The 57,671-nt window shown below is 52.8% G+C and carries 47 protein-coding genes (2 of these 47 cut by a window edge); 25 read left to right on the top strand and 22 right to left on the bottom strand.

The features are described 5' to 3' along the window. Positions 1 to 21, top strand: partial view of an SDR family oxidoreductase gene (locus tag F0P93_RS11450; protein WP_150876466.1) — the end only. The gene continues 852 nt to the left of window position 1, outside the view; the window shows 21 of its 873 coding nt (coding positions 853–873); its start codon lies off the left edge, out of view; it ends in the stop codon at positions 19 to 21. A 45-nt stretch (positions 22 to 66) separates the two neighbouring features. Further along, a complete protein-coding gene (locus tag F0P93_RS11445; RefSeq protein WP_150876465.1) occupies positions 67 to 981 on the top strand; it encodes a helix-turn-helix domain-containing protein in 915 nt (304 codons plus the stop codon). A gap of 11 nt (positions 982 to 992) precedes the next feature. Here the strand turns inward: F0P93_RS11445 and F0P93_RS11440 are convergent, their stop codons facing one another. Further along, positions 993 to 2,189 (bottom strand): hypothetical protein, encoded by a 1,197-nt coding sequence (locus F0P93_RS11440; RefSeq protein WP_150876464.1) that lies wholly within the window; start codon positions 2,187 to 2,189, stop codon positions 993 to 995. A 132-nt stretch (positions 2,190 to 2,321) separates the two neighbouring features. Here F0P93_RS11440 and F0P93_RS11435 point away from each other — a divergent pair, with 132 nt between their 5' ends. The 5 genes from F0P93_RS11435 (at position 2,322) to F0P93_RS11415 (ending at position 8,354) form a co-directional block, all read left to right on the top strand. Continuing rightward, positions 2,322 to 2,696, top strand: coding sequence for a hypothetical protein (locus F0P93_RS11435; protein ID WP_150876463.1), 375 nt, complete (start codon positions 2,322 to 2,324; stop codon positions 2,694 to 2,696). 110 nt (positions 2,697 to 2,806) lie between these two features. Continuing rightward, on the top strand, positions 2,807 to 5,170 hold the full coding sequence (locus tag F0P93_RS11430) for a TonB-dependent receptor (protein ID WP_150876462.1): 2,364 nt from the start codon (positions 2,807 to 2,809) through the stop codon (positions 5,168 to 5,170). 24 nt (positions 5,171 to 5,194) lie between these two features. Next, on the top strand, positions 5,195 to 6,391 hold the full coding sequence (locus F0P93_RS11425) for a sialidase family protein (RefSeq protein ID WP_150876461.1): 1,197 nt from the start codon (positions 5,195 to 5,197) through the stop codon (positions 6,389 to 6,391). Between the two features lie 13 nt (positions 6,392 to 6,404). Next, positions 6,405 to 7,211, top strand: a complete 807-nt coding sequence (locus F0P93_RS11420; protein WP_150876460.1) for an MbnP family protein — start codon at positions 6,405 to 6,407, stop codon at positions 7,209 to 7,211. 45 nt (positions 7,212 to 7,256) lie between these two features. Beyond that, entirely contained in the window at positions 7,257 to 8,354 is a 1,098-nt protein-coding gene (locus tag F0P93_RS11415) for a cytochrome-c peroxidase (protein WP_150876459.1), read from the top strand. A gap of 8 nt (positions 8,355 to 8,362) precedes the next feature. On the opposite strand, the gene F0P93_RS11410 is transcribed toward F0P93_RS11415, so the two are convergent. The 10 genes from F0P93_RS11410 to F0P93_RS11365 form a co-directional block, all read right to left on the bottom strand. Then, positions 8,363 to 9,421, bottom strand: coding sequence for a LacI family DNA-binding transcriptional regulator (locus F0P93_RS11410; RefSeq protein WP_150876458.1), 1,059 nt, complete (start codon positions 9,419 to 9,421; stop codon positions 8,363 to 8,365). A gap of 218 nt (positions 9,422 to 9,639) precedes the next feature. After that, on the bottom strand, positions 9,640 to 10,407 hold the full coding sequence (locus F0P93_RS11405) for a glucosamine-6-phosphate deaminase (RefSeq protein ID WP_150876457.1): 768 nt from the start codon (positions 10,405 to 10,407) through the stop codon (positions 9,640 to 9,642). A 31-nt stretch (positions 10,408 to 10,438) separates the two neighbouring features. Continuing rightward, entirely contained in the window at positions 10,439 to 11,659 is a 1,221-nt protein-coding gene (gene nagA, locus F0P93_RS11400) for an N-acetylglucosamine-6-phosphate deacetylase (protein ID WP_150876456.1), read from the bottom strand. Next, positions 11,625 to 13,004 carry a sugar MFS transporter gene (locus tag F0P93_RS11395; RefSeq protein ID WP_150876455.1) on the bottom strand — a complete coding sequence of 460 codons (1,380 nt, stop codon included), beginning with the start codon at positions 13,002 to 13,004 and terminating at the stop codon, positions 11,625 to 11,627. The genes nagA and F0P93_RS11395 overlap by 35 nt, the downstream gene beginning before the upstream one ends. A 12-nt stretch (positions 13,005 to 13,016) precedes the next feature. Next, a complete protein-coding gene (locus F0P93_RS11390) occupies positions 13,017 to 14,396 on the bottom strand; it encodes a Gfo/Idh/MocA family protein (protein WP_150876454.1) in 1,380 nt (459 codons plus the stop codon). Positions 14,397 to 14,438: 42 nt separating this feature from the next. Beyond that, the gene (locus F0P93_RS11385; protein WP_150876453.1) at positions 14,439 to 16,751 is read right to left on the bottom strand and encodes an alpha/beta hydrolase; all 2,313 of its coding nucleotides are present in this window, start codon (positions 16,749 to 16,751) and stop codon (positions 14,439 to 14,441) included. 36 nt (positions 16,752 to 16,787) lie between these two features. Further along, positions 16,788 to 18,311, bottom strand: coding sequence for a RagB/SusD family nutrient uptake outer membrane protein (locus F0P93_RS11380; RefSeq protein ID WP_150876452.1), 1,524 nt, complete (start codon positions 18,309 to 18,311; stop codon positions 16,788 to 16,790). A gap of 13 nt (positions 18,312 to 18,324) precedes the next feature. Beyond that, positions 18,325 to 21,432: a SusC/RagA family TonB-linked outer membrane protein gene (locus F0P93_RS11375; protein WP_191908783.1), complete on the bottom strand. Its 3,108-nt coding sequence runs from the start codon at positions 21,430 to 21,432 to the stop codon at positions 18,325 to 18,327. Between the two features lie 115 nt (positions 21,433 to 21,547). Continuing rightward, positions 21,548 to 22,531 (bottom strand): Gfo/Idh/MocA family protein, encoded by a 984-nt coding sequence (locus tag F0P93_RS11370; RefSeq protein WP_225309454.1) that lies wholly within the window; start codon positions 22,529 to 22,531, stop codon positions 21,548 to 21,550. 542 nt (positions 22,532 to 23,073) lie between these two features. After that, positions 23,074 to 23,454: a MerC domain-containing protein gene (locus F0P93_RS11365; RefSeq protein WP_150876449.1), complete on the bottom strand. Its 381-nt coding sequence runs from the start codon at positions 23,452 to 23,454 to the stop codon at positions 23,074 to 23,076. A 170-nt stretch (positions 23,455 to 23,624) separates the two neighbouring features. On the opposite strand from F0P93_RS11365, the gene F0P93_RS11360 reads away from it, so the two are divergent. After that, complete coding sequence (locus F0P93_RS11360) at positions 23,625 to 24,188, top strand: hypothetical protein (protein ID WP_150876448.1); 564 nt, start codon at positions 23,625 to 23,627, stop codon at positions 24,186 to 24,188. A 207-nt stretch (positions 24,189 to 24,395) separates the two neighbouring features. Here the strand turns inward: F0P93_RS11360 and F0P93_RS11355 are convergent, their stop codons facing one another. Together F0P93_RS11355 and F0P93_RS11350 are read right to left on the bottom strand one after the other, a co-directional pair. Beyond that, on the bottom strand, positions 24,396 to 25,097 hold the full coding sequence (locus F0P93_RS11355) for a TapB family protein (RefSeq protein ID WP_150876447.1): 702 nt from the start codon (positions 25,095 to 25,097) through the stop codon (positions 24,396 to 24,398). 76 nt (positions 25,098 to 25,173) lie between these two features. Beyond that, positions 25,174 to 26,073, bottom strand: coding sequence for a geranylgeranylglycerol-phosphate geranylgeranyltransferase (locus F0P93_RS11350; protein WP_150876446.1), 900 nt, complete (start codon positions 26,071 to 26,073; stop codon positions 25,174 to 25,176). Between the two features lie 215 nt (positions 26,074 to 26,288). Here F0P93_RS11350 and bshA point away from each other — a divergent pair, with 215 nt between their 5' ends. From bshA to F0P93_RS11285, 13 genes are all read left to right on the top strand, one after another. Next, on the top strand, positions 26,289 to 27,425 hold the full coding sequence (bshA, locus tag F0P93_RS11345; RefSeq protein ID WP_150876445.1) for an N-acetyl-alpha-D-glucosaminyl L-malate synthase BshA: 1,137 nt from the start codon (positions 26,289 to 26,291) through the stop codon (positions 27,423 to 27,425). Between the two features lie 62 nt (positions 27,426 to 27,487). Further along, on the top strand, positions 27,488 to 28,177 hold the full coding sequence (gene purQ, locus F0P93_RS11340) for a phosphoribosylformylglycinamidine synthase subunit PurQ (protein WP_138990006.1): 690 nt from the start codon (positions 27,488 to 27,490) through the stop codon (positions 28,175 to 28,177). Between the two features lie 200 nt (positions 28,178 to 28,377). Then, entirely contained in the window at positions 28,378 to 28,707 is a 330-nt protein-coding gene (locus F0P93_RS11335) for a hypothetical protein (RefSeq protein WP_150876444.1), read from the top strand. Further along, complete coding sequence (locus F0P93_RS11330; protein WP_191908782.1) at positions 28,704 to 30,068, top strand: nucleotide disphospho-sugar-binding domain-containing protein; 1,365 nt, start codon at positions 28,704 to 28,706, stop codon at positions 30,066 to 30,068. The genes F0P93_RS11335 and F0P93_RS11330 overlap by 4 nt, the downstream gene beginning before the upstream one ends. Continuing rightward, positions 30,052 to 30,381 carry a hypothetical protein gene (locus F0P93_RS11325; RefSeq protein ID WP_150876442.1) on the top strand — a complete coding sequence of 110 codons (330 nt, stop codon included), beginning with the start codon at positions 30,052 to 30,054 and terminating at the stop codon, positions 30,379 to 30,381. Before F0P93_RS11330 ends, F0P93_RS11325 begins: the two co-directional genes overlap by 17 nt. An 11-nt stretch (positions 30,382 to 30,392) precedes the next feature. Beyond that, positions 30,393 to 30,593, top strand: a complete 201-nt coding sequence (locus F0P93_RS11320) for a hypothetical protein (protein ID WP_150876441.1) — start codon at positions 30,393 to 30,395, stop codon at positions 30,591 to 30,593. Positions 30,594 to 31,466: 873 nt separating this feature from the next. Beyond that, the gene (locus F0P93_RS11315; protein ID WP_225309453.1) at positions 31,467 to 32,024 is read left to right on the top strand and encodes a hypothetical protein; all 558 of its coding nucleotides are present in this window, start codon (positions 31,467 to 31,469) and stop codon (positions 32,022 to 32,024) included. Between the two features lies 1 nt (position 32,025). Beyond that, the gene (locus tag F0P93_RS11310) at positions 32,026 to 32,541 is read left to right on the top strand and encodes a TlpA family protein disulfide reductase (protein WP_150876439.1); all 516 of its coding nucleotides are present in this window, start codon (positions 32,026 to 32,028) and stop codon (positions 32,539 to 32,541) included. Continuing rightward, entirely contained in the window at positions 32,538 to 34,724 is a 2,187-nt protein-coding gene (locus F0P93_RS11305; protein ID WP_150876438.1) for a peptidase domain-containing ABC transporter, read from the top strand. The genes F0P93_RS11310 and F0P93_RS11305 overlap by 4 nt, the downstream gene beginning before the upstream one ends. A 124-nt stretch (positions 34,725 to 34,848) precedes the next feature. Further along, complete coding sequence (locus tag F0P93_RS11300; RefSeq protein ID WP_150876437.1) at positions 34,849 to 35,598, top strand: ABC transporter ATP-binding protein; 750 nt, start codon at positions 34,849 to 34,851, stop codon at positions 35,596 to 35,598. Between the two features lie 8 nt (positions 35,599 to 35,606). Further along, the gene (locus F0P93_RS11295; RefSeq protein WP_150876436.1) at positions 35,607 to 36,959 is read left to right on the top strand and encodes a hypothetical protein; all 1,353 of its coding nucleotides are present in this window, start codon (positions 35,607 to 35,609) and stop codon (positions 36,957 to 36,959) included. Between the two features lie 126 nt (positions 36,960 to 37,085). Beyond that, entirely contained in the window at positions 37,086 to 41,003 is a 3,918-nt protein-coding gene (locus F0P93_RS11290; protein ID WP_150876435.1) for a PAS domain S-box protein, read from the top strand. Between the two features lie 86 nt (positions 41,004 to 41,089). After that, the gene (locus F0P93_RS11285; protein ID WP_150876434.1) at positions 41,090 to 42,481 is read left to right on the top strand and encodes a DUF418 domain-containing protein; all 1,392 of its coding nucleotides are present in this window, start codon (positions 41,090 to 41,092) and stop codon (positions 42,479 to 42,481) included. 7 nt (positions 42,482 to 42,488) lie between these two features. Here the strand turns inward: F0P93_RS11285 and lolA1 are convergent, their stop codons facing one another. The 4 genes from lolA1 to cysM all read right to left on the bottom strand — a co-directional run bounded on the left by lolA1 (position 42,489) and on the right by cysM (position 47,894). Continuing rightward, complete coding sequence (gene lolA1 / locus F0P93_RS11280; RefSeq protein WP_150876433.1) at positions 42,489 to 43,118, bottom strand: outer membrane lipoprotein periplasmic chaperone LolA1; 630 nt, start codon at positions 43,116 to 43,118, stop codon at positions 42,489 to 42,491. Between the two features lie 199 nt (positions 43,119 to 43,317). Continuing rightward, on the bottom strand, positions 43,318 to 45,837 hold the full coding sequence (locus F0P93_RS11275; RefSeq protein WP_150876432.1) for an FtsK/SpoIIIE family DNA translocase: 2,520 nt from the start codon (positions 45,835 to 45,837) through the stop codon (positions 43,318 to 43,320). Then, entirely contained in the window at positions 45,821 to 46,897 is a 1,077-nt protein-coding gene (locus F0P93_RS11270) for a quinone-dependent dihydroorotate dehydrogenase (protein WP_150876431.1), read from the bottom strand. The genes F0P93_RS11275 and F0P93_RS11270 overlap by 17 nt, the downstream gene beginning before the upstream one ends. 121 nt (positions 46,898 to 47,018) lie before the next feature. Next, the gene (gene cysM, locus F0P93_RS11265) at positions 47,019 to 47,894 is read right to left on the bottom strand and encodes a cysteine synthase CysM (RefSeq protein WP_138989998.1); all 876 of its coding nucleotides are present in this window, start codon (positions 47,892 to 47,894) and stop codon (positions 47,019 to 47,021) included. A gap of 231 nt (positions 47,895 to 48,125) precedes the next feature. Here cysM and F0P93_RS11260 point away from each other — a divergent pair, with 231 nt between their 5' ends. Continuing rightward, on the top strand, positions 48,126 to 48,572 hold the full coding sequence (locus F0P93_RS11260; RefSeq protein WP_225309452.1) for a LytR/AlgR family response regulator transcription factor: 447 nt from the start codon (positions 48,126 to 48,128) through the stop codon (positions 48,570 to 48,572). 35 nt (positions 48,573 to 48,607) lie between these two features. Here F0P93_RS11260 and F0P93_RS11255 read toward each other — a convergent pair whose 3' ends face one another. The 5 genes from F0P93_RS11255 to F0P93_RS11235 form a co-directional block, all read right to left on the bottom strand. Beyond that, a complete protein-coding gene (locus tag F0P93_RS11255) occupies positions 48,608 to 50,314 on the bottom strand; it encodes an AMP-binding protein (RefSeq protein ID WP_150876430.1) in 1,707 nt (568 codons plus the stop codon). A gap of 242 nt (positions 50,315 to 50,556) precedes the next feature. Then, on the bottom strand, positions 50,557 to 51,540 hold the full coding sequence (gene argC / locus F0P93_RS11250; protein WP_150876429.1) for an N-acetyl-gamma-glutamyl-phosphate reductase: 984 nt from the start codon (positions 51,538 to 51,540) through the stop codon (positions 50,557 to 50,559). Further along, positions 51,537 to 52,787 (bottom strand): glycosyltransferase family 4 protein, encoded by a 1,251-nt coding sequence (locus F0P93_RS11245; protein ID WP_150876428.1) that lies wholly within the window; start codon positions 52,785 to 52,787, stop codon positions 51,537 to 51,539. Before F0P93_RS11245 ends, argC begins: the two co-directional genes overlap by 4 nt. Before the next feature lie 100 nt (positions 52,788 to 52,887). Beyond that, positions 52,888 to 54,093 carry an argininosuccinate synthase gene (locus tag F0P93_RS11240; protein WP_150876427.1) on the bottom strand — a complete coding sequence of 402 codons (1,206 nt, stop codon included), beginning with the start codon at positions 54,091 to 54,093 and terminating at the stop codon, positions 52,888 to 52,890. Between the two features lie 154 nt (positions 54,094 to 54,247). After that, positions 54,248 to 54,955: a GNAT family N-acetyltransferase gene (locus tag F0P93_RS11235; RefSeq protein ID WP_138989993.1), complete on the bottom strand. Its 708-nt coding sequence runs from the start codon at positions 54,953 to 54,955 to the stop codon at positions 54,248 to 54,250. A gap of 364 nt (positions 54,956 to 55,319) precedes the next feature. On the opposite strand from F0P93_RS11235, the gene aat reads away from it, so the two are divergent. The 3 genes from aat to F0P93_RS11220 all read left to right on the top strand — a co-directional run. Then, the gene (gene aat / locus F0P93_RS11230; RefSeq protein WP_150876426.1) at positions 55,320 to 55,946 is read left to right on the top strand and encodes a leucyl/phenylalanyl-tRNA--protein transferase; all 627 of its coding nucleotides are present in this window, start codon (positions 55,320 to 55,322) and stop codon (positions 55,944 to 55,946) included. 144 nt (positions 55,947 to 56,090) lie between these two features. Then, complete coding sequence (gene proB / locus F0P93_RS11225) at positions 56,091 to 57,119, top strand: glutamate 5-kinase (RefSeq protein WP_150876425.1); 1,029 nt, start codon at positions 56,091 to 56,093, stop codon at positions 57,117 to 57,119. A gap of 14 nt (positions 57,120 to 57,133) precedes the next feature. Further along, positions 57,134 to 57,671: the start of a glutamate-5-semialdehyde dehydrogenase gene (locus tag F0P93_RS11220; protein ID WP_150876424.1), read on the top strand. Its footprint extends 713 nt past the window's final position; only the first 538 of its 1,251 coding nucleotides appear in the window; it begins with the start codon at positions 57,134 to 57,136; its stop codon lies beyond the right edge, outside the window.

Genomic DNA, 57,671 nt, shown 5'->3' with positions numbered 1-57,671 from the left:
TATAAGCTGAAACAGGCGTAATCTGGCTTTTACTTGGTGCAAACCAGGCCATAAACCCATCGAAGAATGTCAACTGAACCGCTTCACCGCATCGACACCATCTCCGCGTATCATCAATTCGCGGGTCTTCCCAAACCGGGCCATCCGCTCATCAGTGTAGTCCGGTTCGACGATATCAGGCCAAAGCGGATTGACAAGCCGAAAAGCTTCGTCAACAACTTCTATTCGATTGCGCTCAAACGGAATTTCAACGGCCGGCTGAAATACGGGCAACAGGCGTATGATTTCGACGATGGGGTGATGGTTTTTTTAGCGCCCGGTCAGGTGCTGGCGGTTGCGGCTGATGAAACCCTTGAACACCGCGGCTGGCTGTTGATGATCCATCCTGATTTTTTGTGGCATACACCTCTGTCTAAAACAATCCGCCAGTACGCCTATTTCGACTATTCCATTCGTGAAGCCCTGTTTTTGTCTGAAAAGGAGGAGTCCGTGATCGTCGGCATCATCCAGCAGATTCAGCAGGAATACCAGGCTCCCATCGACAAATTCAGCCAGAACATCATCGTGGCTCAGCTCGACGTGCTGCTCAAGTATGCCGACCGGTTTTACCAGCGGCAGTTTATCACCCGGAAAATTACCAACCACGAACTACTGGACCGGTTTGAAACCGTACTTGCGGCTTATTTTGCCAGCGATGAGCGACTGAAAACCGGCTTGCCAACGGTCGGGTATATGGCTGAACAACTTCATCTATCGCCCACGTATCTGAGCAGTCTGCTGAAAGCACTGACCGGGCAAAACGCCCAGCAGCATATTCACGAAAAACTCATTGAAAAGGCCAAGGAAAGGCTGTCGACAACGACTTTGTCGATTGGTGAGATCGCTTATGGGCTGGGGTTCGAACATCCCCAGTCGTTCAGTAAGTTGTTCAGGAGCAAGACGAATGTCTCTCCGCTGGAATTTCGCCATTCGTTCCAGTAAAGCCGTGGCGATCACCGCCCAATCGGCCGGATTCCCGATTTCCGGACATCGGCGACGACGATAAACCGGTAGCGGGGGTCTTTGTCGAACGCGTCTTTGGAGGTGCGGTAATGCCGCTGGGCGCGCTGGCGGGCTTCGGTGAAGAGTTTTCGGGAAGCTTTCCGACGGCGAACGGACATGATTTTCCGTAAATCGACATCGCCAATCATCGAGGTTTCCAGACAGGCCAGATCCTTGTGTTCGGCGTCGCGGTAGTAGCCCAGCACGCAGTGGTCGGCCAGCAACACCAGAACCGGGTCGATGTGAATGGAACGCAGCACCGACGCCATCAACACCATGCCATCGACACAATTGGCCTGCCGATTGTTCCAGGTCTGGTCAATCGTCCGAATGCGCTGGCTATAGAGGTTTTGTGAAATGCCGGTACTTGAATTGGTTGAGATCGAACTGTAGCGAATGCCCCGTTTCTGTAGTGCATACCAGATGGAAAAAACCTGATCATCGACCCGCTTTCTGTCGCCGGTCTGGTAGCCATCGAAGCCATCCACAATGTCATTTTGCAGGGCCTGACTCAACACTTCGTCCACAACCGGATCATCCTCGTTGATGTAGGCCACGTACATGTAATTCAGATCCAGATCACCGGTTCCGGTTTCGTCGTCTTCCCAATAATACGGGCAATCGTTAACGGAACGCATCGTGGCCACCACCGTCCGATGACCGACTTTTTCGTTGTTGATGTAGGTCGTAACCGTAAAATTAACCGGCGTAGGTTGCAGCAATCCGCGCAGTTTCTCAAAATTCCAGGCAATGCGGGGCGTTATTTCGTAGTTCCTGTCGGGTTCCTGCAAAATGCCTTCGTAAACAGCCGCTTCACTAAAGGGCGTTGCGCCCACTTCCACCCGCACGGAGGTGTTCAGGCCGGGGTTATGAAACGAAACCGACACATTGCCGTCGCCATCGCCCAATCGGTAATTTTTGCTTTTTTCGGAAAGAGTCGCCCGCGCCAGCAGGTAGGAGGGGAAAAGCTGGTGTTCCATGCCCACCACCACCGATATACGTTGACGGTTTTCCCGGACCGTACTGGTCGGAGAAGAAACATGCGCCAATGCATCCCCGCTGGTCTCGACAGGTGCCAACTGCGAATAACCAGGAAACAACGACAAATAAAATACACTAAAAATCAGTGCATTGCACAATAATCTCATTTCGGTTAAAACAGTTACGATAGAATCTACGGGTGGCTATGCGAATTAACAAAATAGTATCAATTTAGTCAATAGGTAACATCGGGGTGGAATCAACATTTTTTTGTACTATTGTGCGGATTTTAAAATCGTATGCGCGCTGCACTGGCTTACATCCTGCTGATTGCGATTCTGCTGCCTCTGTTCAGCCAGTGGGGAACCATTGCGTATTACCATGCCAACAAGGCGTATATTGCCAAAGTCCTGTGCGAAAATCGCGCCAAACCGGAGCTGCATTGCGACGGGCAATGTTACCTCGCCAAAAAACTGACCGCTCAACAGGAGCAGCAGGATAAAGCGACCACGGAACAGGTGCAGAAAACGCCTGATTTTCAGTTGTTCTACCAGTCGAATTTGCCGTTTTTATTTCAACCGGTTGTCATTGCTCAGACAACGGTTTTGCCGGCTTATCTGCCGGGATCGTATCCTTCCCCACGGTATTCGTTGTTTCAGCCACCGCAGGTTTGATGGTTTGTTGTCAGATCTGTCAGGTTTCCAAAACCTGACAGATTCCCGGTTTAACCAATGGGATGTTCCCAGCGGTTTGCTCGTCCATTTCATCAAATCGAACCCGCTTTATGACTTTTTTATACCGGCTCGTGGTCACGGTTTTCGTGATCCTGGCGCCATTTGGGCTATACGCCCAATCCCTTATTCAGGGAACCATTTTCGATGCCCAAACCAAAGAGCCCCTGGCGGGCGTCGCTATCTCGTCGGAAGATCGCAAAACCGGTACGCTGACGAATGCCGACGGCCGGTTTTCATTGAATTCCTCCACCCTGAAACTGTTGATTTCGGCGGTGGGTTTTCAATCCCAGGAAGTAACGCCCTCCGAAAAACCGCTGCGCATTGCCCTGGCTCCCGCCGTCGAAAACCTGCAAACCATTGTTGTGACCGCCAACCGCGAAGCCCAGAAACGGACCGAAGCGCCGGTGGCCATTTCCCGGCTTTCGCCCACGCTGATCGACGAAACCAAGCCGACTTTGCTGGCCGAACTCATCAACAAAACGCCGGGCGTGGTGATGCTCAATTACAACAACGAGCAACACGGCATGGGCATTCGCCAACCGTTTGGCACCAGTGCCTACTTTCTCTACCTCGAAGACGGTGTTCCGATCCGGCCGATGGGCGTTTTCAACCACAATGCGCTGATTGAAATGAACGTCTTCACCGTCAGCTCGGTAGAAATTGTGAAAGGTCCGGCTTCGTCGCTCTACGGACCGGAAGCCGTGGGGGGCGCCATCAATTTTATCACGCAGCGACCCACCGCCGTCCCGACGTTTCGGGTTGGCATTCAGGGCGATCAGTGGGGCTATGGCCGGGTGCAGTATGGCGGGGGCGGAATGCTTACCAAAAAGCTGGGCGTCTACGCGGGCGGTTTTGTGGCCCGGCAGCGCAATAGCTGGCAATCCCGGTCCGACTACGACAAAGTGTCGTTCAATGGCCGGGCCGAATACGCGTTTACGGGTCGTACCAAACTGACCGGCACGTTTTCCTACAACGACTACAATTCGCAAACCGGCGGCAGCGTCGACAGCATCGCGTTTTACAACCGGCAATACACCTCGACCTCGGATTTTACGTACCGAAAAGTGAAAGCAATCCGCTCGCGGCTGACGCTCGATCACCAGTGGAAAAACGGCTCCGATAGTTACCTGACGGCTTTTTACCGCGACAACTCGATTGGCCAGAACCCCAGCTACGGCATTCGCTGGACGAGTGGCGCCACCAAAGCAACGGGCCAGATCAACGTCAACGCCTTTCGCAGTTATGGCTTCATTGCCCAGCACAGCCAGAAGCTGCCGTTCTGGAATAGCCGGGTGATGGCGGGATTAACCTACGATGCGTCGCCAACAACCTACAACGCCTACCAGATTGAACTGGAAGCGCAGCTACGACCCGACAAAAAATCGGTGGAACAGTATAAACTGGTGAAAGAACGGCCCGACTTGCTGCTGGCCGACTACGCAGCCGACATTCACAACTCGGCCGTTTACGCCCAACTGGATTTGAACCCTTTGCCAGCCCTGCGGATTTCACTCGGCGGACGGTTCGACCAGATGGCGTTCGATTATGACAATTACCTGGATCAGAGTACCGGGCGAAAAGCCTACCGCCAGTTTACGCCCAAAGTGGGGCTGACCTACGATCTGGGCCGCGACCAGGGTTTGTATGCTAACTACAGCAAAGGTTTTTCACCGCCGGGTCTGACGTCGATTTTTACCAAACGCGTCAACGCCCAACCGGGTGAATCGCCCTTTTATTACAACCTTCAACCGGCGTATTTCAACAACTACGAAGTCGGTGGCTGGGCGTCGCTGCTCAACCGGAAAATGTACATCGACGTGGCGGTTTACCAGATGGAAGGGCGCAACGAACTGCTCAACATTCGCCAGCCCGACAACAGCACGGACTACCAGTCGGCGGGAAAAACGCTGCACCGGGGCATCGAATACAGCCTCACCTACCGCCCGTCGGGCGAGTGGTTTTTCCGGTTTGGCGGGACGAATGCCGTCCACCGGTTTGTCGATTTTGCGTTGAGTACGAGGGCTTCCGATGCCGTAAAAAACGTGAACGGCTTCGATATGCCGCAGGCTCCGCGCTGGGTGGCCAACACCGAACTGACGTATAAACCGCGTTGGGCCAAAGGGTTGCGGATGTCGGCGGAATGGCAGCGCATCAGTTCCTGGTACCAGAATCAGATCAACACGGTTTCGTATGACGACCGGGGCGCGTTCGGTGGGCGGGGTGTCAGCGTCATCAACCTGCGGGCGGGGTATGCGTTCCGGCGGTTTGAGGTATTTGCCAATCTGATGAATGCTACCAACGAACTCTACGCGACCTCGGCCACGCGCGGCAACAACGCCACCGACCGAACTACCTATACCCCCGCAGCACCCCGGACGCTGGTGGGTGGGATTCAGTATAATTTTTACAAGTGATCTAAACTGCATACCGTATTGACCATGAAAAATAGCATCCTGATTGTCGCGGCTTTTTTGTTTGGATTTGCCGAGCGTCCCGCCAAAGAAATCCGGCTTTCGAATCCCCAGTTTGTGGGAGCGACGCCCCGATTGACCACCGACCACCGGAATCACCCGGTGTTGAGCTGGACGGAAAAAGAAGGCGAAAAAGTCGCTTTTTACTATGCCGTCTCGGAAGACGGCGGGCGGACGTTCGGTGAAAAAATCCGGATCAAGTCGCCGACGGTTTTTTCGACCCACGCCGAAGGAATGCCGAAAGTGGCGTTTAAAAAAGACGGAACCGTGCTGGCGACCTTCGAGGTGTCCCGGCCCACGGCGGAGGCCCCGCGCGCCGGTGATGTGCTGTATGTTACCTCGACCGACGGCGGCCAAACCTGGACCGAACCCAAAGCCGTTCACCGCGACACCACGCCGGGAAAAGGTCACTCGTTCAGCAACCTGAACCGGCTGCCCAACGGCGAAATCGGAATTGCGTGGCTCGACGAAAAAACCGCCAACAAGGAAGGCCGGACCGTAAAATTCGCCCAAACGGTGCCGGGGGGCGGTTTTGGGAAAGAAGTGCTGGTGGACGATAACGCCTGCCAGTGCTGCCGAACCAACGTCTTTGTTGACACGAAAAACCAGATTCACATTGCATACCGGGATTTGCTGGACAACGGTGCGCGCGACATCAGCCACGCGGTTTCGACCGACGGTGGCCAGTCGTTCACCAGCCCACAAGTGGTGTATGATGACCAGTGGAAAGTCAACGCCTGCCCGCATACCGGCCCCGACGTGGCGCAGGTTGGCAATGATCTGTTTGTGACCTGGTTTTCGGGGGGAGAAAAAACGCCCGGTATCAAGCTGGCCCGGCTGGGAGCAACGCAACTGGTTTCGGGGATCGTCTCCGTGCGAACGAAACATCCGCAGATCGCGTCGCTCAACGGGCAACTGGTCTGGGTTTGGGACGAGTCGATGGAGGTGAAAAATGCGGCTGGCGAGAGCCGGTTTATCTCCCGAATCGGGATGCGGAAGGTATCCGGTGGCACGGCTTCACCCATCACTTACCTTACGCCAACCGATGTCAATGCGGCTTTTCCGGTGGTTCTGGCCACAAAAAAAGGTCTTTTAATCGCCTATGAGCAGAAGAAAGACCAGCAAAACAGCGTTATCGTAAGTAGATGGATTGAATCAATGTAATGCAACGTTCAGTATGAAAAACACCTTTCTCGCTTCCGGTATGAGTTTATTTCTCTTTTTGACCGTTCTGGTTGCCTGCCACAATGACCCCCTGGAACCGGAATACGGAACGGTTCAACTGAGATTTGATAACGTAGTCGGTGCGCAGGAATTGAAACTGGATTCAACGACCTACACCAACGGCAGCGGAGAACCGTTTACCGTCTCCCGGTTTACGTATTTCATCAGTAACATCAAGCTAAAAAAAGCCGATGGGTCGGAATACGTCGTTCCGCAGGACAGCAGTTATTTTCTGACGTCGCAGAGTAACCCGGCCTCCCGGACGGTTCTGCTCCGCAATGTTCCGGTGGGCGACTACACCAGCATCAACTTTATGGTGGGCGTGGATAGTCTGCGCAACACGATGGAAATCGGGAAACGGACCGGCGCACTCGACCCCGGCGGTGCGGCTGCCGGGATGTATTGGGACTGGAATTCGGGCTATATTTTCCTGAAACTGGAAGGAACGTCAGCCAAAGCGCCGGTCGATGCGACGGGAAAACGGAATTTCGTCTACCACGTCGGTTTGTTCGGCGGGTACCAAACCAAAACCATCAATAATTTGAGAACCATACAGTTGGCACTGGGTGCGCAGCCCGCCCACGTCATTGTGAACGGAAAAACCGATATTCAGGTGAAGGCCGATGTGCTGAAGGTGTTCGATGGGGTCAAACCGCTCCGCATTGCGGCAGCACCGACGATTATGGTATCGGATTCTTCGAAAAATGTAGCGAATAATTACGCGACGATGTTCAGCATCGGTACGGTTCAGGTCGATTGATGCCCAGCCTGTGTATAGTTGCGATCCAATAAATTGGAAAATAAGATGACGCGTTGGCAACATGTTGCAATCCTGGCGGCAATCGTTTTTTACGGTTTCGCGGTCGGCTGTCAGAACGACTCGGGAAAGGACGGCCCGGTTGAGCCGGAACCCAAACCCGTCGAGTTCAAAGCGACGCCGTACAACTGGAAAAAACCGGCCAATTTTGACCCTCCGAACTACGATTTTACCAAAAATCCGCTGACAGTCGAAGGTATCGCGTTGGGAAAAACGCTGTTCTACGATGGAATTCTGTCGCGCGACGGTTCCGTCACCTGTGCGTTTTGCCACCAGTCGTTTTCGGCCTTTGCGCACAATGACCACCCGCTCAGCCACGGCATTGGCGATAAAATTGGCACCCGAAACGTGCCCGGTATTCAGAACGTGGCCTGGACGCGGGCTTTTTTCTGGGATGGCGGGATTGTCGATCTGGATTTGTTGCCCATTTCGCCTATTCAGAATCCCGTCGAAATGGGCGATTCACTGGCCAATGTGCTGAAGAAAATCCGGACCAGCGGGCAGTACCCGGCTTTGTTCAAAGCGGCTTTCGGAACGGAGGAAGTAACGACGGAGCGATTTTTGAAAGCCCTGTCGCAGTTTATGCTGACGATGGTTTCGGCCAACTCCAAATACGACAAATATTCGCGGAAAGAAACCGGCGCTTCACTGACCGAATCGGAGTTGCGGGGTTTGACCTTGTTCAAAGCGAATTGTTCGGGTTGTCACACCGGCGAATTGTTTACCGACCAGAGCTACCGCAACAACGGTTTGCGGATGCAACTCGCCAACAGCAAGGACTTCGATCTGGGCCGGTATCAGATCACGCTAAACCTGGATGACTACAATAAATTTCGGGTGCCGAGCCTGCGGAATGTGGAACGCACTTCGCCCTACATGCACGATGGCCGTTTTCAGACGCTGGAACAGGTATTGGAACATTACATCAACGACGTTCAGGACACGCCCCAACTCGATCCGTTGCTGAAGAAAACCGGCAAACCCGGTATTGCCCTGACCACCATCGACAAAGCGGATCTGCTGGCGTTCCTGCGAACGCTGACCGATGATGAATACATCCGCGACCGCCGTTTTCAGCCGGACTGAAAGAATAGTTAGTTTCGGTAAAACGCCTGATTTTCCCGCATCACAATGTCGATCGGCATGTATTGCTCCTTCTCGATGGCTTTTGAAAAAATCAGAAGCTGGTACAACGTCATGATGCTCCGGTAGCCCTGGTCTTCGGGTTGGTGGCAGATCAGAAAATCGATCAGGCCGTTGTCGAGGTATTTGGCGTTTTCTTTAATCAGGTCATACCCGATGAGCAACGGTTTTTGCGCCAGTTTTACTTTTTCCAGAAAACGCGCCACCAGAAAGGACCGGGAGTTGGTCACGAACAGCACGTCGATGGCCGGATTGGCTTCGAACAGCGGCTGAAGGTTCCGGAAAACGGATTGCTCGTCGGTCTGGTGACTATCGACCCGCAGGATGGGATATGACTTGTGGTGTTCGGCAAAATACGCCCTGAACCCTTCTTCCGTCTCTTTGTAGGTGTAACTATCAATGGCCGTGGCAATGTTGACCACCAGCAACTGGCTATTCTCCCGAAGCGCGTACGTGCTTAATTTGCCAGCCAGATAACCGCTCTGAAAGAGGGGAGGACCGATGTACGAAAGGTTTTTCTGGTCAGGAATGGTCGAGTCGATGAAGACATACGGGATGCTTTTTGCATCGCAGGTCGCCGTAAACTCCCGGGCTTCGTTGATAAACATTGGCGCCAACACAATGCCGTCGACCGCTGATTCCAGAATGGCGTTGGCCTGTTGGACGAACGATTGCTGGTCGCTGAGGTCAAAAAAGAACAAATCGACCTGCAGGCCATACTGGCTGATTTCGGTGTTGGCCCGCTGAATGCCCCGCAAAGGCGCATCCCAGAATTCGGTTTCTTCGGTGGCCGAAGGAATCAAAACCGCCAGCTTGATGATTTTGCCGGACGCCAGACGGCGGGCCAGCATGTTGGGCTGGTAGTTCAGTTCTTCAATGATTTTGTTGATTTTCTCGCGTGTTTTGTCCGAAACACCGGTTCGGTTATGAATCACGCGGTCTACCGTAGCAATGGTGACGTTGGCCCGGCGGGCAATTTCCTTAACGCCCTGAAGTTCTTTCTTTTTCATGTATTGGCTCTCCGAACAGGCAAAAGTTGCAAACCGCCAGTGGCCGGGATGCGTTTCTCTTTCCTTTCTCTCACTCTTTCGCCGAAAGATACTTTTTTTGCTTAATGCCGCAACAAATAGGATCATAAGTTGGGGGAAATAAGCGGAATTTTCCCGAACAGAGCCGTTTCGTATCCTACTTGTTGTCGCCCGCGAGATGCGGGCGACAACAAGTAGGATCATTGGGGTAAGCGGGAGGCACTGTCGGTGTCGACGAACAAAACCGCATCTTCGTGCAGCCGCAGAATGGTGGAAGGATACTGCTCGCTGACCGGTGAATGCAGCGTGTGGTAGATGGCCTGCGCTTTGTTGACGCCGGGCACCATGCAAAAAACGTGGGGCGCCTGCATCAGGGCCGGAACCGTCAGCGTCAGGGCGTGTGTTGGCACGTCTTCAAAAACCGTAAAGCACTCATCATTCACCTGTTGCTGGCGGCAGGCCTGGTCCAGATCGACGACCTTGACCAAAACCGGGTCGTTGAAATCGGCGACGTGGGGGTCGTTGAAGGCGATGTGGCAGTTTTCGCCAATGCCCATGCAAACCACATCGACGGCGTGTTGCTTCAGGAGATCGCTGTACCGCTGGCACTCGGCCGCCAGATCCGGGGCGTTGCCGTTCAAGTAGTTAACGGTTTGGAAAGGCACCCGGTCGAAAATCCGTTCTTTCAAAAAATTGCCGAACCGCTGCGGGGCGTCCTCGGCCAACTGGACGTATTCGTCCATGTGAAAAGCGTGAATCCGGCTCCAGTCGATGTTTTCTTCCTGGCACAAAGCCGCCAGAAATTCTTCCTGCGACGGGGCTGCGGCAAAAATCACGGAAACGGTTGCCTGTTCGGCCAGCAGGGTTCGCAGGCAGTTGCCCACGGTTTGTGCGGCACTGTCGCCCAGTTGGTTCCGGTTGTCGAACCGGCGAAAATCAAGTTGGTTGGTATTCGATTGACTAATCATTCGGATGGATGGTATTTTCTTCGTATAGGGTTTAAAAGACGGGGATGCTTTCACGCTGGTAGACAATCCGTCCTTCAACCATCGTCAGTTGTATTGAAATATCGGCATCAAAAAACACCAGATCCGCGTCTTTCCCCGGTGCCAGAATCCCTTTCCGATCGGCAACGCCCATGATCCGAGCCGGGGTGCTGCTGATCATGCGGATGGTGTCGAGCAGCGGAATGTCGGCCAGGTTGATCATGGTGCGCACCAGCCGGTCGGCGGTGGCGACGCTACCGGCAAAAGCCTGACGATCCGGCATTTTGGCAACGCCATCTTCTACTATCACCTCGGTTCCGTTGTGGAGGCTGCCCAGAATGCTGTTGCCCGGGGGCATTCCGGCGGCCCGCATGGCGTCCGTGATCAGGGCGGTTCGTTCAGCCCCCTTGATTTTATAGGCCAGTTTGAGCAGTGGGGCCGGTAAATGCACGCCATCGGCAATGAGTTCCACGTCCATCTGATCCAGCAAATACGCACTTTCGATCACCCCGGCATACCGAAAACTGTTCCGGCGGGTAACGCCCGACATCGCGCTGTACAGGTGCGTGGCCAGCGAATAGCCATTTTCGACAGCCGCCAGCACTTCTTCATACACTGCGTCGGTATGCGCAACAGCCGCCAGCACGCCCTTTGAACGAAGGAATTGCCCGAACTTGAGCGCACCCTTGAGTTCGGGCGCGGCACTCCAGCGCGTCACGGACGACGAACGCGCCAGCACTTCCTGGTATTCGTCCGGATCGGGATCGCGGATGTAGCGCGGGTCCTGGGCTCCCCGCTGGCTCATGGCAAAGTACGGCCCTTCGAGGTGCATACCCAGAAACCGGGCGCCAGCGGTATTTTTGGCGTTCGCTTTCTCGTAAATTTCCAGCGTGTTGAACAATTCCTGGCGCGTGCTGGTCAGGGTCGTCGGCACCATTGCGGTGGTGCCGTATTGGGCGTGGAGTTCGGCGATGCGCAGAAAGGCTTCCTCGCTGCCGTCCATAAAGTCGTACCCGCCCCCGCCGTGGACGTGCAGGTCGATAAAACCGGGCGACACATACGCTCCCCCGGCATCCAGTTCCAGTGCGTCGGGGACGTCGATGTCGCGCTCGCTGATTTCCGTGATCGTTTTTCCCGTAATCAGGATCGTGCCGTGGGGAATGATCCGGTAGGGGGTCAGAATCCGGGCGTTGGTAACTTTAATCCGTTGTGGTGCGTTGCCAGTGTTGTTCATGAACAGGTGTTTTAGCCGCCCCCGAAATCCGCCACCGGCGAATGCGGTGACCGTAAAAGGCATAATAAGCCAAATATAAGTAGCAGGGAAACAGAACCCAATAGGCTTCCCGAAGTCCGTATTGATCAGCAAGATACCCATACACCAACGGCAGAATGGCATTGCCGCTCAGGCCCATGATCAGCAACGCGGCCCCCACTTTCGTAAACCGCCCCAGACCGTCGAGCGCCAATGGCCAGATGCTGGCCCAGACCAGCGAGTTGGCCAGTCCCAGCAACACGATAAACCAGATGGAAACGTCGGCCTGATGACCCAGAAAGATTACGCTGCTTTTCGCGAAGATAATCAGTAACGTGAACGCCAGCCCCAGCAACGTACAGATTCTGAAGACGTTCACCTGGCTGATGCGTTTGGGAATCAGGATGATGCCCAGCAGATACCCGCAGATGGCGGCAAAGAGCGTATACGACGGAAACGTTTTGGCTTCCAGCAGCGAAATGCCCATCGAACTGGCGTAACCAATGATCGTATCGATGGAAATCACCTGCGTGCCGACGTGCAGAAAAATGGCGATTGCGCCCAGCACCAGGTGCGGAAACTGAAGCACCGACGTTTTTCCGGAATTGGCAGCCGCCACTTCGGAGGTTTCCTGTTCGGTATTGATTTCGGGTAGGGGCGAGTAGCGAACCAGAATGCCCAGCCCGATCAGCACGAAGCCCATCACCGTATACGGAACGATCACGCGCCGGACCAGCTCGTCCAACGCCTGGGCTTTTTCGATGGGCGACATGCCCGGCAACTGGCTGAACAGGTCGGTGTCGGTGGCCCGCAGAATCACGGCGGCAAACAGAATCGGAGCCAGAATCCCGGCCCCCTTGTTGCCGATGCCCATGATGCTGATGCGCTGGGCAGCCCGTTCTTTCGGTCCCAAAACCGTGATGTAGGGATTGGCCGCCGTTTGCAGAACCGCCAGCCCGACGCCGATCATGAACAGTCCCAGCAGAAAAATTTCGTAGGTTCGCGTCAGGGCGGCCGGGACGAAAATGAACGCGCCCACCGCCATGATCCAGAAACCGATCATCATGCCTTTCTTAAAACCGGTGGCTTTCAGCAGATACGACGACGGCACCGACATCACGAAATACGAAATGTAAAACGCGAAGGTGACCAGATACGACTGGAAGTTCGTGAGTTCGCAGGCAATCTTGAAATAAGGAATCAGGATGGCGTTGACCCAGGTCACAAACCCGAAAACGAAAAATAGCAGCCCGATCAGGGCGATGGAAATCCGCGTATCCCGCTGGCTCAGCGACCCTACGTCAACCGTCTTGGTTTGGTTTTTCATGCGATTATGAATCTAAACGGTGGGTTCCCAGCCCCGCTGGTAGTCGCGTTTCCAGTACTGCTGCGCCTGGCGGTTGTTTTTGATGTGGCCGTTGGTCGGGTCAATTTCCAGCGTTCCGCCCGACCGCAGGGCGATATTACCCAACTGACAGAGCAGTGTACTCTGGTGACCACTCAAAATATCGGCGTTCGGGGCCGTCCCTTTTTTGATGCCATCAAAGAAATTCTGGATGTGAATCGCGTCCAGCACCTGCGAGGGGTTCATCCGGTCGCGGGCGTTGATCACCACGTCGTTCTTGACCTCCTTCACCAGCTTGTTTTCCAGATCGTAAATCCGGTAGGCATTGCCCCCGTCGATCTGCAACGAACCGGTGTCGCCGTAGAAAATAACGCCGACGCTGCTGCCTTCGATGGTGCGTCCGTTGCAACTCCGGCCTTCCCACGTCATGCCGGTATTGTTGGCAAATTCGAGGTTGATTACTTGGGTATCAGGTGTTTCCCAGTCGTCTTTGTAGCGATACCGTCCGCCCGAGGAAGTTACCCGGTTGGGATACTCCACGTTCAGGCCCCAGCGCATCAGATCCAGCATGTGCGTGCCGTTGTTGAGGGCTTCGCCCGTTCCCCAGTGCCAGAACCAGTGCCAGTTGTAGTGCAGCAGATTGTCTTTGAACGCCATCCGGGGCGCGGGTCCCTGCCACAGATCGTAGTTCAGCCACGACGGAACGGCCGCTTCTTTCCCGACGCCGATGGACGGGCGGTTGTTGGTATACCAGCCTTTGGCAAAATACGCCCGACCGATCACGCCATCCCGAACCGCCTTGACCCCGGCGGCCACGTTGGGCCACGACCGGCGCTGGTTGCCCATCTGAATCACGTTTTTGTACTTCTTAGCAGCCGCTACCAGAATTTCGCCCTCGTTCGGGTTGTGGCTGCACGGTTTTTCCAGATAGACGTGTTTCCCGGCTTTCGACGCCAGAATGGCGGCTGGAGCGTGCCAGTGATCCGGGGCCGCCACCACCAGCGCATCCAGGTCTTTGTCTTCCAGTGCCTTCCGGAAATCGGGAACAGCTTTGGGTTTGGATTTCTGAATGCCTTCCACGGTGGTGATGCACTTGTCAGCCGCGCGGGTGTCGACGTCCGAAACCGACCGGATTTCGCAGTTGGGTTGCAGCGCAAAATTGGTCGCCAGCGCCAGTCCGCGGCTATTGACGCCCATCATGCCCACCTGAATGCGTTCGTTGGCCCCCAGAATTCGGGCGTAACTTTTGGGACTAAAACCGGGCAGCATACCGCCCAGGCTTAACGCGGCTGTTCCCGCCAGCGTCTGGCCCAGAAAGGTCCTCCGCGATTTTGAACCGGCTGTGTTTTCGTTCTTTAATTTCGATTGGCTCATTATACTCACGATTAAGTTGAAAAAGGGTTGCCTGTGTTGATGTTAGGGCTTGTCTGCCTGTACCAGAAACCGCGTCAGGTCCGCCCGCATGGGCGTGGTGATCCGGTTGATTTCCGGTGGGGTCTGAAATTGCAAGGCGCTGGTTTCCTGGTAGATACCGTAGACGGTTTTAACCCGCTCCATGGCCGACTGCACTGCCGACGGATCGGCATGACGGTTCAGGCTGGGCGCGATCACCAGCAGCGGACGCGGGGCAATGCAGGCCATAATTTCGTCATAATCGACCGGTGCCTGTTGCGGGTTTTCGGCAAACAAGCCCAGCCGGGGCAAAAAACCGTGTTGGTAAGCGTCATTTCTCAGGCTTTCATGCTGCTTCGTACTCGTCCGCCAGGGCGAAAACGCAGCCACAACGGCGACGCCCGCGATCCGTTGATCGAGCGCAGCCGCCATCAGGGCAACGCGGCCGCCGATGGTTTCACCCAGTACATAAATCTGCCGGTTGTCAAGGCCTTCGTAAGTTTCAAGCGCATCGACACACGCGCGGACATCGCTCACCATTTTGCCCATTTTGGACCAGGCCGGGAAGCGTTCGTAAAAGTAGGTGCCTTCTTCCAGGCGGTTGCCGAATCCCAGCAGGTCGATGGCCAGAACCGCAAAGCCCTGATCCAGCATCTCCTGAAACAGCACTTCATTACCCCGCCCGCCCTCGGGTTTGTAGCCAACGGCGTAGCCGGTGTTGTAATTGTAAGAATGCAGGTAAATGACAACGGGTCTCTTTTTGCCTGGCTTCAACGGACCATCCGGCTGGTACAGGGTGCCGCTCAGGTGGTCGCCCATGGCGGTATACGGCCCCAGATGCGTAATTGTCGCGCGTTTGGGTTTGGGGCGGCCCGTGATGCCGTCGATCCAGTCGACGCGGTCGATGGTGGTGGGCGCTACGGGATTGGGTTTCACTCCGGCGGGTTCATCCCCCAGCAACCAGTTGAGACGTGCCCGGATGGCCTGCTTCTGGCGACCCAGCGCAACGGTATCTTTGGCTTCGTTCAGGCGGATCGCGGGCCAGGAGGGACGTACGGTTTTAGTCGTTCGGAGCCAGTTCGGATAGGAAAAATCACAATACCGGACGTTTTCCCAGCGGGCGGTTTTTCGTTTGAACTGGTTGTCCAGAAAATCCAGGCACCGTTCCACATCCCGGGTCGTGACGGCATGTTCGCCCATGCGGGGAAGCAGGCCAATTTTTTCGGGCGATTTCAGAAAATCATAGACGGTTTTTACGGACTGGTAACATTGCTCGTTCGCCCACGGATTCAACTGCCGTTCCACCGTCGAGTAGGTGAGCAGCAAACTGCGCGGAGCGATCAGGGCCAGAAGCTGGTTCTGGTCGATGGGCAGGCGGTCTTCCCGCCCGAAGAAAAACCGCAGACGCGGGTGAAACCAGTGGGCCGCGTTGGCGCAAATGTCGTCGATGGTCTGGTTGCCGTATTGCGGGTCGCTAAACCGCCAGGGGGTGATGCCGCCCGTTCCGCAACTGCTGGAAATGACAGCCGCAAACCGCTCGTCGAACGCAGCCGCCCACAACGCCTGCTTGCCATTGCGCGAATGCCCCGTAATGGCGATCTGGGCCGGATTGACTTCGTTTCGCGTAACTAGGTAATCCACTACCCGCGAAGCACCCCAGGCCCGGCGCATCAAACCGGTAAAGTCATAGTCGGGGTAAAGAGCCTGATAGGCCTGCGTGTCGTCCTGCGTATCGGCCCCGGCATACACGCAACCGATGTAGCCGCGCTTGACGGCCAGTTGCGCCCAACCCCGGTGGGTCACGGGCGTCATGTAAACCGGCAAGGTTCCTTTTCCCGGCGGAATCATCAGTTCCAGCGTCATTCGGGCGCGGTTTTCGGGACCAAACGATAGTTCGATCCGTTGAATCCGGACGGCCCCTTCGGTGCGATCCGAAAGAATCCGGGGGGTGACGGATGCCGGAGCCGGGGGGACGGTTCCGCCGATCCAGTGCTGAAATTCCCGCCTGATCCGGTTTCGTTCCTGCGACCAGTCGGCTGCGGTTTGGATGCGTTTTCCGGTCGTGCCCGACATCAGCGGGTCGGGCAGAAACGGTACGGACGGAAGTGCGGAAAAATCGGGGGGTAATTCGCCCGTTCGCCGTTGCCAATCCAGCCAGGTGCTGTCCTGAAGCGTCACCCGTCGGCTGATCGGATGCCGGTGGTCCTGCTGCACATTCAGCCGCAGGGATTCTTCCAGATATTGTTTCCGCCGGGCCCGATCAGCCTGCGCCCAAAGCGAGGTTGCCAGCGGGCCGGTTAACAGAAGGATCAAAATCAGGCGAAGCGAATAGCGCATGGTTGAGAAAGGGTTTGACAAACGGGCTTTACCCACTTAAAAAGTATAATGTGGATTTTGCTCCAGGGCCTTGTTCCGGTTCCAGGCATCGCGCGGAATCGGAAACCGGATGGGGACGGTGCTTAGCCACGGTTTTTTGTCAATTTCCAGGTCTTTGATGTTGGGGCGGTTGGCCTTGATAAAGTCAATGAAGCGCCCGCGTCGGTTGAGGTCCGAGAACGCCCCCGCCGGTTCCCAGATGAATTCCATCCGGCGTTCGTAGAAAACCGCATCCAGCACTTCCGCTTTGTTCAGCGTGGCCGGTTTGGCCGCCAGACCGGCCCGTGCGCGGATGCGGTTGACCTGCTGCATGGCGTCCTGCGAGCGCCCCACTTCGTTGAGGGCTTCGGCGTAATTGAGCAAGGCTTCGGCAAACCGCAGAATGGGCGGATTGATGCCTCCGTTGTTCAAAACCGGGCCTTCCCAGTATTTGGTAACGATGTAGCCCGTTCGCGACCAGCCCGCCGGTACGTCTTTCGGCATCACAAACGCGGGCATGTCCTGGTGCGCTTCGCCCGGCCCGATGATGACGCTCCAGTAGCGTTTGTCTTTGATTTTGCCACTGGTCTCTTTCTCAAAGGCGTTCACCCATTGCGGTTGCGGAACAAAGTTACTCCAGGCGGCACTCCCGCTGTATTGCGACGGCGATCCGCGCGGGGCCGTCCGCTTCACGAGGTTGTTGCCTTCTGCATCCGGGGAAACCCGAAACTGGGTCGAGAACAAAATCTCCTTGTTGTTTTCGTTGGCTTCGCGAAATACGTCCCGGAAGTTGGGAATCAGGTCGTAGGCCCCGGTTGCGATCAGTTCTTCGCTGTATTTGACGGCGTCGGCCCACTTTTGCTGCCACAGGCTGGCTTTCACCAGGTATCCCAGAGCGGCTCCTTTGGTGGCCCGGCCCACGTCGGCGGTTCCGGTCCAGGCCGTTGGCAGCGCCCTGGCGGCTTCCTGCAAATCGGTTTCGATCTGTTTCCAGGTTTCGGCCGCTGTGGCCCGCGGAATGGCGAGGTTGGAGGAGGCATCCAGTTTTTCGGTAATCAGCGGCACCCCGCCGAAGTAATTGACGAGCCGGTAATAGAACAACGCCCGAAGAAACCGCGCCTGCCCCAGAATAAGAGCCTGATTGGCCGGGTTGATGCCGCTCATTTTGGTCGCTCCGTCGATTACCAGATTGGCCCGGCCAATGCCCTGATAGGCCGCCTGATAAACGTCCCGGATGATGGTGTTGCTCGACGGCAGGTTCAGCGAATGCAGTTCGATCCGGTTGGCACTGCCGTCCATTTCATACATATCGCCCGACATCGCCCACTCAATATCGGCGGCATCGCGGACGTTCGTAAACGTTTCCTCGCGTTGCAAAACCGCATAGGTGCCGATCAGTGCCGCCTGGGCATCCGATTCGGTCAGGAAGAAATTGGCATCGGTCAAAACATCCTTGGGCGTCAGTGTCAGAAACGAATCACTGCACGCAGTGGCCGTCAGCAGAAAACCGGTGAGGGCCAGGTAGTTGATATACTTGCGCATGAGTTCGGTTGGATTAAAAGTTCAGATTGATACCCGCCATGAACGTCCGGGGTTGCGGATAAACACCATCGTCGATCCCGGCCTGCAACGGATTCAGGCTGCCGATTTCGGGATCGAAACCCGAATATTTCGTGAACGTGAACAGGTTTTGGGCCGATACGTACACGCGCGCACCCTGGAACGCCCGGGTTCTGGACAGCAGCGATGCCGGAATCCGGTAGCCTAGCGTGACGTTCCGAATCCGGAGGTAATCGCCGTCTTCGACGTAAAAAGTCGAGCTGTTTCCGAAATTTCCGTTGGCATCGGTATACTGCAACCGGGGTACGTCATTGCGGCCACTGCCGGGTGTCCAGCGGTTCAGTACGTCCTTCACACCGTTGATGACGCCCGATCCCCCAAAATACTTCAGCGGATACACCGACCGGCGGTTGGCGTTGTAAATCTGGCTGCCGCCGATGCCCTGCACGATGATGTTCAGGTCAAAGCCTTTGTACGACAGATCGGCGTTGGCGCCATACATCAGCGTTGGCCACGGACTTCCGATCCGCACCTGATCCTGATCCGTCAACTGGTTGTCGCCGTTGATATCCCGAAACCGGAAGTCGCCCGCTTTGGCGTTGGGTTGCAGCACTTTGTTGACCTCCTCATTGGTTTGGTAGATGCCATCGACCTGATAGCCCCGGTAATACCCAATCGGTTGCCCCACTTCGGTGTAGGTCGCCCGCATGTCGAAGTAGCTGGATACGGTAGCCCCCGTGATCGGCTGGCCGACGCCCAGGCTTTTGACTTCGTTTTTGAGCGTCGAAATGTTCGTATTGACGTCATACCGGAACTGGCCGACCTTGCCTCGGTAGCCGAGTAAAAACTCCCAGCCCCGGTTTTGAACCTTGCCGCCGTTGACGGAGGGCGCATTCTGGAAACCGGCTTCCACCGAAACCGGCAGACTCACCAGCATGTCTTTGGTGTTTTTGACGTAGTAATCCGTCGTCAGATACAGCCGGTCGTTGAAGAACGACGCGTCGATCCCGAAGTTGGTTTGTTCACTGATTTCCCACTTCAGGTTGGGGTTACCGGGCCGCGACATGCTCGCTCCGATGACCAGTCCCTGGTTGGTACCCAGCACGTAGTTGTCGTTGACGGTTCCGATCTGGATCGTGCTCAGATAGCCGAAAGAGCCGATGGCGTCGTTCCCCAACTGCCCCCAGCTTCCGCGCAGTTTCAGCGAGTTAATGGCGGGAATGCCTTTCATAAACGCTTCGTCCGACAGGTTCCAGCCCGCCGAAACCGACGGGAAATTGCCCCATTTGTGCTTCGGTCCGAAGTTGGACGAACCGTCGCGTCGCATGCTGACCGAGAGCAAATACCGCTCTTTGTATGAATAATTGACCCGGCCTAAATACGATGCCAGTGAATAGAGCGAACCGGTGCCACTCGCCCGGCGCTGCGTATCGTTGCTGCCGTTGATGACCTGTAATTGCTCATTCTGGAAATCCAGCGCCGTTACGGAAACCCAGTCCGAAACGTTTTTCTGGGCGGTTTGCCCCACAACCGCGCTGATGCGGTGTGCCCCCACATCCGTGGAATAGGAGAGCGTGTTTTCAACCAGCCAGTTAAGTCCCTGCGTAAACGTGTTGCCCAGCCGAGCCTGCAGGTTGCGGTAATGGCCACGTTCGGCTTTCGGTTCCCAAGTCGTCGACCGGTTGTTGCTGGCGTCGATGCCCACGCTGGTGCGCCATTTGAGTCCCTTAATGACCTCGTATTCACCGAACATGTTGCCGTAGATGCGCAGGTTGTAGAGGTAATTTTCGATGGAATTGGCCCGGAGCAGCGGGTTGTCACCCTGGGTCGTGTAATAGGCAGACGATCCATTGACCACGGCGCTGGGCCCCAGGGTCGGATAAAACTGCTGGGCGAGGTTGAAAATACCGATCCGCAGATCCTGGTTTTGCTGTCCTTTGGCCTGAGAGTAGGTGAGGGCCATCGTTCCGCCAAACTTCAGTTTGTTCGTTACGATCAGGTCGGCGGTAGCCCGGGCCGTGTAGCGTTTGTACCAGGTTTCGATGAGCGTTCCCTGCTGGTCCCGGTAGCCGAGGGTCAGGGCGCCTTTCAGTTTCTGGCTGCCACCCGAAATGCTAAGATCCACGTTTTGTACCGGCGCACTGCTGAAAACTTCGCCGATCCAGTCGGTTCCCTGACCGAAGGAAGCCGGGTTGGCCCATTCCGGATTGGGTGCCATGCCGGAGTTGGTATACAGTTCGTTGGCTAAGGTTGCAAATTCCTGCCCGTTCAGAAATTCGGGCTTTTTCCACAGTTGCTGAATCCCGGTATACGCGTTCAGGCTCACTTTTGCCTGGCCTTCTTTTCCGCGTTTGGTCGTGATCAGAATAACGCCGTTGGCGGCCCGCGCTCCGTAAATGGCCGCAGCCGCAGCATCTTTCAGAATTTCGACGGATTCGATGTCATTTGGGTTGATGATCGATAAACCGTCTACTTGATCCGAACTGCCACTGATGCCCATATTCCCACCACCGAGTGGAAAACCGTCGACCACATACAGCGGCTGGTTACCGCCCGTTGTCCCGACACCCCGGATCCGAACGGAAGCGCCACCGCCGGGGGCACCGCTGGTTTGGCTGATGAAAACACCCGGAACACGCCCCTGCAGGGACGAGGTAACGCTGTTAGTGGCTACTTTTTGCAATTCTTCCGCTTTGACCGACGAAACCGATCCGGTCAGTTCGCGCTTGAGCTGAGTTCCGTAACCGACTACCACCACTTCGTTGAGTGAAGAAGCTGCCTGTTGCAGCAGCACGTCGATGGTCGTCTGGCCTTCGATTTTTACTTCCTGGGTCGTGTAACCGATGTAAGAGAATACGAGTACATCGTTCGGTTTGGCATCGATGCTGTACTTGCCGTCGCCATCGGTGGAAACACCCCGGGTTGTGCCTTTGATGGCTACGTTGGCACCCGGCAGGGGCGACTGGGCGAGGTTATCCCGAATAACCCCTTTAATCGGGGTAGAAGTTTGGGCCATTGCCGACCGGTTGGCCAGCAGAACCAGCAACCAGAGGCAGGTTACCTGCCAGACGAGCCGTCGCAGGCGTTGGGGAGCAGTTGTCATAGTGTAAAGGATTTGAGCATGAGAAAAACTGGAAATAAACCAATTCATGAAGGGGGTTAATTGAGCAGAAAAGGCATTCCGGGTACGTACCCGGAATCGGAACTAAAAAAGGATACTACGATTTTTGCGCTTTTTTCAGCACGCTGGCGAGGCTCACGGCGACGCCACCCTGGCGTTTGCTTTCGTCGGCGGCTTCCATGAAGGCAAAAAGTTCGATGGTTTCTTCGGGCTTGACGGGCGTTTCACCGGTTTCAAAAAAGTGGATGATGTCTTTCAGCAGTGGGTTGTAACCGGCGTAGGGTCCCAAGGTTACGTTGCCATTTTTGGTATATACCGTGCCGCCGTATTCGTGTTTGCCGGTACGGGTTCCGCGAAAGGTTCCCACGCGTCCGTCGCTCCAGGTACCGATCACGATGTCGGTATCGGGCGTATGGACCCGCGTCACACTCTGACAGCCCGTTCCCATGGCCGTAAACAGCGTTTCGACGCCGTGAATGCCGTACCAGAACAGATCGGGATGCGTTTTTTCCAAAACCGCCGGGCTGTAGGTGTCGGCACCCACGACCAGGCTTTTGTCGATGCTGTCTATGCCTTTGATGTAGCGCAGCGACGATGCCGAGAAAACGGGGATGTTTTTCTTCTTCGCCAGGTCAAAAATGGCAATGGCGTCGGTGAGCGAAGCGGCAATGGGTTTGTCGATGAAAACGCGTTTTCCCGCGGCAAAAACCTTGGCAACCTGTTCCCGGTGCAGCCGACCGTCGTTGGTTTCCAGCATCACGACGTCTACCTTACGCAGCAAATCATCGATCGAATCCGCGATTTCAACCCCAAGTTTTTTGACTTCCTCAATGTAGCCCGGAATTCGTTTGACACTGGTTTCGATGTCGTTGCTGCCTTTGGGGTAAGCCGCCACCAACCGATACCCGGCCCAGTCGGGATTAGGGCTTGGGTTGTTGAGTTCTTTGGTGAAGGCAATGCTGTGGGAGGTGTCGAGCCCGATGATACCCACTCGTTTCCCCTGGAGTGGCCCCACGGACGCCGATCCGGAGGCTGCGAATGGAAGCAGGTAGGACCCCAAACCGGCGGATGCCGCCAGCATTGAGAATTTTCTACGATTGAGTGTATTTGCCATATAATATTCTATAAGGGTCTGGGTTTATGAAAACGTGTACGTACCCGAAAGGTGGGATTCAAAATTTAATAAACCAAATAAATTTTATATTTATTAAATAAATACTATTTAAAGGGTAAATAGTTGTATTAAAATTAGTTTTGGAAGGGGTTGTCTGCCGGGTTGCCGGTCATCCGGATTGAAAGTCGGCGGAGGAGAAATAGCGAAGTTGTTTCCGTACGGGTACAGGCATTCCTGCACCCAGGCATTTATCCCGTAGGGATTGAACAGCGCAGCGTCGGTAGATAAACGAGAGTCGTTCTCCCGCCTGCGTGCCGTGAGGTACGCGACCTTCAGGTGTTACAAATCGTCGCGTACCTCACGGCACGCGGGGAGAATAGTTGGTTCTTTGGTCTACCGACGCTGCGCTGTTGGATCCCTACGGGATAAACGCTTAGGGCAACGAATGGAAGTTCGCAAATTTTGGGTCAAAAGACCATTGACCGTGGGGCAAAAACGGAATCGTTTGATTAATGCGCGTGGCGCAGGCGGTGAAGACGGATGTTGGTGAGGTGGGTCAGAACCAGGCCCAAAGAGGCTGCGTAGCCGAGGTATTCGAAGGTTTCATTGACATCTTCCAGCACGATGGCCACGGCAAAAACGCTCAGGAAAAACCACAGGCAGGCTTTGATGGCGGGCGTGGTGAAATGCCGGGTGGCAAAATAAACCGCCACCATGTTGACGCCGATGAAGATGTAATCAAGACTGAGGTAACCAACCCGGACCGTGTCGTTCGCCAGAAAAGACGACGATACGAGCAGAATGGGGGTGATCAGGCAGTGAATGATGCACAACACCGATCCGCTAATTCCGATGTAATCCGCCTTTCTGTTTAGCACTCCCCATTTCATAGTCGTCCGTTTGCTCAGTAATCATTGCAAAATAAACAGATGGTTTTGTACCGATCAAGATTATTTGCAATAAAGTTGCATTTATTTTTGCAACCTTGTTGCGAGTGTATACTTTTGCTGCCGGATTGCTGACCGATCGTTGGCTAAAACAAACTAAAAAGCATTGAAGAATGAAGGCAAAACGAACACGTCAATGGGTGTGGATGCTGTCGCTGGGGGCGTCGCTGGTGCTGGTAGCGGGTTGTAATGACAAGGCCGATGAGCCCGAACCGGCCGATGAAAACGAATTGATTACGACCGTCAACCTGAAGTTTACGGAGTCGGGCACGACAACCACCCAGACATTTACATACCGGGATACTGACGGCGATGGGGGACAGGCTGCCACCCAATTTGACAAAATCGTGCTAAAATCCAACAAAACCTACGAGCTGGCGGTGGCGTTATTAGACGAAAGCAAAACGCCCACGGACGATATTTCGAAGGAAGTGGCCGAAGAAAGTGATGAGCATTTGTTCGTCTTTACGGTTTCGCCGACTACTCTGGCAACCTATACCTACGGCGACAAGGACGCCAACAACCTGCCCATCGGTTTGAAAGGCACGTTCAAAACGAATGCCGCCGGGGCCGGGAAACTAAAAATCCAGCTCCGTCACCAGCCCAATGCGAAGGATGGCACGCCAACCCCGGGCAGCGACGATGTGAATCTGGACTTCGATTTGACGGTGCAGTAAGTGAACCGTCAGATCTGGAATTGAATGAAAGAGCGACTGACGCTTTCTGCCCCTAAATCCCCTAAATCCCCTAAAGGGGACTTTCTGAATCCGGATGTTGCCGCGTCCAAGTCCCCTTTAGGGGATTTAGGGGCAGAAAGCATCAGTATAGGATAACTATCACACGTAAGTTCTAGAGCCATAATCGGGCTGAGTGATAAAGGGGCCTCATTTATCACTCAGTTTACTCAATACCGTGTACCCTTTCAGTTTCCCGTTTTTAGTGTAGGTTTCGGTTTTGATATCAAACAGTACGTCCGCGGCCCGGTAGCTGACGGAGCGGAACGAAACCCGGACGGGAATTCCCATCACTTTATTAACCAGATTAAGGTCGGAACCGATTTTGTAGACATCGAACGTTCCGGCGGGTGTTGTCAGGCTTTCTTTGCTTTCTACTTTTCGGTTGGCGACCTTGATGGACATATCCATCATTTTGGTGTCTTTGTTGTAGGTCTCGGCTTCCAGTTCGCCGTCGGCCAGGGTGCTGCCCGCGCTCAATTGTTTGGGATAAACCAGCTTGTTGGTTTTAATCCGCACTTCCATGTCTTTCATCGCGTCATTGGTCGCCAGCACCACACCCGACAGATCGGCGATGAGTTCATCCCCCGTACAGGTATACGTCACCGCCATTTCCGGGGCCGGTTTGTCTTTGTCGTCGAACGACTGCATGACGACGCTGATCAAGGTGGAACCTCCTTCACTTTTGACATTCTTGATGGTGTATATCATCCGGCCGGCCGGTTTGTCTTTGGCGCTGTAGGACCGCATTTCGTAGCTGGTTCCTGGCTTAAATTGGATTCCCAGGCAGTCCTGGGCATTGGCAAAGAGGGTGCTTGACCCGAGGGCAAAGAAGAGGAGCAGCGTTTTCATGGAAAAGGAGTTCGGTACGAAATTGGAAACTACCGAAAATTTGCCAGACCGGAACAAAGGATTGAGTGAACGGATGTTAGACCCAGGCCATACTGACGACACCAATGAGCATAATTAGTTTGCAGAGTGAACTCAGGTAGGCGAAATCCCGCTTGGTGTCGGCCCGAACCAACCGGTAGACGAGCCACGCAATGGGTACCAGCAGAATGACGAACATCCAGAATAATTGCTCGTTTTGCAGCGAATGGGCAATGGTGAAGAGCGAAAGGATGAAGGTCGCAATGATAACGTACAGCAATTGCTTGGTCCGGCGCAGACCCCAGACGATCGGCAGCGTCCGGCAGCCGAAGCGGGCGTCGCCTTTTACGTCTTCCATGTCTTTGATGATTTCCCGAACCAGCGTGATGACGAAGGAGAACAACGCATAGATGAGCAGTAAATCGACTTGTTGCCGGTAAAAAACCGCCAGCACAATCAGCGACAGAGCCGTAAGCAGAGCCACGATAAAATTCCCGATAAACGGCTGGCGTTTGAAGGTCGACGAGTAAAACCACAGCAATGTGACCGACAGAACGTTGACGACGAAAACCCATTTGCTGAGGTAAAAACCGATCACGACGCCCAGAAAATTCAGCCCCTGGTGTAATCCCATCGCAATTTGCCGTTTCAGATACCGCCCGATGATGACCCGATCCGGTTTGTTGATCAGATCGATCTTGATGTCGAAATAATCGTTGATGATGTAACCGGCCGCTGCGATCAAAACCGTTGACACAGAAAGCAGAAAGAGCTTTGGATCCAGCAACAAACCGGTCCAGTTGTCGCGCGGACCGATGAGGGTGACGCGGGCAAAATACTGCGTACCGACGATGATGAGCAGGTTTTGAACCCGGATCAACCGCAGAAACCCCAGGATGTACACGTAAAATGGCGGAGTACCCGCGCGGGGCGAATGGCTCCGGACTTTTGGGGTCATAGCCGAAAGTGAAATTCAGTGAGTCAAAGATACGGTTTCCGGGCCGAATCACCGGCTCTGCTAAAATCTTTCTCCGTCCAACCGAATCCGTGAACACAATTGACCGGAATTGATGTTATGGGAACTGATTGGAGGAGCGAAGGAGTGAACGAGTGTCCGTAAAATCACTCCCGCATTCCTTCACTCCCTCAGTCCTTCCATCATTTTACTACTTTATGAAAATTGGCATAGTGTGTTACCCGACATTCGGGGGAAGTGGTGTGGTGGCAACGGAACTGGGCAAGGCCCTGGCCAAAGCCGGTCACAAAGTTCACTTCATTACCTACCAGCAACCGCCCCGGTTGGACTTTTTCAACGAAAACGTTTTTTACCACGAAGTCAATATACCGACGTATCCGCTGTTTCAGTTTCCACCTTATGAAACGGCTTTGGCCAGCGCGATGGTGAACGTCGTCCAATACGAAAAACTGGATTTATTGCACGTTCATTACGCCATTCCGCACGCATCGGCGGCTTACATGGCCAAAATGATTTTGCGGGCGCAGGGGCGGCATATTCCTTTCGTCACCACGCTGCACGGAACCGACATCACGCTGGTGGGCAAAGATGCCTCTTACGAACCGGTGGTGACGTTCAGCATCAACGAGTCGGACGGCGTAACGGCGGTTTCTGAACACCTGCGGCAGGAAACGCTCGATCAGTTTGCCATTCGCCGGGACATCGAAGTGATTCCGAATTTCATTGACCTCGACCGGTTCAAACGGCAGAAGAAAGACCATTTCAAAATGGCGATTTGCCCGAATGGCGAGAAGCTGATCGTTCACACCTCGAACTTCCGGCGGGTGAAGCGAATCGACGATGTGGTCGAGATCTTTACTAAAATCAACCAGCAGATTCCCAGTAAATTATTACTTTCAGGCGATGGTCCGGAGCGGGCGCGGATCGAGAAACTGTGTCGAGACATGGGCATTTACCAGGACGTGCGGTTTTTGGGCAAGCTGGATGCGGTCGAGGAAGTTTTGTCGGTGGCCGATTTGTTCCTGATGCCGTCCGAAAACGAAAGTTTCGGCCTGGCCGCTCTGGAAGCGCTGGCTTGTGAAGTGCCGCTCATTACGTCGAACGCCGGTGGCCTGCCCGAACTGAACGTTCACGGCGTGACCGGTTTTTTGAGCAACGTCGGCGATGTGGACGACATGGTAAAAAACGCCTTGTACATTCTGGATGACAACAACCTGCCGACCTTCAAGCATAACGCGCTGGAGCGGGCGAAGGAGTTTGAAATTTCGCGCATTCTGCCGCACTACGAAGCCTACTACGAAAAAGTGGTGATGGAAAGCCGGGCGCTGATCTGAAATAACGGTTTTTAGCATTTTTTTGCCCGACAAGTGTTAACTTTGCCACAAACCAAGAACGTATGAAATTCGGTGTAGTAGTATTCCCCGGCTCCAACTGCGACGACGACGCCGTCGACGCGCTGCGTGATCAACTGAAACAGGATGTCGTCAAACTCTGGCACAAAGACCACGATTTGCAGGGCTGTGATTTCATCATTCTGCCCGGCGGGTTTTCCTACGGGGACTACCTCCGCACGGGGGCCGTCGCCCGGTTTTCGCCCATCATGAACGAGGTGATCAAACACGCCGAGCGGGGTGGTTACCTGATGGGCATCTGCAATGGTTTCCAGATTCTGGCCGAAGCGCGGCTGGTTCCGGGCGTTCTGCTGCGAAACACCAACCAGAAATACGTTTGCAAAAATATCTACCTCCGTCCGCAATCGAAGAGCGTTTTGCTAACCGCCGGTCTGGACGATCGGGCCTATAAAATCCCCATTGCCCACGGCGAAGGCCGGTATTTCATTGATGCCGATTCCCTGAATGAACTGAACGACAACGATCAGATCATTTTCCGGTATTGCGACGAAGCGGGAAACATCACCGACGAGGCCAATCCGAACGGCAGTCTGGACAACATTGCCGGCGTGGCCAATGAACGCAAAAATGTGTTCGGGCTGATGCCCCACCCCGAACGGGCGGCCGATTCGCTGTTGGGCAATACCGACGGGCGGCTGATTCTGGAGCAGTTGCTGAATACGGTTCTGGTGTAACGATCCGGTTCGTTTAAGACATTGGAAAAGTCGGCTCCTGTGGCCGACTTTTCGCGTTTATAACCTTCTGGATACCAGTCTATAAATTCGAGTTACTTTATTGACCGTTTGCTCAAACGGTTTTCAAAATAAAGGCGACCGGGTGTGACTTTAGGCTCGTAACTACGTCTGACAACTAATCCTAACCATTCGTAGAGACCATGCTTCAGAAACTTTGTAATCGGTACGAATCCCTGAATTGTCTTGTCCGGAAACGAGCTACCGGTTCTCCCAAAGAATTAGCCCAGAAATTAGGCATTAGCGAACGGGCCTGGTATAAACTCCGCGACGAGTTGGTCAATGAGCTGGGTGTTCCGCTGGCGTATTGCCCAATCCGACGAACGTATTACTATGCCGAAGAAGGGGAATTGGTCTTTCGGTTTCGGCGCAAGTTAGAAGATGAGCAGATGGAGGAGTTGTCGGGCGGTTTTGGTGCGCCTACTGCCGTTGCTCACGGAAGCTTTGTAAGTCTAATCCGGCTATGGGTATGACGGCCCTTTTTTTTATGGTTCCGGCTTACGGCCATTTGAATCTGACGTTCAAACTGGCGAGGCAGTTGCAATCCGATGGGTATCAGATCGTTTACGGGTATTTGGGGAAACCTGAACTGGCCCAGCAAATTCACCGGCAGGGATTCGCGGTGCATTGGTTGCAGAGTTTGCCGTTTGGAATTGGGGTAGAGGAAGCTACGCACAAAGAGAAAAGCGAGTCGTATCTGGAATCGTTGCTGGATCGCTTTACCGATAAAACATTTCGCGCCCGCTCTGCCGATTTGCAGCGTACGGTCGAAGCATTAAAACCGGCCCTAATCTTCGTCGATTCGTATTACAGCACTGATTTTATCGTGTTGTACCCATTCATTAAAGACAAAGGAATCGAGGTGATTCTGCTGCAAACCATGTTGTCGACCTATGAAGATGCGGCTACTCCGCCTTTAAACAGCCAACGTATTCCCGGTCAGGATTCCGTCGGGGCCATCCGTCGGGCGTGGCGGACCTATTACCGAAACCGGGCTTTCAAACAACTGGGGCAAACCCTATTGTATTTGGGCCGGAGCAACCACCGGATCATCCGGCAAAAGTTTCGGCAGAACGGCTTGCCCGACGACCACCGGATTCGCCGTGATAAAACATTTTATACCGGTTTTGATAACCTGCCGGAATGGATTCTGTACCCACGGGCCTTTGAGTTTCCGCAGCGAACGCTTCATCCCTTTCAACAGCATCTGGGGTTGATGATCGATGCCGAGCGGGTAGAAAACCCTTCATCGTCTTATCAAACCATGTTGAAGCAGCTTTCACAGGAGCGGCAGACGAACCCGGAAGTAAAAGTGATGTATGCTTCCTTGGGAACCGTCTCGAACGCCCACGCTAAACCGCGTTTGCTCAAGGGATTTTATCAACGGCTGATCGCAGCCGCAGCCCGGCAACCCAACTGGCGGTTAATTTTGTCGGTTGGGCCGGAATTGAAAGCGGTTTTACCGGACCGTATTCCGAACGGCTGGATTTTTGAGCGGGTCCCGCAGGTGGACATGCTCCGGCATTGCGACGCGTTTGTAACGCACGGCGGCCCCAATTCGGTGTTGGAAGGTGTCCTTTGCGGGGTTCCCATGCTGGCCTATCCGCTCAACGACACCTGGGACCAGAACGGGTATACCGCCCGGCTGGCCTATTTCGGCTGTGGACTGACCGGCAATCTGCGCAAAGACCGCCCGGGGGACATGGAGCAAAAGATGATTCAACTGCTGACGGAGCCAAAATTCAGGCAAAAACTATTGGCATTCCGGGAGCAATTGCAGGATTTTGACGGGAGTACGGCTTTATTTGCGTTATTCGGTGAAAAAAAATCTTAAAATTTTTCTACATTTTTTTCCCACTGCATTCTCAGTGCAGTGGGAAGTGCGATGTTTGGAGGGTCATTCAACGGGGAATGGCGGTAAAACATACATCATTATGCAAAAAATTGAAATGTGCCAAATGGAAGATCTTTATGGCGGAGATTGGCAAACCTGGGCTGGCGTAGGTTGCGTTGCGGGAATAGGTGTACTTGCCTTTGCAGGCTCATTGATGACTGCTGGAATAGGAATTCCAGCAATTGCCGCAGGTGGTGCTGCTGGAATTAGTGCATGCACTGCTGGTTTGTTAGGATCAGTATATATCAGATAATTGCAACAATTATGAAGAATTTATCAATAACGGAACTTGCAACTCTACAAGGTGGAGGTTTCGCGGCTGGATATTGTGCTGGCATTGCTGGAGTTGATATGCTTATTGCATCAGCACCTCTTGCAGGTGTTGCATTGTCGATGTCAGGCTGGGGAGTTGCCTGGCTAGTTGGTTCAAATGTCGGTTGTGCAATATACGCTATGAATCGATAATTTTTAATAACCAGGTAGTTTGCAATAATTGCAAACTACCTAATTCCCTACAAAAGATGAATGGTAAACGATACATTTTCTCAATATTAGCTTTTGCTGTTTCTTTCATGTTGCTATTCTTGCTTTTTGGGAAACAAATTAAATCCCTTAGTGAAGACGACATTATGACTATAATTGGCTTTATTTCTGCTTTAGCTATTTTCGTGTTTTTCTTAAAATCAAAAAAAAGTGATAATAATAAACTGTAAGCTTTTATAGTTTATTGTAAAAAATGTTTTGGATTAATTGCTTATTTTAACGATTGTCAGTATAAAAAAGAAAGCAATGAGTATGTACTTTCTTTAGTCCAGTAATAATCATTGCAATTGCTTTAATAATCGTACGGGATTACTTTTACTTTTTTAAGGATGATAAATTTAATGAGTGAAACCTTATTGTCTAATATGAGTAAATTTTGAAATTTAGAATGATTTTTTGAGATAATCTAAAATGTCTTTTGATTTAGTTATGGAAAGAATTAAAATTTGGTATGTATTCAAAAGACTATCATTTATCTTCTTAATTGTTTTATGGCTATACACTGCATATAGAATTATTTTTTTGAATACGTCGGCGAATGAAGATTATCTGATTATGACTTTTGTACTAACTATTAACATCATTCGGGGATTTATATACAATAGCAAAAATGGAGAAAAGTAGAAATGGTTTTCTAGGTTAGATCGTTATCATTCCTGATCTCGATGCAATTTGCTCCCTATTCTATGTTTTGTTTAACGAAAATAAGTGATGGTACTACGTCAGGTAAATGTTTTTCGATTTCTTTTTCTATGTGCCTTAGCGTTGATAATCCAATGGGCGTTTCAATACTTCTTGATTTCCGATCAGCTCTATTTTAATTCGTTATCCAATCAACTCACCTACGAGCGCATTCAGGAGTTGATCGATCAGAGTAAAGAGTGGCAGTGGCTGGGCTATGTTCTGGTGCCGGTATTGTACCTCGTAAAATTTGGGCTGGTTGCGGGTTGTCTGGGCATCGGCTATTTTTTTGCGACCAGCCAATTTGCCTTCAAACGGTTTTTCGGCGTAGCGATTCAGGCCGAGTTGGTTTTTCTAATTCCCATCCTTTTTAAACTACTCTGGTTTTTGTTTGTGCAAACTGATTTTGACCTAACCGCAATCGGTCAGTTTTATCCGCTTTCCGCCCTTACTTTATTCAATGCGAGCGAATTACCACCTTACTACTTGTATCCCTTACAGGTGCTAAATTTATTTGAAGTAGCCTACTGGTTTTTGCTGGCGTATGGCGTCACGCAGACCCTGGAAATGCCGTTCTCTAAAGCGTTCAGTCTGGTTTTATCATCCTACGGCATCGGCTTACTGCTCTGGATCACCGGGGTTGTTTTTATCACCGTCACCTACACATCCTGATATGAAAACCGGCCTGAAATACAGTGTCGTGATCGGTGTTCTGTTGCTGATCGGTTATTTTCTTAGCCGTACAGTCAGTGCCGTTAGCAGTACGAATGAATTGAAAGCCAAACGCCAAACCGTACCGGATTTTAGCCAACTGGCGATTCAAATGCCGTCGAAAACCGTACCGAAAACTAGGTTGAAAGGCCGTACCAACGTCATTATTCTTTTCAATCCCGATTGCGAACATTGCCAGTACGAAGCCGCCGAAATCAGCAAAAACGGCGATGCGTTCAAAAAGGCCGACGTCTGGATGCTGACCACCGAAAAACCGGCCCGGGTGCGTGCTTTTACGAAACAGTTTGGGCTGGATACGCTCGCCAATGTTTGCGTAGGCATACTCACCCCGGACGAGCTTTATAAAACCTTCGGCCCAACCGCCGTGCCGCATTTGCTCATTTACGGCCCTGATGGCAACCTGCGCAAAGAATACAAAGGCGAAACGAAACTAGAAGCCATTCTGAAATACTTATGACCACACCCCAACGCATTACCAAAACCTTCACCCGGCAGCTTGACCAAACCGACTGCGGAGTGGCCTGTTTGCTGTCGCTGGTTCGTTACCACGGCGGAGACGTCTCGCGTGAGCGGCTGCGCGAACTGAGCGGCACCAGCATTCAGGGCACCACGATGCTGGGATTGTGCCAGGCGGCAACGGGACTGGGTTTGGAGGCCGAGGGTTTTGAAGCGGATGGCGTTCAGAATCTGCATGATCTGACCATGCCGGTCGTTCTGCACGTAGTTCTGGAAGAGCGGTTGCAGCATTATGTGGTATTTTATGGAATCATACCCGCCAGTCTTCCAAAAGGACAGACGAATCCTTCTTCCGGGGTAAAATACCGCATCGGTGATCCCGGCAAGGGCGTGGTCGAGATGACGGCGGACGAACTGGAAACCATCTGGCAATCAAGAGCATTGCTGCAGGTCACGCCAACCGAGTCTTTCGTCCAAACCGGTCAGCAGCAAAAAGGCCAATGGCAGTGGTTTCAGGCATTGATCCGTGACGATGTGCCGCTGCTGGGTATAGCGGCTGGTTTGGGAATTCTGATTGCCGTCCTCGGGCTGTCGATGGCCCTGTTTTCCCAACGATTGATCGACGACATCCTGCCGAAGCAGAATACCGAAAAACTCACTTGGGGATTGATTTTATTGGCGGTGTTGTTGCTGGCTCGGTCCGGATTGAATTACCTGCGGAGTTTCTTTCTCCTGCGCCAAAGCCGTGAATTCAACATCCGGATTGCCGACAGTTTTTTCCGGGATTTACTTCGGTTACCCAAAGCGTTTTTTGATACCCGCAAAACCGGCGATCTGGTCGCCCGCTTGAACGACACCCGCCGGATTCAAAGCACCATCAGTTTTCTGACTGGCAGCGTGGTCATCGACACCCTGGTCGTTCTGATTACGGCTGGGGTACTTTTTCGTTATTCCTGGCAGATTGGGTTGTTGTCGCTGCTGAGTTTTCCGTTATACGGCTGGTTGGTCTGGCGGTTTAATGGTTTGATTATCACCGGGCAACGCGAGGTGATGGCGTCCTACGCCCGCACCGAATCTCACTTTATCGATAGCATGAGCGGTATTGGCGCGATCAAAGCCGGTCGGCGGGAGGAGTTTTTTGCCCGCATTACCCAAAGCGTTTATCAATTGTTCCAGCATAAACTCTATGACCTGGGTTTGCTGGGAAACCGGTATGGCATTCTCAGTGAGGTATTCGGCGTCGGTTTGTTGATGGCTCTGATCAGCGTAACGGCTTTCATGGTGTTGCAAAAGCACCTGTTACTCGGCGAAATGATGGCGATTATTAGTATGGCCAGCACGCTGATTTCTTCCGTTTCGAAGCTTTCAACCACCAATATTCAATTACAGGAAGCCCGTGTAGCCTTTGATCGAATGCGGGAGTTTACGGAACTGCCGAAAGAAACGATGGGCGAGATGACCCCAGCGGATCAGCATCTGACCTCGCTTACCGTAGAGAATCTCTCTTTCCGCTTTCCCGGTCGCCCGGCTCTGTTGAAAAATGTCTCGTTTACCGTCAGGCGGGGAGAGATTGTTGGCATTGTTGGTGAAACCGGCTCGGGGAAGAGTATGCTGTTGCAACTTCTTCAAAAGTTTTACGAACCCGAAACCGGGCAACTGAATGTTGGCGTCACGTCACTGAATTGGGCTGAAAAGACGGTTTCCTGGTCAGATATCTCATTGGAAGACTGGCGCAACCGAATTGCCTGCGTCCCACAATCGATCAAGATTTTTAACGGGACGCTGCTGGACAACATTTGCCTGGGCAATGTGCTGGAAGAAGGTGAAGCAGTCGTTCACTTTTGCCAGAAACACGGTTTTGACCGGTATTTTGAATCCCTTCCGCAAAGCTACTTTACCTTGGTTGGTGAAGAAGGTATTAATCTCTCCGGCGGACAACAGCAACTGGTGGGGCTGGCTCGGGCGTTGTACCGGCGTCCACAACTGCTGTTGCTGGATGAAGCAACTTCGGCACTCGACCGCCAGACCGAGCAGTTTGTATTGGAACTCCTCAACCGGCTACGCCCCCAATTGGCTACGGTATTGGTAACGCACCGCAGCCAGTCGGTACAACTGACGGACCGGGTATACGGTTTGACCACAGGCTGTCTGGAAGAGCAGAAAGCAGTGGCTGTGTTTTCCTGAATGTCGGGTGAAAGAATGCTATTCAACAGGGATAGATGTGCCTTTTTCGGATTAATCACGTCTGATAACCAATCCTAACGTTGTCAAACCCAGTCGTTGGCCCACACAACTACTTTCTTTCACGATGGAACTGGTCATTAAAGAACTCCGTAAATCCTATTCGGGAAAAACCGTGCTCGATGCCCTCAATCTGACCTTTCGGGGTGGCGATGTGATTGGGTTGCTGGGCAAAAACGGGTCGGGAAAAACTACCTTTCTGAATTGCCTGATCGACCTGATTGCGCCAGATAGCGGGGAATTCTATTTCAAAGGCGAGGAGTTAACCGGCGATCGGTTGCCGTTGAAACGGGTGCTGGGCATCGTGTCCGACGCCATTCCGCCTGTGCCCGAATTTACCGGAGCGGACTACCTGCGCTTTATGGGCTTGATTCACAAGCTCGACGACGCGACGTTTCAAAAACGCTCGACGGACTTGACCGATTTCTTTTTTGATGAACCCGGCGTCCTGAAAAAGAAGATGAGCCAGTATTCGACGGGGATGATCAAAAAGATTGGTTTCTGTGCCGCGATTCTGCACATTCCGTCGGTCGTAATCCTGGACGAACCGTTTGCCGGTCTCGATCCGATAGCCGTCCGTCAGTTGATTTCCTTTCTGCAAACCTATCGGCGGGCCGACCGCATCATCCTGGTTGCGTCCCACGACCTGAGTTACCTGGAAGAAATCGCCACGCGCATTCTGGTGCTGGATGAGACGCAGATCAAATTTGACGGCGAACTGGCGGATTTTACCGAACAAGGCACCAAAGTCATCAATGAGGCTCTGTTCGAGATTTTAGTGCCAAAGACCAAGCAAACCACTTTCGACTGGCTCTAACCTCCCGAATGATGTTTCCTATCCTCTTTTTCGCCTTGCGTCGGCGGTTTGTTGGCATCTTCCGGAGTGTGGAGTCGATTCTCGGACTGAGCCTGCGGTTTGTTTTTATGGCTGCTCTGGCGTTGAGCGTGGGTGCTACCGGCTGGCTGATCGATTTGGCCGCCACTTCTGACAAAATCGTAGCTAATCCCGCCAATCTCATCCTGATCAGCAACGGCGTCGTCTGTGGGCAGTGGGTGTGGACGGAATTCTTTCCGGCCTATACACCGCGGTCAACGCTGTTTTCGAAAACCTTTCCGATTCCATATCGCTCTCAGTGGATCGGGACGCTGTTATATGATGCGTTTACGGCTTCGGTGGTTGGTTCGGGATTCCTTTTCGTCATCCTGAACGCATTTTCGAAAACGTACACCAACGCCCATCTGGTGAGTTCACTCCTGTTGCTGGGCAACGCGGTGGTTTTTGTTCAACTGCTGAAAGCGTTCCTGGAATCGTCGCACCGGTGGCAAGCGGTATTCCTGTTAAGCTGGGGAATGCTCAGTGGAGTGATCGGTTTTTCGGTCTGGCATTGGCGGTTCGATCCAACCGGATTACTTCTTATAGTGAGTGTTGCATTAGCCAGCCAAACTATACTCTTGTTTTTAGTGGATCGGGCTGCTGTAGCGAGAACGGAATCAACGGTTCTGCTCGTAAAGACAAACTACCTGTCACCGGTTTATACGGCCTTCATCAACAATGCCCAAACGCGGAAAGCCTTTGCGTTCGGAATCCTGATGAAAGCGCTGTTGCTATTGTTTTCATCAAAGATGTCAGCGAGTGATTTTTCGATGGCCGATTTTCTGCTTCTCTTATACGTTTCTCCAATCATCATATTCAATTATGTGGCCAATAATAGCTGGGGATTCTTTCCGGCTTTGTGGATCAACGGTGCGTTAAGGAACCGTTCGGAGGTGTATTTGATTTATTCTCAGCTTTTTATCATTCCTGTTCTGATCGATCTGATCGTAACCGTCAGCGTCCTTGCCTACTTAAACCTGTTGAGTGGGTACCTGCTCTCTTTTTACCTCATCAGTACGGTTTGCTTCAGTTTGAATGGCCTTCTTTTTTCGCAGTACAAAGCGTTTCGGGTACACAACAGCCTGAGTTTTGGTCAGGCAAAAAGTAATGTGAGTGGCTGGAGTATTTTTATCAATTTTCTGTTACTGATCGGAATTGGTCTGGTGCTGAAAACCGTGGTGACTACGGTTGCCCTTTGCTTGGGTCTGGCGCTTGCTGTCGGGTATGTATTCCGCTCTATTTTGCCACGGGATCACAATGCGACCCACCGAATTTACAAAAGTGTGTCCACAGATCGGGCGTAAGAACAACAGATAGGTACAAGCAAGCCATTCATTCGGATTAATTTATGTGTACAAATCGCTCATATTGGTAACTTGGCCTGGAAAATGCTGTTGATTACGGTAATTTTATACACCGTAATCAATGCCATGCCAATTCCATTTAATGAGCATGAAAGAGTAAAGGCTTTGCACCGGTACCAGATTCTGGACACGGTTCCCGAGAAGGAATTTGACCGGCTGACCGAGCTGGCATCCCTGATTTGCCAGGTTCCGATTTCGTTGGTGTCGCTCATCGACGATAATCGGCAATGGTTTAAATCAAGGGTTGGCCTTGATCTGAAAGAAACCAGCCGGGACATCGCTTTTTGTCGGTACGCTATTCTGAATAGTGACCTCTTCGAAGTGGAAGATGCCACGCGTGATACGCGCTTTAAAGAGAATCCGCTGGTCACTTCAGATCCCCACATCCGGTTTTACGCCGGTTATCCGTTGACCGATTCCGATGGGTATGCCTTGGGAACGCTTTGTGTACTGGATCGAATTCCCCGGCAACTCACCGAAAGCCAGCAAAAATCGTTACGCCTGTTGGGTGATGCGGTTATTGAACTGATTATTAAACATCGCCAGAACCAGGAGCTGAAATACCTCGGGAACCTCTTTGCGCTGTCCAATGACCTGATCTGTGTTGCGGGTACAGATGGCTATTTTAAAAAACTCAACCCGGCTTTTCATGATGTACTCGGATGGGATGAGTCCTACCTGCTGCAAACTTCCTTTTTTGATTTAGTACATCCGGATGACCTACAAGCTACCCGCGATGAAATTGCCGAACTGGCATCGGGCCGGTCAACCATCAATTTTGCCCACCGGTTTCGTTGTCAAAACGGCACTTACCGGAACCTGCAATGGGTAGCGACCCCCGAACCCGGCACCGGGTATCTGTTTGCCATTGCCCGGGACATTACCGACGAGAAAGAGAAAGAACTTCTGTTGTTCCAGTCGGAAAACAAATTCCGGTCGTTTTTTGAAAACTCTCAGGGGCTCATGTGCATCCATGATCTGGAGGGGAAACTGCTCACCGTCAACAGTGCGGGTGCCCACGCTTTGGGGTATGAACCGTCCGAATTAGTCGGCCTGCGGTTGTCCGATATTGTTCCTGAAGCTCACCAGAGTGCGCTGACCGCTTACCTGAAAACCATTAGCAAAACCGGTCGGGCCAGCGGGCTGATGCATACGCTCACCAAAGATGGGGCATTGTTGATCTGGTTGTTCAACAACATTCTGGAAAAGGAGCTGAACGGGCATACCTATGTGATTGGAAATGCCATCGATATTACCCGCAGGCACCAGTTGGAAGTTGATTTGAACCGGACCAAAGAAATTCTGGAACAAACCAACGAGGTGGCCCGGATTGGGACCTGGGAAGTAAATGTTGCCCAGGAAACCGTATACTGGTCAACGGTAACGAAGGCGATTCATGAAGTGCCGAAAGATTATGTTCCAGATTTTAATGCTGCCGTATCTTTCTTCAAGGGGAAAAATTACGAGCAGATTATGGAAGCCGTCAACCGCTCCGTTCAGGAAGGTGTCGCCTATGATGTAGAATTACAGATCGTTACGGCCAAAGGAAGAACCGTATGGATCCGGGCGCTCGGAACCCCTGAATTCCAGGACGGAAAGTGTATACGCTTGTACGGCACGTTTCAGGATATTGATGAACGAAAGAAAGCAGAACAGGCGCTGGTCAACGAAAAACTTCGGTTGGCCGCCTTTGTTGAACACGCTCCGGCGGCTGTAGCCATGTTCGACCGGGACATCCGATACATCGCCGTCAGCAATCGCTGGATGGAAGAGTATCATTTGTCGGGTAGTGTGCTTGGGCGGTCCCATTATGAGGTATTTCCCAATTTATCGGATGAATGGAAGGCAATTCATGCCCGTTGTGTCAACGGAGCCATCGAAAAGAATGAAGAAGACATCTGGCGGCCTGAAGGATGGCATAACGACCAGTATCTGCGTTGGGAAGTCCGGCCGTGGTACCAATTCGATGGTACCATCGGGGGCATCATGATATTTACCCAGGACATCACCGAAATTTGCCTGCAACGCGATGAACTGAAAAAAGCGAAGAGTATGGCCGAGCAGGCCAGTCTGGCGAAATCGGAGTTTCTGGCCAACATGAGCCATGAAATCCGAACTCCGCTCAATGGGGTCATTGGTTTTACGGATCTGGTGCTGAAAACCGCCCTAAACACCACGCAGCAGCAGTATTTGTCCATCGTCAACCAATCGGCCAATACCTTACTGAGTATCATCAACGACATTCTGGATTTTTCGAAAATCGAAGCCGGAAAACTGGAACTGGCGATTGAAAAAACGGATGTGTACGAGATCAGCAGTCAGGTAGCCGACACCATCACGTACCAGGCTCAAAATAAAGGACTGGAAGTTTTATTAAATCTTTCCGTTGACCTCCCCCGGTTCGTCTTTGTGGATTCGGTGCGACTGAAACAGGTGCTGGTCAATTTGCTGGGGAATGCTGTTAAATTTACTGATAAGGGTGAAATTGAACTGAAAATCACGGCACTGGGTGATGGTGCTGAAGACCACGTCACGTTTCGATTTGAAGTGCGGGATACCGGTATTGGTATTAAACCGGAAATGCAGGAACGGATATTTGATGCTTTTTCCCAGGAAGACCCCTCCACGACGAAAAAATACGGCGGAACCGGCCTGGGACTCACCATCTCCAATAAACTGTTGGGCTTGATGGGGAGCCAGCTTCAGTTGACGAGTAAACCTGGTGAAGGAAGCTGCTTTTTCTTCGAAATCAAGCTCAAGGCTGAACCAGGGGATGCGATTGTCTGGCGCGACGCGATCCCGATCAAAAACGTGTTGATTGTGGATGATAATGCGCACAACCGCCTTATTTTACGACAAATGTTTTTGCTGAAAAATATTGAGGTTGAGGAGGTTAGTAATGGTTTCGAAGCCCTTCAGTTGCTGGACCGTTCTAAAAAATACGATGTTATCCTGATGGATTACCACATGCCCTACATGGATGGGCTGGAAACGATTCAGAAAATACGGACGAGCTTTTCTTCGTCGCCCGGCGAGCAACCCATCATCTTCCTGCATAGCTCGTCGGATGACGAAAAAATCATGAAAGCCTGCGAGTCGCTGGCTGTTAACCAGCGGTTGGTGAAACCCATCAAAATGCAGGAACTGTACCAGGCTCTGCACCGGCTGGTGCAACAGGAAGACAAATCCGTGCCGACTTTGTCTGACGAGAAGGCCACGGTCGATCGCAAAGCCGTAAAGGTGCTGATCGTTGAAGATAATAAAATTAATCTGCTGCTGGCGAAAGTCATTGTTGGCCGCCTTGCCCCGAATGCACACATCCTGGAAGCGGCCAACGGGGTGGAAGCGGTTCAGGGTTATATCCGGGAATCTCCCGATCTGATTCTGATGGATGTCCAGATGCCGCTGATGAATGGGTACGAAGCTACGCAGCGAATCCGGGAACTGGAGAAGGATCGGCGCATTCCGATTGTTGCCCTGACGGCGGGAACCGTGAAAGGGGAACGGGAGAAGTGTCTGGCCGCCGGAATGGACGATTTTCTTACCAAACCCATTGTGGAAGAATCCCTGGCTTCCCTGTTCAGGGTGTGGTTGTGGGCTGAGCCAAAAACCGCCCATGCGGTCGATCAGTTCGCCGAAAGGAATGCCCATTTTGACCTGGAGGTGATCAAAAAAATGGCGGGGCATGATCTGGCGTTGGTACGGGAGCTGGTGGAGGTTGCCGGCGATGAATTGAGAAAATCGATTCCTCAGCTTCTTCTTCAGGCCGAAAAAGCCAATTTAGCAGGGTTGAAAGCCGCCGGACACAAATTGTATGGAACCGCCGTGAGTGCCGGTATGCCCGACCTCGCTGCGCTGGCGCGTACGCTGGAATACCTCGAACGGTTTGATGCTGAGAACGTAAACGAGCTCCTCGGCCGGGTGCAGTCAGAAATCGAACTGGTCCTGGATGCCATGGCGAATAGGCCTGGTACCGAATCCTAAAATCCCCCAATCCGGAATTGGATATGAATCAAATCCTTCGCTATTTACCGTAGCGAACCTCCTTTTTCCTCTAATTCCTGCCGGTTATGAATACGCCCGACGTTTCTGCAACTTCGTCGGCCGCAGTGGCTGAAAACCTGCGCCCGGTTGAGCGGGCCGAACGCATTCGCTCCATCGACGTCATTCGTGGAGTCGCGTTGCTGGGCATTCTGATGATGAACATTCCGTATTTCGGACTGCCGGAAGGAATGCTGGGTTCCCTGAAGTTCGACCATCCCGGCGACACCAACTTTATCACCCACCAGATCGTAGACATTGCTTTTTCGGGCAAAATGCGGGCGCTGTTTTCCATGCTCTTTGGCGCGGGGGTGATTCTGTTGACCACGCGCAAGGAACATGCCGTGGGGTTGTCGGTGGCTGATATTTACTACCGCCGGATTCTGTGGATGATTCTGTTTGGTGTGCTGGATGCCTACATTCTGCTCTGGGCGGGCGATATTCTGTATGCTTACGGTCTTTGCGGGTTGTTTCTGTTTCCGTTTCGGAAGCTGGCTCCGCGGTATCTGATTCTGGCCAGCGTATTCTGTTTCGGCGTCCTCATTTTTAAAGGGAATTTACGCTTTCAGGAAACGAAGGGAAAACGGGAAGCCTACCTGAAAGTGGTGGCGCTGGAAAAGCAGAAAAAGAAGCTGACCGATGAGCAAAAAGCTGACAAACAGGCGTGGGAAACCGTCGTGAAAAACGGCAAACCGGATCAGAAAAAGATTGATGAAGAGATCAAGAAAGTACGTTCCGGTTATCCGACGGTTTGGGCGTATTATGTACCCATCAACAGTGAAATCCAGTCGGCGGTGATGTATAATTTTTACTTCTGGGATGCTATCGGAATGATGTTTCTCGGTATGGCACTTTATAAATTAGGCGTTTTTACCGGTCGGCTCCGGCGACGAAGTTACCTGGCGTTGATGCTGATTGGCTACGGCATCGGCATTCCACTCGGCTGGCTGGCCCACCAACTCACCCTGGAAGCGCACACGAACTTTGGACTTTACCTGGACACGTACGGTTTTGGGTTTCCCCGCAGCACCTACGACATTCGCCGGGTAACGATGGCTCTGGGGCATGTCGGGCTGATTATGATCATCTACAAATCGGGCTGGTTACGAGGACTGATGAGCGCTTTGGGGGCAGTCGGTCAGATGGCTTTCTCCAATTACGTGATGCAGACCCTGATTTGCACCTTTATTTTCTTTGGGTACGGCTTGGGCTATTTCGGTAAATTGACCTACTACCAACTGTTCTACGTCGTCGCTGGTGTCTGGATCTTTCAGTTGATTGCCAGTCCGTTGTGGCTACGGCATTTTTACTTTGGCCCCCTGGAATGGGCCTGGCGGTCATTGACCTACTGGAAACGGCAACCATTTCGTATTCCGCAAAACCGTACAGAAACCGTCATTTCTCCGGCACAGGCCGGATAAGTCGCCCTTATCGCAAGTCGACGACTTCAACGCCGGGATACTTGGTTTTGTCAAACACAAAATACGAATCGGCTACGGAGACGTTCGGAGTGAATTTGTCGATCGTATAACTGGTTACCTTACCGGTTTTATCGGTCAGTTTCCAGCCTCTGACCTGCTTGTCTTTTTTGTTGACGGAGATTTGTACTTTAACAATTTGCGTGCTTTTCTTTTCGGGGGTCAGTTCCACCACTTCGACGGGTTGACCGCCCTGTTTCTGCTCGCCGATGTATTTGTAGTTGTACCCTTGTTTGTAGATGGAGTAAATCTTTGTCGGATTGAAGTCCCCGGCGGCTCCGGCGTCGTAATCCTGTACGTTCACTTCGTTCGTTTCCTTGATGTAAGTAGACATCGTTTTGCCGTCGGTGAATACTTCCTGACCGGCCAGCTTCAACCGAAACGCGTTCTTTTTCACCGTTAAATCACCCTTGTAATTGCTCCCTTCGCCCGTGTAGGTAAAGGCGGCTTTGTAGGAATTTAGTGCTTTGTATTTGGCACTCATGGCATCTAAAACGTCCGATGCTTTTTTATCTTTTTGCGCCACCGAAGGCAGCGAAAATCCAATAACCAATGCCCACAACAAGGCTAATTTTTTCATGTGTATCGTCTTTTACGTAATTTCGGGTGATTTCTAAAACCGCCCGCAAAGTTGCTGACCGTTTTGTAGGTAGACAAGATTTATAGGAAAAAGTTTAATAAAAAGGAGAAAGCCCCAATAGAAAAGCGGGGAAGCGAACAGAAAGAAATGACCCCGTCGTCATCATCTCTCCATTCCTTTCTCCGCCTGTACGGGCTTTCTAATTCATGTTTTTTAGAATTTCCTCCAGCGTATGGATGTCCTGAACCAGCACCTCACGGGCCTTGCTGCCCTCGAAGGCACCCACAATACCGGCGGCTTCCAACTGATCGATGAGCCGACCGGCCCGGTTGTAGCCTAACTTTAACCGGCGCTGAATGAGCGAGGTGCTGCCCTGCTGGTGATTAACCACCAGACGAGCCGCTTCGTCGAACATCGGATCGCGGTTTTCAAGGTCAATTTCTTTTTCTTCGCTGCTTCCTGATTCATCACCGGCAAATTCGGGCAGGTTATACGCCGAATCATACCCGCGCTGGCTGCCGACAAATTCGCAGATGTCTTCAATTTCGTTGGTATCGACAAACGGACATTGCAGCCGGACAATATCGGAATTGGACGAGAACAGCATGTCCCCCATCCCGACCAGTTGCTCGGCACCGCCCGTATCCAGAATGGTTCGGGAGTCGATTTTTGAGGTCACCTTGAACGACAGACGCGCCGGGAAGTTGGCTTTGATCAAACCCGTAATGACGTTTACGGAGGGCCGTTGCGTAGCCACCACCAGGTGAATCCCGATGGCCCGCGCCAACTGCGCCAGCCGGGCAATGGGCTGTTCAACTTCCTTGCCCGCCGTCATCATCAGATCGGCCAACTCGTCAATCACCAGGACGATATACGGCAGGAACTTGTGTCCTTTTTCCGGGTTCAACCGGCGCTGGATAAACTTGGCGTTGTATTCTTTCAGGTTCCGGCACTGCGCGTCTTTGAGCAGGTTGTACCGGTTATCCATTTCGATACAAAGCGAGTTGAGCGTATTGACCACCTTTTTTGTGTCGGTAATAATCGGCTCGTCGCTGTCGGGCAACTGGGCCAGAAAATGCCGTTCGAGTTTGTTGAACAGCGTCAATTCCACCTTTTTCGGATCAACCAGGATGAGTTTGAGCTGCGAGGGGTGTTTCTTGTAAATCAGCGACGTTAGCAACACATTCAACCCGACGGATTTCCCCTGTCCCGTGGCACCGGCCATGAGCAAATGGGGCATTTTGGCCAGATCGGCCACGTAAATCTCGTTGGAAATGGTTTTACCCATCACCACCGGCAACTCGAAATTACTTTTGGTAAATTTCTCGGTAGTCATCACGGACCGCATCGCCACCATTTCCCGGTTTTTGTTCGGCACCTCGATCCCGATGGTTCCCTGGCCGGGCATCGGCGCAATGATCCGAATACCGAGGGCCGCCAAACTCAGGGCAATGTCATCTTCCAGGCTCTTGATCTTCGAAATCCGTACCCCGGCCGCCGGAATAATCTCGTACAGGGTGACGGTTGGCCCGATGGTCGCCTTGATGCTATCGATCGTGATGCCGTAATTCTGGAGGGTATCCACAATCCGGTCTTTGTTGGCTTCCAGTTCTTCCGCCGAAACCTGGGCCTTTTTATTTTCCGGATATTCGGTCAGCAAGTCGATGGTCGGGAACTGATACCGGGGCAGATCGAGCGTTGGATCATACAGACCGTGCAATTTCAACGCATCCTCGTCCACCTCGTCCGTTGGTCCGGCAAACACTTCCGCAACGGGTTGGGGCGATTCGGAAGCCGGTTCGATTGGCGTGGTATCGGCAATGGTAAACGTAAGCGGTTTTTTAGCGGGTGGCCCCGATCCATTGACCTTTTCGGGCTTCAGTTCAGTCGTGTGCCCATTCAGGGGCTCGGGTTCCGCCGGGACTTCGGCCACCGGAACTGGCGTTGGCGAGGGTACCGGTTTCGGAACGCCGTTCGATGCCGGTTTGACGTCGATAAAATCCTTTACATCATCTTCGTCCTCTTCTTCCGGATCATCGTCCTCGCTATCATAAGCTGCTTTGGAGGCCGAAACCGGTCTTTGGGGCAACGAGATCGACGGCAATTTGGTAATGCCGTAGAAAAAAACGAGAAAGACGAACAGCGCGAACCCAATGATGGCAAGACCGCCCCAGCCAATGAGGTTATAGAGCCAGACGTTCACTTCGTAGCCTATGCCACCGCACCAGACGCTGCCCTGCCCGACGGAGTCGGTGGCCAGAACAATGTAACCGGCCAGCGCACTGATCCAGGTCATGTAAAACAGCACAGCTTTGGTCGTGCGGCTTAGCGGCAACAGTTCGAAATTGAAAGCCAGCTTACACCCGGCTAAAAACAGGATGATGGGAATGCCGAGGGCGGCAATTCCGAACCAGCGGAAAATGAACACGTGGGCAATGTAGGCCCCCAGAATTCCCAGGAAATTCCGCATTTCGGTGCCCGATTCCCGCAGGGGAGCATCCGTCACTTTGCTCAACACGCTCTGGTCGGCCTGACCGGTGAGCAAGTAGGAGCAGAAGGCCACGGTTAGCCCGATGGCCAGCAGCATCAGCAACCCGCCAAAGGCTAATTGCGACCGGCGGTCGGCTTGCCAGGTCGGCCATTTTATCGAAACCGACGATGGCCGCGCTTTCGGCCGCTCGTTCCGAATGGAGTTTTGTCGGTTAATGGGTTGACTCATTTTTTTGTAAATGGCTATAATCTACCTCTTCTGCCAGTACTTTGCAAATCTCTTTAGCCAACGTAGGGCCCTCGTAAATGAACCCCGTGTACACCTGCACCAGACTGGCTCCCGCCCGCAGTTTTTCGAGCGCATCTTCCGCCGTGGCAATACCGCCTACCCCAATAACCGGGAACGCATGACCCGATTGTTGACAAAGATAACGAATCACTTCCGTCGAACGTTGTTTTAACGGCGCTCCGCTGACGCCACCCATGCCTATTTTTTCAACGGTCTGGGCGTCGGTTTGCAAACCGTCGCGGCTGATGGTCGTGTTGGTCGCAATAATACCGGCAATGCGGGTGGTGGAAACAATTTCGATAATATCATCCAACTGACTGTTGGTCAGGTCGGGGGCAATTTTGAGTAGAATGGGTTTCGCAACCGGTTTCCGGCGGTTTTCGTCCTGCAGGCGCTGCAACAGGGCCGTGAGCGGTTCTTTTTCCTGCAAGGCCCGCAGCCCCGGTGTGTTGGGCGAACTGACATTGACGACGAAATAATCGACGGTATCGAACAAGTCGTGAAAGCAGGCCAGGTAATCGTCCAGCGCGCTTTCGTTCGGCGTCGTTTTATTTTTGCCGATGTTTCCGCCGATAATCAGTTGCTGGCCTGAACGCCGTTTGCGCAGCCGACTGGCAGCCGCTTTGGCACCTTCGTTGTTGAAGCCCATGCGGTTGATGAGCCCTTGGTCGGCTTTCAGTCGGAAAAGCCGGGGGCGGTCGTTGCCAGCCTGGAGGCGGGGCGTTACGGTCCCGATTTCAATAAAGCCAAAACCCAGACAGCCGAGTTCGTCGACCCATTCCGCATTTTTGTCGAAACCCGCGGCCAGGCCAACGGGATTGGTAAACTGAATGCCGAAAACTTTCCGTTTCAGGCGCGGATCGTCGACGGTAAACAACTGACGGGCCAGCCAGCGAAAACCGGGGATGGCCAGCGAAATTTTCAGGAAGGAAGTAACAAAATGGTGAATTTGTTCAGCATCAAAACGAAAGAGGAGGGGCAGGACGACGCGCTTGTACATAACACAAATGTACAGAACTGTCGGGATGCGGTGCAAGCCGTCAGATGGAATATTAACTGCCGGAAAAATTTATTTCCCGGCAGTCATTCTCCGGCGGCTGATCGGCCGCTGCGTTGTTCGGTTAACTGCCAAACAGATCGGACGACAAATACCGGTCGCCCCGGTCGCAAATAATGCAGACCACGACGCCCTCTTCCAGTTCTTCAATCAGCTTAAGCGCGGCAAAAACCGCCCCTCCGCTGCTCATCCCGGCAAAAATTCCCTCTTCGCGGGCCAACCGGCGGGTCATCCGGGTGGCGTCGTCCTGCGACATTTCAATGACGCGATCGACGCGGCTGGGTTCAAAAATTTTGGGCAGGTATTCCTCAGGCCATTTCCGGATTCCCGGGATCTGTGACCCTTCGGAAGGCTGGCAGCCGATCACCTGAACCGCCGGGTTCTGTTCCTTCAGATACCGGGACGTTCCCATGATGGTGCCGGTGGTCCCCATGGCTGAAACAAAATGAGTAATTTTACTCTGAGTATCTTTCCAGATTTCGGGGCCTGTGGTGCGGTAATGGGCTAAGTAGTTGTCAGGATTGGCAAATTGATTGAGGAGAAAATAATTCCCTTTTGTGGCTTGTTCCTCGGCATAATCGCGGGCGCTTTCCATCGTTTCCAGCAGGGTCACTTTTGCACCGAATGCCTGCATGGTCAGAATCCGTTCGCGGGTCGAGTTCTGGGGCAAAACCAGTTCAATCTCAACGTTGTAGAGCCGGGCAATCATGGCCAGTGCAATGCCGGTGTTCCCGCTCGTGGCTTCGATCAATTTCATACCCGGTTTAAGATCACCACGATCGATGGCTCCCTTGATCATGCTGTAGGCCGGACGATCCTTCACGCTGCCGCCCGGATTGTGTCCTTCCATCTTTCCGTACAGCTTAACGCCTGGATGTGAGTGAATACGGTTTAATTCAACCAATGGGGTGTTCCCAACAAAATCTAATAAAGTAGCCATGAAGAGTGTACGAAGAATGAAAGCCTGTCTGAGACAAACACGAGGGCGGTTTTCAAAGTTGCAAACCGTCCAAAGGTTACTAAAAAAGGCGTTGTAGTGCAGTAAAACGGCATTATGGTAAATAAGTTGAAAATATTTTTGCTGCTTCAGGGTAAAATGTTAAAAAAACATTGCGTTTATCAAATAATATGAGCCATTTTTGTAGAAGATCAATATACAACGGCTACGTATATGAAATTACAAATCCATTCCACCCCCAGAAATAGTTACTCCGAGTACCAGTTGCAAGCCGTCACCCGTCATCTGAATCTGTCAGACATCGTCCTGCCTTTCTGGGGCCAGCGTCGGAAAATCCCGGCGTACCGAATCACCTGGCTCGAAGGACAGGGCAACTACACGGTGGTGCATTTTAGCGACGGTTCCGAGATGATTGTATCGCTGACGCTGAAAAAACTGGAAGGCCGTCTGCCGACGGAAATCTTTGTGAGGCCCCACAAAAAAAGCATCATCAACCTGCTGTATCTACAGGAAATCCGCCCGGGGAAAAGCACAACCATCTGTCTGACAAATGGGTGCGAAATTGAAGTTTCTCGTCGGAAAACTACGCATTTTATGCGGCTGGTGGTTGCCTTTCAGCAGGAGTTCCTTCCGCTTACGACGCAGTATGCCGTGGCCTGAGGCACAAAAAAAGCGGTTTTTCAACCGCTTGTCTTTTACTTCTTCGAGAGTTTAGCGAGTTCCTCGTCGCGCAGTGGCCGTCGCAGAATCTTGCCAACGTTGCTTTTCGGTAACTCGGTCCGAAACTCAATGTGACGCGGTCGTTTATAATTGGTCAGCTGGTCTTTGCTGTATTTGAGAATGTCTTCGGCTGTGAGGTTGGGGTCTTTTTTGACCACAAAGATTTTGACGGCTTCCGTCGATTTATCGTCAGGTACGCCGATGCAGGCCACTTCCAGTACTCCCGGACACTGGGCGATCACATCTTCGATTTCATTGGGGTATACGTTGAAGCCCGAAACCAGAATCATGTCTTTCTTGCGGTCGACAATCCGGAAAAAACCGTCTTCGTCCATCACCCCGATGTCGCCCGTTTTGAACCAGTCTCCTTCCATCACTTTGGCGGTTTCGTCGGGGCGGTTGTAATAACCCGGAAAAACCTGCGGTCCTTTCGCCCACACTTCCCCCGGCATTCCCATCGGCGCTTCGGTGCCGTCTTCCTGCATGATTTTCAGCTCCGTACTCGGCAGCGGCAGACCGATCGTTCCCAGCCGGGCCGTGCCGTCGCAGGGGTTTGATGATAGAATCGGCGAGGTTTCCGACAAACCGTATCCTTCCGAAATCACATTCCCGCTCAGGCTTTTCCAGCGTTCGGCCACGGCCGTTTGCAGTGCCATGCCGCCCGCCGACGAAATCTGGAGGTGACTGAAATCGACTTCATTGATCCGGGGGTGATTGACCAACCCGTTGTAGAGCGTGTTCAATCCGACAAACATGTTGAATTTGTATTTCTTCATCTCGTCGATGAACGCATTCATGTCGCGCGGGTTGGTGATGAGCACATTCAGGCAACCGCTCTTGAGCGCCAGCATGGCGTTCACGGTCAGGGCATAAATGTGGTACAAGGGCAAGGGTGTAATGATCACGCACTGGTCTGTTTTCATGCGGTCGATCTGCATCCAGTAACAACCGGCTTCTGTGTTGGCGATGATGTTGCGGTGCGTTAACATGGCTCCTTTCGAAACCCCCGTGGTGCCACCCGTATACTGAACGAAGGCCATATCGGTGCCCACTACCTGAACTTTCTGCAACGGCTGGCGACTTCCCCGGCTCAGGGCATCTGCCAGCGAAACCGCCTGAGGCAGGTGATAGGGTGGAATCAGTTTCTTGACGTATTTCACGACGGCATTGACAATCAGCTTCTTCGGGAAGCCGAGCAAATCGCCCACATTGGTAATGATAACGTGTTTAATGTCCGTTTGGGCGATGATTTTTTCCAGATTTGCGGCAAAATTGGCGAGAATGATAATGGCCTTCGCCCCCGAATCTTTGAACTGGTGCTGCATTTCCCGGGGCGTATACAGCGGATTTGTGTTGACAACCACCAGACCGGCCCGGAGAATGCCGAAAATAGCCACCGGATACTGCAACAGGTTCGGCATTTGAATGGCAACACGGTCGCCTTTTTGCAGTTTCAGGTTGTTTTGCAGGTAAGAAGCAAAGTGTCCGGAAAGCGTGTAAATTTCCCGGAACGTCAGTTGCTTATCCATGTTCGCGTAGGCCGGTAGACTGGCAAACCGCTGGCAGCCTTCATCGATCAGGTCGATCAGGGATGAATAGGCATCGGGATTTATGTCGGCAGGAATACCCTCCGGATAATGCTTTAGCCAGGGGTACGGTTTCGCCGTGAACGGTTTTTCCATGGGATTAGAATGTTTTTTGTAAAAATAAGACAAAACTTCAAACCACCTACGCACCCACGGACTTTCGTCCGCGTTTAAATGAAGATCAACGACGGTCAGGTTTCTTTGTTGTGTCGGTTACGTATGAACACAAAGATACAGGCTTCGAGACCGTCGGCCAGCGGGAGTCGGTAACTGGCGGTGTAGAGCCAATAACTCACAAAAAAAGGCCGGATTTTGTGTGATCCGGCCCCCTGAGAAAGTTAAAACGCAACGGCTTTCAGTCGCAGTCCCGTATCTTCCGGCAACCCGAACAGCAGATTCATATTTTGAACGGCATGCCCCGATGCGCCTTTGGTCAGGTTATCGATCACACTGCTGATGAGCAACTGACCGTCGTGTTTTTCCAGGTGAATCAGGCATTTGTTGGTGTTGACAACCTGCTTCACATCCACCGGCATGTTGCTGAGGTGCGTAAACGGGTGGCTGCGGTAGTAGGTGTCAAAAAGCTGACGGGCTTCGTCAAGGCTCCCGGCAAAGGGCGTATAGACGTTGGCCATGATGCCGCGGGTGAAGTCGCCCCGGTACGGAACAAAGTGGATCGGCTGATCAAAACCGGGTTGCAAGGCAGTCAGACTCTGGCGGATTTCCGTCAGGTGCTGGTGCGTAAAGGCTTTGTAAATCGAAACGTTGTTGTTCCGCCAGGTGAAATGCGTGGTTGGGCTTAATGATTGTCCCGCGCCGGTGGAGCCGGTGATGGCGCTCACCTGAACGGCCTCCGAGAGCAGCCCGGCCTGCGCCAGGGGGAGCAAAGCGAGTTGAATGCTGGTGGCAAAACAACCGGGGTTCGCGATTTTGGTTGCGGATTGGATGCGTTCGCGTTGCAGTTCGGGCAAACCGTATACAAAGCCGTTCGACTGATCGCGGAAATCGGTGCTCAAATCAATTACTTTCAGCGTTTCCGGGATCGGATTTTCCGCCAGAAACTTCGCGGATTCGCCGTGGCCGGAGCAGAGAAAAATCACAGAGAGGTTGGCCTGGTTGACCAGGTCGCGGGTGTCGTCTCCGGAAAAAGTCAGATCGGTGTCGCCCAGTAAATCCGTGTGGGTGTTGTAAACCGGTTTTCCTGCCTGGCTTTTGCTGTGGACAAAGGCAATTTCGGCGTTGGGGTGGTTGATGAGGATGCGCAGCAACTCGCCACCCGTGTAGCCCGCTCCGCCGATAATCCCGATACGTAGTTTAGTCATAATGTCTGGTAGAGCCTGATGTGCTCACTGGTGAAACGTTCCCACGAGAACAATTGTGCCCGCCGGAGCGCTTGGGTTGCTAATTCGTTGCGTAAATCGGCCGACCGAACCACCGTCAGCATGGCCTGGGCGAGCGCGTCGGCGTCGGTAGGTGACACCTGAATGGCCGCATCGCCAACCACTTCGGGCAGTGACGAAACGTTCGAGGTAATCACCGGTAAACCGCATTGCATGGCTTCTAACGGCGGCAATCCAAAGCCTTCGAACAGGGATGGATATACGAAGGCCAGGGCACCGGAATACATAGCGGCCAGGTCTTCGTCAGGCACAAAACCGGTGAAAACCAGCCGCGACCGAATCTTGTCGTTCTTTGCGATTTCGCTCAAAACCTGATCCATTTTCCAGCCTTTCGTACCGACCAATACCAGCTTCACTTCCGTCGGCAGCTCCCCGCTTTCGGCCAGTTGAACAAAACAGCGGATGAGGTGATCGAGGTTTTTGCGCGGTTCGAGGGTGGCCAGACTGAGCAGATACGGTTCGTCGCCCAGGCCGAAGCGTTGCTGCGTGGCTTTGATTCGCGCGGCATCGGTTACCGGATAAAACAGCGTTTTTGAAGCCGCCAGATGAATGGGCGTTACGCGGGTCGGATCAAAACCGGTAAACTGGCAAAAATCCACTTTCGTCGCTTCGGAAACGGTGACGACGTGCGCGTCTTTGGGCAGGTTCTGGATTGCCTCTTTGACCGCCCGCTCACCCGCCGGAAACCATTCGGGGTGGTGAATGGGAATCAAATCATGTACCGTCAGCACCTTGCGAACGTGTGGCATTCGTCCAATGTCGTCCGGAATGGCAAAAAACGGCGAATGGTAAATGGCGCCGTTCGGCAGCCGTTCTGCCGAAAACCGGGCCTGTTCGCCCTTCAACGCTTTTCGGGATCGGTAAAAAACCTGCCGAATCACCTTCGAGGGCATACTTTGGGGCGCAAACGGACCGAGCAGGGCGTTTTCCAGCTTCGCCCACCGCTGTTCGACCGGGCGGTTGATCAAGGGCGGAGCCTGTGTCCCGAAGGTTTCCCGCGCATACCGCAACGTTTCGGCCTGGTTGGTCGGCGCAGCCAGCGAAAGCTGCACCTGCTCCGAGGCAAGCAGTCCCTTCACCAATTGCTCGGCTACGCGACTCACGCCCGTTTTGGCCTGACGGTGGTAAAAGCCAATACCCGGAAGGCTGGCGTCGATGATTACGTTCAAATTTTAAGGAATGTAAAATAGCAAATGTAAAATGATGAATGTAAAAGTGTTAGAGCGACACCACGCACTTGTACATTCATCATTTTACATTCTACATTTATTATTTGTTTGCGCTTTCCTTCACTTTCCCATAAATCATCAACTGATTCGACATCACTTTCGAGAAGCCACGGACATCCTCGCCGGTCCAGGCGTTGTTCATTTCGCCGTAGCTGCCGAATGCGGACGACATCAGGTCGAACGGCGATTCGATGCCGAGCACCTGGAACCGATAGGGGGCCAGCAAAACGTGCACTTTACCCGTGACGTGGGTTTGGGTATCGGTCAGGAAGGTTTCGATGTTCCGCATGACGGGGTCCAGAAACTGGCCTTCGTGCAGCATTGTGCCGTACCAGTTGGCCAGTTGATCTTTCCAGTATTGCTGCCATTTGGTCAGCACGTGCTTTTCGATGGCGTGGTGCGCTTTCAGGATAATCAGCGGAGCCGGAGCTTCAAAACCGACCCGGCCTTTAATGCCGATGATGGTGTCGCCGACGTGAATATCGCGGCCAATGCCAAACGGCCCGGCCAGCGCCGTCAGTTGTTGAATGGCCTGAACGGGATCACCGACGGGTTCGTCACCGATGCCTTTCAGTTCACCCGCTTCGAAATGCAGCGTGATTTGCTCCGGTTCGGTTTTGGTCACCTGCGTCGGCCAGGCCGATTCGGGCAGAAAACCGTTGGAAGTCAGCGTTTCGCGACCGCCCACGGAGGTTCCCCACAAGCCTTTGTTGATGGAATAGGCGGCTTTGTGCCATTCCTGCTCCACGCCCTTGGCTTTCAGGTAGTCGATTTCCGCTTCGCGCGACAGCCGCAGGTCGCGGATGGGCGTGATGATTTCGGCGTCGGGGGCAATGATCCGGAACGCCATATCGAACCGTACCTGGTCGTTGCCTGCGCCGGTGCTGCCGTGTGCAATGGCATTGGCACCGATGGATTTGGCATATTCGGCGACGGCGATGGCCTGAAAAATCCGCTCGGCGCTGACGCTCAGGGGGTAGGTGTTGTTTTTCAGTACGTTACCATACACCAGGTATTTTAAACATTGCTGGTAGTAATCGTCGGTTTTGGCGATGGCGGTATGGTGCTTCACGCCCAGCGAATAGGCCCGGTCTTCGATGGTTTTCAAATCGGCCTCCGAAAAACCGCCGGTATCGACCAGCACGGAGTAGATTTCATACCCCAGATCTTCGGATAAGTATTTAACACAAAACGAGGTGTCGAGACCTCCGCTAAACGCAAGAACTACTTTTTTCTGTTGAGACATCACGGTGAACTGTGGGACGTATGGAACGAAAAGGGCTGATCTGACCGGATTGGGGACAGCTCAGATTGTATGTAAGACACAAAACTAAAAAATCCCTTCCAGCCGACCGCCGAAAGGGACTTAAAATCACTTGAATACCTTTACAATGACTTTATTACCCGACGGTTTCCAACTCGCGTTCGGGTTTCCTCGTCCGGGGGCGATCCTGAAAACGCATCAGAATGCGCTGCTTGATGCGCATCCAACGTTCATACAGCTTCGATTCCTTCAGAAAATTCCACTTTTCGGTTTTCTCTTCCGTCTTTTTGTGCTGCTCGGGATCATACAACATGCCCGTACAGAGGCAGTGTTTCCGGTTGGTCCGGGTCAGAATATCATAATTGACACAGCTCGAACAGCCTTTCCAGAACGCATCATCCGCCGGTAATTCGCTGAATGTCACGGGTTCGTAGCCCAGATCTGAATTGATCTTCATCACCGCCAGGCTGGTCGTTAAGCCGATGATTTTGGCATCGGGATATTTCTTGCGTGAAAGCTTGAAGGCTTCGTTTTTGATGCGCGTGGCAATGCCGCTCTTCCGAAAAGAAGAATGGACGATCAGGCCCGAATTGGCGACGAACTTGCCGTGCTGCCAGGTCTCGATGTAACAAAAACCCACCCATTCGCCGGTTTTTGTCGTTGCCACAATCGCCTTGCCTTCCAGCATCTTCTCCATCAGGTACAAAGGCGAGCGTTTGGCAATGCCTGTTCCCCGGGCCTTCGCGCTTTCCTCCATTTCTTTGCAGATCGCTTCGGCCAGTTGAAGGTGGTTTTCATCGGCCACCTGAACTACGTATGTATCGTTGTTTACTTCTGAAATCATCGTCGTTTGATCGAATGAAGGCACCCTTGTCCGGCGGATAACCGGTTGGATCGTGTGATCAAAAAAGTTTGTTGATAAATAAAAATAAGAAAGGGCTGAACCGCAGGAGCGGATGCTCACCGCATAGGCAAGCAATTAGGTCGGGTCCTTTCGGACCTGAACCGAAATGGCGTTGTGTGGTAGAATGTCGGTAGATAGACGCGTGTTGCCATTTTTGTGTTTGCCAAAAAGCGGGACAATGATAAAGGAATTGTTCCGCTTGTGCAATAAAATAACGATAATTTTGCAGAAACGTTCAGTAATCGTGCCATTTTTTACAAACCAATATTTTTATATATTTGTTGGAGAACCTTCGCGAATCTCCATGTATCGTCTGTCTTCTGATGACCTGATTTATGGCTACATCAATGGTATCTTTCCGATGGCCGACACGGACAATACGCTATATTGGTATTCCCCCGACCCCCGTGCCATCATTCCCCTCGATACCTACCAACCCGCTAAATCACTGCGGCCTATCCTGAATAAAAAAGTGTTCGAAGTTCGAATTAATACTGACTTCGAGCAGGTTATGCGAAAGTGTGCGCTGCCCCGTTCCGAAAATGACGGCACCTGGATTTCCGAAGAAATTATCGAAGCGTATGTGGAGTTGCACCAGATGGGAATGGCCCACAGCGTTGAAACGTATATCGATAATGGTCTGGTTGGCGGTCTTTATGGGGTTGCGCTGGGAGCGGCTTTTTTTGGTGAATCGATGTTTTATCAGGTGCCAAATGCCTCAAAAGTAGCGTTCCACTACCTGATTGAAATCTTGAGAAAACAACAATTTGAGTTGCTGGACACTCAATTTATCAACGATAATGTCCGGCGGTTTGGTGCCATTGAAATTCCACGACCGGAATACATGAAGCGGTTGAAGCAAACGCTGCAAAAAAAAGCCAATTTTACGGAGCCGGTGCTGGCGCATCTTTTCAAAAATCAGCCGGATTAATAGCGTCTTTCGTTCCCCCACGGTTTTCTGTCCCCGATTTCGGCCGATTCGCGCGGTCTGGCGGAATCTTTCGTATTTTTGCCCCTTCTTTCACTTCATCGCCCGTAACGTCACTTTAGTTTAGTCTCTTAATCCAGTTCAAGCGTGTCAGTTTTAGTCATTAAATTCGGTACGGCATCGATTACCCAGCCGGACGGTTCGCTCGATGAAGCTGTAATTGCCGACATTGCCCGGCAGGTGGCCGAATTGCGTCAGTCGTACCACATTGTTCTGGTGTCGTCGGGCGCGGTGGGTGCCGGAAAAGGGCTGATCGAAGGCTACCGGGGTGAAATAGCCCAGCGGAAAGCTGCGGCCGCCGTGGGTAATCTGCTGTTGCTCAATGTGTATAACCGCTATTTTTCCGACTATAACATCCCAATTGCGCAAACTCTCTGCGAACGCCATCACTTTGCCGACCGGCAGCAGTTTCTCCAGCTCAAGGAAACCGTGCAGGAATTGTGGAAAAACGGCATTATTCCCATTGCGAATGAAAACGACGTCGTGAGCGACCGGGAACTGAAGTTTTCGGACAATGACGAACTGGCCACGCTCATGGCCGTCGGGTTTGGGGCTTCGACACTCATGCTGTGTACCTCAGTTGGCGGTTTGCTGGACAACGACAACCACATCATCCAGGCGGTCGATCGGGTCGATGAATCCATTTTCGGGATTGTTCGGGATGAAAAATCGGCCCTGGGCCTGGGCGGAATGGCGTCCAAGCTGACCTTTGCCAAACTGGCGACCCGCATGGGCATCCGGGTCACGATTTTTGGCCTGAAACAACCCGACGGTATTTTGCGGGCGTTGCGGGGCGAAACTGGCACGACGTTTAAACCGCAGGTGAGCACGCCCTCGGCTCGGCAACGCTGGCTCGGCAGTGGCAGCCTGACGGCCGGAATTCTGCGGGTCGATGCGGGCGCGGTGGCGGCCTTGGGTCGGCGGAACAGTTTGCTGGCCGTCGGTGTTCGGACGGTAGAAGGTGAATTTGCGGCTGGCGAAGTCGTTGAGATTTGTGACGAAGCCGGGGTCACCGTGGCCGTAGCCCGCGCGCGCCTGTCGTCGGCGGACTTATTGCCACAATTGAACCAGCAAAATGTGGAGGTGGCAAATGCCAATGATATTGTACTTTTGTAAAAATACCGGATTGTATGAATACAGTAACTCCCCTGCTTCAGGAAACGAAGTTTGCTTCGGCTTCGGTTCGGCGCCTGTCCGATGAACAAAAAACCGCCCTGCTCAACCGGCTGGCGGATGTGGTTCTTGACAACCAGAAAACCATCCTGGCTGAAAACCAGAAAGATCTGGACGCCATGCCGGATGCTGATCCGAAGAAAGACCGGTTGTTGCTGAACGAAAAGCGCATCTGCGATCTGGCGGAAAGCCTGCGGGTGGTGGCGGTGCTGCCCGATCCGAGCGGAAAGGTTTTACTGGAAAAGACGATAGAACAGGGGCTTCAGCTCCGGAAGCTGGCCGTTCCGCTGGGCGTGGTGGGCGTCATTTATGAGTCGCGGCCCAACGTGACGCTGGATGTAGCTTCGCTCTGCCTGCGGTCGGGAAATGCCTGCGTACTGAAAGGCGGGAAAGAAGCGCATCACTCTAACCTGGCGATTGTGGCGCTGATTCACCAGGTGCTGACGGAATTTGGCGTGCCGGAAGCCGCCGTTTCGCTGATGCCCCCCGACCGGG

The organism is Larkinella humicola, from assembly GCF_008727875.1.
Classification (GTDB): domain Bacteria; phylum Bacteroidota; class Bacteroidia; order Cytophagales; family Spirosomataceae; genus Larkinella; species Larkinella humicola.
This window is presented reverse-complemented; position numbering and strand designations above follow the sequence as displayed.

Coding starts and splice junctions, on each gene's coding strand:
- F0P93_RS11420 (WP_150876460.1), top strand. CDS start 6,405: ATGAAAAACACCTTTCTCGCTTCCGGTATGAGTTTATTTCTCTTTTTG.
- F0P93_RS11370 (WP_225309454.1), bottom strand. CDS start 22,531: ATGCTGGCGGCATCCGCCGGTTTGGGGTCCTACCTGCTTCCATTCGCA.
- purQ (WP_138990006.1), top strand. CDS start 27,488: ATGAAATTCGGTGTAGTAGTATTCCCCGGCTCCAACTGCGACGACGAC.
- F0P93_RS11405 (WP_150876457.1), bottom strand. CDS start 10,407: ATGATTAGTCAATCGAATACCAACCAACTTGATTTTCGCCGGTTCGAC.
- F0P93_RS11350 (WP_150876446.1), bottom strand. CDS start 26,073: ATGACCCCAAAAGTCCGGAGCCATTCGCCCCGCGCGGGTACTCCGCCA.
- F0P93_RS11395 (WP_150876455.1), bottom strand. CDS start 13,004: ATGAAAAACCAAACCAAGACGGTTGACGTAGGGTCGCTGAGCCAGCGG.
- F0P93_RS11290 (WP_150876435.1), top strand. CDS start 37,086: ATGCCAATTCCATTTAATGAGCATGAAAGAGTAAAGGCTTTGCACCGG.
- F0P93_RS11445 (WP_150876465.1), top strand. CDS start 67: ATGTCAACTGAACCGCTTCACCGCATCGACACCATCTCCGCGTATCAT.
- bshA (WP_150876445.1), top strand. CDS start 26,289: ATGAAAATTGGCATAGTGTGTTACCCGACATTCGGGGGAAGTGGTGTG.
- F0P93_RS11235 (WP_138989993.1), bottom strand. CDS start 54,955: ATGATTTCAGAAGTAAACAACGATACATACGTAGTTCAGGTGGCCGAT.
- F0P93_RS11410 (WP_150876458.1), bottom strand. CDS start 9,421: ATGAAAAAGAAAGAACTTCAGGGCGTTAAGGAAATTGCCCGCCGGGCC.
- argC (WP_150876429.1), bottom strand. CDS start 51,540: ATGACTAAACTACGTATCGGGATTATCGGCGGAGCGGGCTACACGGGT.
- F0P93_RS11330 (WP_191908782.1), top strand. CDS start 28,704: ATGACGGCCCTTTTTTTTATGGTTCCGGCTTACGGCCATTTGAATCTG.
- F0P93_RS11430 (WP_150876462.1), top strand. CDS start 2,807: ATGACTTTTTTATACCGGCTCGTGGTCACGGTTTTCGTGATCCTGGCG.
- F0P93_RS11295 (WP_150876436.1), top strand. CDS start 35,607: ATGATGTTTCCTATCCTCTTTTTCGCCTTGCGTCGGCGGTTTGTTGGC.
- F0P93_RS11270 (WP_150876431.1), bottom strand. CDS start 46,897: ATGTACAAGCGCGTCGTCCTGCCCCTCCTCTTTCGTTTTGATGCTGAA.
- F0P93_RS11375 (WP_191908783.1), bottom strand. CDS start 21,432: ATGACAACTGCTCCCCAACGCCTGCGACGGCTCGTCTGGCAGGTAACC.
- F0P93_RS11425 (WP_150876461.1), top strand. CDS start 5,195: ATGAAAAATAGCATCCTGATTGTCGCGGCTTTTTTGTTTGGATTTGCC.
- F0P93_RS11435 (WP_150876463.1), top strand. CDS start 2,322: ATGCGCGCTGCACTGGCTTACATCCTGCTGATTGCGATTCTGCTGCCT.
- F0P93_RS11240 (WP_150876427.1), bottom strand. CDS start 54,093: ATGTCTCAACAGAAAAAAGTAGTTCTTGCGTTTAGCGGAGGTCTCGAC.
- F0P93_RS11260 (WP_225309452.1), top strand. CDS start 48,126: ATGAAATTACAAATCCATTCCACCCCCAGAAATAGTTACTCCGAGTAC.
- F0P93_RS11310 (WP_150876439.1), top strand. CDS start 32,026: ATGAAAACCGGCCTGAAATACAGTGTCGTGATCGGTGTTCTGTTGCTG.
- F0P93_RS11275 (WP_150876432.1), bottom strand. CDS start 45,837: ATGAGTCAACCCATTAACCGACAAAACTCCATTCGGAACGAGCGGCCG.
- F0P93_RS11355 (WP_150876447.1), bottom strand. CDS start 25,097: ATGAAAACGCTGCTCCTCTTCTTTGCCCTCGGGTCAAGCACCCTCTTT.
- nagA (WP_150876456.1), bottom strand. CDS start 11,659: ATGAACAACACTGGCAACGCACCACAACGGATTAAAGTTACCAACGCC.
- F0P93_RS11440 (WP_150876464.1), bottom strand. CDS start 2,189: ATGAGATTATTGTGCAATGCACTGATTTTTAGTGTATTTTATTTGTCG.
- F0P93_RS11390 (WP_150876454.1), bottom strand. CDS start 14,396: ATGAGCCAATCGAAATTAAAGAACGAAAACACAGCCGGTTCAAAATCG.
- cysM (WP_138989998.1), bottom strand. CDS start 47,894: ATGGCTACTTTATTAGATTTTGTTGGGAACACCCCATTGGTTGAATTA.
- F0P93_RS11360 (WP_150876448.1), top strand. CDS start 23,625: ATGAAGGCAAAACGAACACGTCAATGGGTGTGGATGCTGTCGCTGGGG.
- F0P93_RS11415 (WP_150876459.1), top strand. CDS start 7,257: ATGACGCGTTGGCAACATGTTGCAATCCTGGCGGCAATCGTTTTTTAC.
- F0P93_RS11300 (WP_150876437.1), top strand. CDS start 34,849: ATGGAACTGGTCATTAAAGAACTCCGTAAATCCTATTCGGGAAAAACC.
- aat (WP_150876426.1), top strand. CDS start 55,320: ATGTATCGTCTGTCTTCTGATGACCTGATTTATGGCTACATCAATGGT.
- F0P93_RS11335 (WP_150876444.1), top strand. CDS start 28,378: ATGCTTCAGAAACTTTGTAATCGGTACGAATCCCTGAATTGTCTTGTC.
- lolA1 (WP_150876433.1), bottom strand. CDS start 43,118: ATGAAAAAATTAGCCTTGTTGTGGGCATTGGTTATTGGATTTTCGCTG.
- F0P93_RS11380 (WP_150876452.1), bottom strand. CDS start 18,311: ATGCGCAAGTATATCAACTACCTGGCCCTCACCGGTTTTCTGCTGACG.
- F0P93_RS11385 (WP_150876453.1), bottom strand. CDS start 16,751: ATGCGCTATTCGCTTCGCCTGATTTTGATCCTTCTGTTAACCGGCCCG.
- F0P93_RS11255 (WP_150876430.1), bottom strand. CDS start 50,314: ATGGAAAAACCGTTCACGGCGAAACCGTACCCCTGGCTAAAGCATTAT.
- F0P93_RS11320 (WP_150876441.1), top strand. CDS start 30,393: ATGAAGAATTTATCAATAACGGAACTTGCAACTCTACAAGGTGGAGGT.
- F0P93_RS11365 (WP_150876449.1), bottom strand. CDS start 23,454: ATGAAATGGGGAGTGCTAAACAGAAAGGCGGATTACATCGGAATTAGC.
- F0P93_RS11285 (WP_150876434.1), top strand. CDS start 41,090: ATGAATACGCCCGACGTTTCTGCAACTTCGTCGGCCGCAGTGGCTGAA.
- F0P93_RS11305 (WP_150876438.1), top strand. CDS start 32,538: ATGACCACACCCCAACGCATTACCAAAACCTTCACCCGGCAGCTTGAC.